Source organism: Streptomyces sp. NPDC002787 (genome assembly GCF_053592095.1).
Genome location: NZ_JBSFVC010000007.1, coordinates 169,683 through 225,758, shown reverse-complemented (window position 1 = coordinate 225,758; position 56,076 = coordinate 169,683). Strand labels below are relative to the sequence as shown.

Genomic DNA, 56,076 nt, shown 5'->3' with positions numbered 1-56,076 from the left:
GTCCAGCAGCTGCTCGGCCTGCTCGACCGGCTCGTCGACTCCGGCAAGTCGGTCATCGTCATCGAGCACCACCAGGCCGTCATGGCCCACGCCGACTGGATCATCGACCTCGGCCCCGGCGCCGGTCACGACGGTGGTCGCATCGTCTTCGAGGGCACCCCCGCCGACCTGGTCGCGTCCCGGTCCACGGTCACCGGCGAGCACCTGGCCGCGTACGTGGGCGCCTGACCTGTCGAGAGCTTTGCCCGCTTTAGAGCGAAATGCGAAATCGTGGGACTCTGACTCCCATGACACCGATCACCGAGGTGGAGGGCCGCAGGGTCGCTCTGTCCAATCTGGAGAAGGTCCTCCACCCGGCGACGGGCTTCACCAAGGGTGAGCTGCTGCACTACTACGCCACCACCGCCGACGCCCTCCTCCCCCACCTGCGTGACCGCCCGGTCTCCTTCCTCCGCTACCCGGACGGGCCGGGCGGCCAGGTCTTCTTCACCAAGAACGTGCCGCCGGGCACGCCCGACTGGGTCACCACCGCCGAGGTGCGGCGGATGGAGGGCCCGGCCCGGATGGTGCTGGTCCAAGACCTGGCGAGCCTGATGTGGGCGTCGAACCTGGTCGCCGAGTTCCACACGCCCCAGTGGACCGTCGACTCCTCCGACGAGGCCGACCGGCTGGTCTTCGATCTGGACCCGGGGGCGCCCGCCACGGTCGTCGAGTGCTGCCGGGTCGCCCGCTGGCTGCGGGAGCGGCTCGCGGCGGACGGGATCGAGGCGTACGCGAAGACGTCCGGGTCGAAGGGGCTGCATCTGCTGGCGGCGGTGCGCGGGGCGTCTTCCGAGCGGGTGACGGAGTACGCCAAGGAACTCGCCGTCGAGGCGGAGAAGGCCATGCCCCGCCGGGTCGTCCACCGCATGACCCGCAGCCTGCGCCCCGGCAAGGTCTTCGTCGACTGGAGCCAGAACGCCGCCCGCAAGACCACCGCCACGCCCTACACCCTGCGCGCCCGCCCCGAGCCCACCGTGTCCGCGCCGGTGACCTGGACGGAGGTCGAGGACTGCGCCTCCCCCGCCCAGCTGACCTTCCGCGCCCAGGACATCGCGCCCCGCCTCCAGGACTACGGTGACCTACTGGCCCCGCTCCTGGACCCGGACGCGGCGCACTCGCTGCCGTGATCCGCCCCACGCCCGGATCCCGCACCCGACCTACACACACCGGCCTGCACCGACCTGCCTACACCAACAGCCTGCACCGAACGACTCGCACCAAACGGCTCACACCCGGGCCCACGTCCGCCGGTCCCGCGCCAGCGCGTGCAGCCCCTCCACGTCCGCCGGCTTCAACACCCCGCCCGCGCGGGCGAGTTCGGAGAGATCCGTGTCACGCAGGACGCGGACCTCGCGCAGGGGCGTGGTGACGGCGACGCCGGAGGGTTCGGCGAGGGCGAGGACGGGGTGGACCTCGGCGGTGAGGGCGTAGGACGCGCGGTCCGCCTCGGCGCGGAGCCCGAGCAGCAGCGCGCGGGGCTCATGCCGGCCGACGGCGACCACGGGGTCGGTGACGACGACGCGCTGCCGGCGGGCGTGGAGGGAGCGGACGCAGTACAGGCCCCCGGGGCCGATGACGAGGTGGTGGATGCGGTCGCCGCCGGGCAGCGGCACGGAGTGCAGGGTGTGCCAGCCGGCGCCCTCCAGCCGGTCCAGCGCGTCGCCGACGGTCTGCTCGGCGGCCAGGGCGCGGCGGCGCGGGTCGGGGCGCAGCCGGCGCGGCGGCCCTGGGGCGCGGTCGAGGGCGATCAGCAGGGCCTCGCCGGGGCGGTTGGGGGCGAGGTCGTCGTCCGGGTGGAGGCTGAGCCGGGCCAGTTCGGCGGGGGTCGGCACGGGTGGTGGGCCCACCGTGACAGGGCCGGTGATGAAGGGGCCGAGGACGGCGAGCACGTCCTGCCTCCGCTCCTCGCTGAGGAGGTTCACCCGGCCCGCCTCACGGTCGTACCAGGCGATGTTCCTCCCGTCGGTCCGGCACACGTACAGGCGTTCCTGTCCGTGCCGCCAGGTCGGTATGACGCGCAGTCCGCTCATGCACCATCACCCCACGACCATGGGAACAGGCGGGGTGCTCCGTCGGCAAGAACCCGGCTACCTTTGTGGTGACGACCCGTCGTCAGGGGCTACGGGCTAGGGGAGGCGCCGTTGCGGACGCGCAGGAAGCAGCCCGATGTTCCGGCTCCGGACGAACCGTGGAGCGAGATCGTGCCCGGCCTGTGGATGGGCGGGCACGAGTTCGCGGGGCGGGCCGGTACCGGGGACGTCGAATTCGCGGTCGTACGCGATGAGTTCGATCTGGTTCTGACACTGCTGCGGCTCCCGGGGTACGGGCCGGACGACGGCGTCGAGCACCATGTGTGGCCGATCCCGGACGGGCCGCTGGACGGTACGCAGCTGGCGGGTGTGATGCGGCTGGCGCGGGCCGCGTGCGACGCGCTGGAGGACGGCAAGCGGGTCCTCGTCCGCTGTTACAGCGGGTACAACCGGTCCGGTCTGGTCGTGGCGCACGCGCTGATCCGTGACGGGCACTCCGCCGAGGAGGCGATCCGGCTGATCCGCACGCGCCGTTCGCCGTGGGCGCTGCACAACGAGCTGTTCGTGGAGTATCTGCACACGGGGCTACCGACGGTCCGTTTCCTGGAGGAGCTGGAGGAACTGACGGAGTAGCGCGGCGGGCGGGCCGCGACCGGGCGGCACGGTACGGGCCTGGACCGGGCATCACGGGAACCGGCCTGGAGCCGGCCTGGACCGGGCATCACGGGAGAAGGACCTCCGCGCGAATAGGGTGTACGGGATCCTCGTCCCCGGGCCCTCAGGAGTTCCGTGTTCCCCAGCCGCCCCGCGCGTGTGGCCGTCGGCGCGTCGGTCGCCGTGGCCGCCGGCCTGCTGCTGGGTGCCTGCGGTGACTCCGGGGGCCTGGCGAGTGCGGGTGCGACACCCACCGCGATCGGGCCGACCCGGCTGTGGCCCGGGGAACCGCCCGCCTCCTCCCCCGCCTACGACTACGGCGAGGCCGAGACGGAGGTCGTCGACGGCGTCGAGGCCCCCGGCGACGACATCCACCAGGTGGACCCGGTGGCCGTCGTACGCGCGGAGATCGCCGCGCACCCCGAGGTGTACTCCGGGGCCGGCTCGCTCTACGGCGGGACGAGCGCGCGCATGGTGGAGTGCGGCGCGGGCGGGGACCGTGCCGAGTGCCCCGTACTCAAGGCCTACTACCGGGATCTGACCGGTGACGGGCGCGACGACATGGTGCTCGGCTTCCGGCTGCTGCCCGGCAACCAGACGGCGGTGCGGATGTACACGTTCCGGGCGGGCCGGCTGGTGCAGGTGCTGGCCAACGACGACGCGGTGCTCGCGGTCGAGCTGGCCGGCCGTACCGTGATCATCCGCTCGCCCGCGACGATCGTCGGCTACGAGTACCGCACGCAGTGGACCTGGGACGAGGACCAGCTGGCGATGCTGCTCACCCGCGACGAGATCCTGCGCGCGGGCGAATCGGCCCACCCGTCCCACAAGGCCCCACCATCGACACCGGCGACCCCGACGCCTTCGCCGTCACACTCGGCGGCCCCTCGCCCAGCCTCCGCCACCGACGCGGGCTCCGCCACCTACACGGGCTCCGCCCCCGGCCCGACTTCCACGACGCTTCCGGCCCCCACCGCCCGGTCAGGCTCCGCCACCCGCGTGGCCTCCCCCACCCGCCCGGCCTTCGCCACCCTTCCGGCCTCCCCCGCCCGCCCGGCCTTCGCCACCCTTCCGGCCTCCCCCGCCCGGTCAGGCTCTGCCACCCGTGTGGCCTCCGCCGCCGGCCCGGCTTCCACGACGTTTCCAGCTTCCACGGCCCGGTGGGGCTCCGCCCCTCATCCGGTCTCACCCGCTTTTCCGGCCTCACCCGCCAGCCCGGCTTTCGCCGCCTTTCCAGGCTCCGCCGCCCGGTCGGGCTCCGCCACCCGCGTGGCCTCCGCCCACCCCACCTCCGCCACCCCTCCGGCCTCCACCACCCACCCGGCCTCCCCCGCGCTTCCGGCCTCCACCACCGACCCGGCCTCCGCCGCCAGCCCGGTCTCCACCGCCGACCCGGCCTCCGCCGCCAGCCCGGTCTCCACCGCCGACCCGGCCTCCGCCGCCAGCCCGGTCTCCACCGCCGACCCGGCCTTCGCCGCATTGCCCGGCTCCGCCCGTTCGTCGTTGTTCGGGTCCTCGGTCGTGAGGGCGCGGTGAGCGCGGTAGGGGTTGTGCGGAGACGGTTCCGGGTGTGGGGGTGGACCTCCTCGCTCACCTGGAAGGCGCTGGCGTTCATCACCGTCATGTGCTGTGGGCTGGCCGTGCTGCTCGGGGCCCTCGTGCATGTCTCCGTCACCAACCGGACCGTCAGCGACGCCCGCGCACGGGCGCTCGTCCGGCTCGACGAGGCGGTACGGGCGTACGAGGCGGGGAACCGGCTGCCGCCCCGCTCCGGGATCGACGCACGGGGGCTGCCGAAGGCGCTGCGCGAGCTGGCGGTGAGCGGGCGGCGCGGCACGATGGTCGCCGTCGTCGACGGGTACCCCACGATGTGGGCGGCCGGCCCTGCCGACGGCCGGGCCCTCGCCGTACAGATCGACTACTCGCAGAGCGCGGCCACGATCGAGAACCTCGACCGGGCCATCCTGGGCTCCTCCGCGCTGGCCATCGGGGCGACGCTGATCGTGGGCGCGCTCGGCGTCACCGGCGTGACCCGGCGCCTGCGCACGACCTCGCAGGTGGCCCGCCGGATCAGCGCGGGGGACCTGGACGCCCGGGTCGGCGATCCCCGTACGACGGACCCGGCGCGGCACCGCGACGAGGTGGCGGCGGTGGCCGCCGCGCTCGACACCATGGCCTCCACGCTGCAGCGCAAGCTCCTCAGCGAGCAGCGGTTCACCGCGGACGTCGCGCATGAGCTGCGTACGCCGTTGACCGGACTGCACGCGGCGGCGGAGCTGTTGCCGGCGGGGCGGCCGACGGAGATGGTGCGGGACCGGGTCGCCGCGTTGCGGACGCTGACCGAGGATCTGCTGGAGATCTCGCGGCTGGACGCGGGGAGCGAGCGGCTGGACCTGGACGAGATCCGGCTGGGGCGGCTGGCGGAGCGGGTGGCCGCGCACGCGAGCGGCGACACGGTGGTGCGGGTCGTCGAGGACGCGTACGTGGAGACGGACCGGCGGCGGCTGGAGCGGGTGTTGGGGAATCTGGTGGCCAACGCGCACCACCACGGGCGGCCTCCGGTCGTGTTGACGGTGGACGGCCCGGTGGTGACCGTGCGGGACCACGGGAACGGGTTCCCGGACTATCTCGTGGCCGAGGGGCCGCAGCGGTTTCGTACGGAGGGCTCCGCCAAGGGGCATGGGCTCGGGCTGACGATCGCGGTGGGGCAGGCGGAGGTTCTGGGGGCGCGGTTGGAGTTCGAGAACGCGGAGGGTGGAGGCGCGTCCGCTGTCCTGCGGCTGCGGGCCGGTGGGGGTGATCGCGCCCACGCGGCGGAGCCGCCTGTCAGACACGGCCCAGAGCTCCGTGGAGACGGGCACCTTCCCTGATGGCCCATTGAGAAAGGCACCCCACCTCCCCTCCTCCTAATGTGGCGAATAGTCAGGTTCGACCCCTTCTGGAGGAGCATCAATGTCCCTGCGGATTCTGCTCATGCGGTTCGGCATAGCCGCTGCCGGCGGCGCTCTCGTGGCCTTCGCGGCGACGACTCCCGCGCTCGGCGTCGACCGGGAGGACCCCGGGAAGAAGTACATCGTCCAGGGCGAGGTCACCGCCCGTACGGGACTGATCTTGCGCAGCGCGCCGATGCGCGGCAGCGAGGTCGTCCGGGTCGCGCACTACGGCGAGATCGTCAACATCTACTGCAGGACGCAGAGCCCGAACATCGACGGCGGCCAGCAGTGGTACCTGCTCACCGACAACACCTGGGCCTGGGGGCCCGCCCGCCACATCGCCCCTTTCGCGACGCCACGCTGGTGCCCCTGAGCGACAAGGCACACAAGGCAGCTCATTTAGGTAAGTTCCGGGCATGACCACCAAGGCCGGAACGACCCTGGCGGCGGACCCCTCGGACCCGTCCCCGCCGCCCGCCGTACGCCTGCTCCGGCGCCGAGGCGTCGAGTTCACCCTCACCGTCGTGGCCGTCCTGCTCTCCCTGTACGGCTACTGCGCTGTCGGTCTGGCGAAGAACGGCACCGTCCCGCCCGGCGCCGCCGATCACGGCGCCGGGCTCGGCGTGCTCGCCCTGCTGGCCCATCTGGTGGTACGGCTGCGGGCGCCGTACGCCGATCCGCTGCTGCTGCCGATCGCGGTGCTGCTGAACGGCCTGGGCCTGGTGCTGATCCACCGGCTCGATCTGGAGACCCCGGGCGACCTGGCGGCGCCCGCGCAGCTGAACTGGTCGACACTCGGGGTGGCGCTGTTCATCACGGTGGTGACCCTGCTGCGCGACCACCGTGTGCTCCAGCGGTACGCGTACGTCTCGGTGGTGGCCGCGCTGGCCCTGCTGGCGCTGCCGATTCTCTTCCCGCCGGTCAACGGGGCCCGGATCTGGGTGCGGATCGCCGGGTTCTCCCTCCAGCCGGGCGAGTTCGCGAAGGTGCTGCTGGCCCTGTTCTTCGCCAGCTATCTCGCGGCGAACCGCAACGCGCTGGCGTACGCCGGGCGCCAGATCTGGCGGTTCAAGCGCCTCCAACTGCCCACCGGGCGCGTCCTCGGCCCGATCGTGACGATCTGGCTGCTGAGCGTCGGGGTGCTGGTGCTGGAACGGGACCTGGGCACCTCGATGCTGTTCTTCGGACTGTTCGTGATCATGCTGTATGTCGCCACGGGCCGCACCGGCTGGATCGCGGTGGGGCTGCTGCTGGCGTGTGTGGGCGCGGTGGCGGTCGGCTGGCTCGAACCGCATGTGCACAGCCGGGTCGAGGACTGGCTGCACCCGTTCGCGTCGATCGAGGCGGGCCGGGGCGCCGGCCAACTCGCCCAGTCGCTCTTCGCGTTCGGCGCCGGCGGGCTGCTCGGCACCGGACTGGGCCTCGGCCACTCCCTCCTCATCGGCTTCGCCGCCAAGTCGGACTTCATCCTGGCCACGGCGGGCGAGGAACTGGGCCTCGCCGGGCTCACCGCGATCTTCCTGCTCTACGCCCTGCTGGTGGAGCGCGGCTACCGCACCGGCCTCGCCCTGCGCGACCCCTTCGGCCGGCTGCTGGCCATCGGTCTCGCCTCGATCGTCGCCCTGCAGGTCTTCGTCATCGCCGGCGGTGTCACGGGCCTCATCCCCCTCACCGGCATGGCGATGCCCTTCCTGGCCCAGGGCGGCTCCTCCGTCGTCACCAACTGGATCATCGTGGCCCTGCTGATGCGGATGAGCGACTCCGCCAGGAGACAGTACGACCGCGGCCTCCTCCCCGCGGACCCGTACGGCGGCCCGGGGGGCGGGGGCGCATGACCAGGTACATCCGCCGCGCCGCCGCCCTCTGCGCGCTGCTCCTCGTCGCGCTCCTCGTCAACGCCACCCGCGTCCAGGTCTTCCAGTCCCGGGCGTATGAGGACAATGCCGCCAACCGCCGCCCGGCGATCGCCCGTTGGGGCCAGCCGCGCGGGAACATCGTGGTCGAGGGGCGCCCGGTCACCGGCTCGAGGGACACCGGGGAGCAGCTCCGCTACGAACGCACGTACCGGGACGGCCCGTTGTACGCGCCGGTCACGGGCTTCGCCTCGCAGGTGTACGGGACGACGTTCCTGGAGCACGCGGAGGACTCCGTCCTCGACGGCAGCGACCCGCTGCTGTCCTTCCCTCCCCTGTGGAACGACATCACCCGCGACCGGAACGCGGGTGGCGAGGTCGTCACCACCCTCCGGGCCGCCGCCCAGCGCGCGGCGTACCTGGGGCTCGGCGCCCGCCGGGGGGCGGTCGCCGCGCTCGACCCGGTCAGCGGGCGCGTCCTGGCGCTGGTCTCCCGGCCGTCGTACGACCCCGGAGTGCTCTCCGGCAACGGCCCCCCGGTGGCCGAGGCGTGGGCGCGGCTGAACGGGGACGAGGGCAAGCCGATGCTCAACCGGGCCGTGCGGCAGACGTATCCGCCGGGTTCGACCTTCAAGGTGGTGACGGCCGCGGCGGCGCTGGACGCCGGGGTGGTCCGGGACCTCGACGACCCCACCCGCTCCCCCGCCCCGTACACCCTGCCGGGCACCACGACCTCCCTCGCCAACGAGGTCGAGGGCTGTGAGAACGCCTCCCTGCGCTATGCCTTCGAGTGGTCCTGCAACACGGTCTTCGCCAAGCTGGGCGTGGACGTCGGCCTCGGTGCCATGAGGGACACGGCCCGCGCCTTCGGCTTCAACGACACGGGCCTGCGCATCCCGTTCTCCGTCGCCCCCAGCAACTTCGACACCGAGATGGACCGGGCGCAGCTCGCGCTCTCCTCCATCGGCCAGTACGACACCCGGGCGACCCCTCTCCAGATGGCCCTCGTCACGGCGGCCGTCGCCAACGGCGGTTCGGTCCGTTCGCCGTACCTCGTCGAACGCACGACCACGGCCACCGGCCGTACGGTCGCCGCCTCGGGCGCGCGTCCCCTCCGCCAGGCCATGAGCCCCGCCACCGCGAGGCGTCTGCGCGAGCTGATGCGCGGTGTCGTCGAGCACGGCACGGGCGCCAAGGCCGCCATCCGCCACGCCACCGTCGGCGGCAAGACCGGCACCGCCCAGCACGGCATCGGCAACTCCGGCACCCCGTACGCCTGGTTCATCGGCTGGGCCCAGTCGGACGACGCGATCAAACCCGAGGTGGCCGTCGCCGTGGTGGTCGAGGACGCGGAGGGGGTACGGGGGGAGATCAGCGGGGGCGGGGACGCGGCGCCGATCGCGCGGGAGGTGATGAGAGCGGTGCTGAAGGCGGGCGCCCTGTAGGGGGTGCGGGGAACCGCGCGACCAGCCCCCACCGGCGCGAGCATACGAACCGTGCCCACCACTCGAGATAAACAGTGGGCCCACCTCCTCCTCCGACCTATCGTGCGGCCATGAATTCCGCCGAGTACGAACTCGCCCAGGTCAACATCGCCCGCCTCAAGGCCCCGCTGGATTCCCCGCAGTTGAAGGACTTCGTGGACGCCCTCGACCCGGTGAACGCGGTCGCGGACCAATCCCCCGGCTTCGTCTGGCGCCTCCAGAGCGACTCCGGCAACGCGACCGACATCCCGGTCCTCGGCGACGAGTGGCTGATCATCAACATGTCGGTGTGGAGGGACACGGACGCCCTCACGGCCTTCATGTACCAGGGGCGGCACAGGGAGTTGCTGGCCCGCAGGCGGGAGTGGTTCGAGCGCCTGGCCGAGGCGGCGACCACCCTGTGGTGGGTCCCCGCCGGCCACCACCCCACCGTCGCGGAGGCGGAGGACCGGCTCCTCCACCTCCGCGCCCACGGCCCGACGCCGTACGCGTTCACCCTGCGGACGTCGTTCCCGGCCGGGCCGGCCGAGCCCCTGGTCGTCGACGCCGTCAGCTGATCGGCCGGCGCACCTCGGAGCGGACCTGGTGGACTCGCTCGGCGAAGGCCTCCAGGTCCACTTCGGACGGCTCCTGTGCCATCAGGTCGGGGGTGATCTCCAGGACGATCGCGCCGGTGTTCCCGTCCGCCCAGCTGCACATCGGCACGGTGACGTCGGTCCCCGCCTCCTCCATGACACCGACCTGACAGGTGATCGTGGTGTCGGAGCCGGAGGGGGTGAAGTCCCGCGGCTGTACGGCGACGGTCGCCCCGTCCCCCTCGGCCGCCCCGTCCAGCATCTGCCCACGGGCGTCCTCGGCGTTCTTGAACCTGCCGTACGCCCCCGAGACGGCCAGGGCACCCAGGCCGTCCTCGCCGTCGCCGTACTGGCCGATCACGGCCTTGACGTCCCGCGCGTCCCAGGCGCCGTCGGCCTCCTGCTCCAGCTCCCGCCCCTCGGACTCGGAGACGTCCTGCTCCAGCTCGTACTCACCGTCGAGCAGGCTCTCGGGGAGCGTCAGCCGGTACTCGGCCTCGGGAAAGCTCTGCTCGTTCTTGAACCCCAGGACACCGAGCCCCACCACGCCCACCACGATCAGCCCGACGACCCCGCCCACGACGCCGAGGGCGATCTTCAGACCGTTGTTCTTGGGCGGCGGAGGAGGAGGCCACACCCCGGGGTGCGGCTGGCCGTACGGGGCGCCGTAGGGCGCGGCGGGCTGCTGACCGTACGGGCCGGGCTGCGGCTGGCCGTAGGGGTGCGGGGGCTGCGGCTGGCCGTAGGGCTGCTGACCGGAGGGCTGCTGACCGTACGGCTGCTGACCGGAGGGCTGCTGACCGTACGGCTGCTGACCGGAGGGCTGCTGACCGTACGGCTGCTGACCGTACGGCTGCTGAGGCGGTGGAGGCATGGACACGCCAGCACGCTACTGCACAAGTGGCGCGCAAGGGATTGACGCCCTTGCTGACAAGTAGTCTCATAAGCGCTGACCGTCGGTAACCCCTGAACTTCCCCACCGTTCCCTGAACTTCCGCGCGAGGAGCTGCGACAGCCATGACTACGGTGCCCTCGGTGAACCCCGTGACCTCGGCGAACCCGACGAACCCGGTGTCGGAGGCGGAGGTGCTGCGCGACGCGCTCGGGCTGCTCAAGGACCGGGAACAGGTGGCCGAGCGGCTGCTCGTCTCCTCCGCGAAGCACTCCTTCGACCCGGACAAGGAGCTGGACTGGGACGCGCCCTTCGAGGAGGGGAAGTTCTTCTGGCCGCCGGAGCTGGTGTCCCTGTACGGGACGCCGTTGTGGCGGAGGATGTCGCAGGGGCAGCGGATCTCGCTGTCCCAGCACGAGGCGGCGGCGCTGGCCTCCCTGGGCATCTGGTTCGAGATCATCCTGATGCAGCTGCTCGTGCGGCACATCTACGACAAGGCCGCGACCAGCGCGCACGTGCGCTACGCACTGACCGAGATCGAGGACGAGTGCCGGCACTCGAAGATGTTCGCCCGGCTGATCAGCAAGGGCGGAACGCCGTACTACCCGGTGAGCCGGCTGCACCAGAACCTGGGCCGCGTCTTCAAGACGATCTCGACGACCCCCGGCTCCTTCACCGCCACCCTCCTGGGCGAGGAGATCCTCGACTGGATGCAGCGCCTGACCTTCCCGGACGAGCGCGTCCAGCCGCTCATCCGGGGTGTCACCCGCATCCACGTCGTGGAGGAGGCCCGGCACGTGCGCTACGCCCGTGAGGAACTGCGCCGCCAGATGGTGACCGCGCCCCGCTGGTCCCGGAGCTTCACGCGCCTCACCTCCGGCGAGTTCGCCCGCGTCTTCTCCGTCGCCTTCATCAACCCCGAGGTCTACTCGAACGTCGGCCTCGATCAGCAGGTGGCTGTCGCCCAGGTACGGGCCAGTGCGCACCGTCGCGACATCATGCAGACCGGGGCGAAGCGGTTGACTGACTTCCTGGACGACATCGGGGTCCTCCAGGGGGTCGGACGCCGGATGTGGAGGTCGTCGGGGCTGCTGGCGTAGGCGTTCGGGCGCCTGGGAGCTCGGGGGTTCTGGGGTTCGGGTGCGTCGGCGAGTGCGGGTGGTGTGTGGTTGCTCGCGCAGTTCCCCGCGCCCCTGAAAAGCAGGGGCTGCGCCCCGTGCTTTTCGGCCCGCCGACCCGCCGCTTTCCAGGCCCGCAGGGGCGCGGGAACCCTGCGCGACCAGCCCCCACCTGCCCGCATCCGCCAACGCACCCGACCCCCCACCCCCCGACGCGATCCCGGCACCCCACCCCGCCCCCGACTACCCTGCGGGTATGACGTCCGAGGCCCCCACCCGCGCGTACCGTCGACTGAGTGTGGAAGAGCGGCGCAGCCAGCTGCTGGACGCGGCGCTGGAGCTGTTCGCGCACAACGCGCCGGAGGACGTCTCCCTCGACGACGTCGCGGAGGCGGCCGGGGTCTCCCGCCCCCTCGTCTACCGCTACTTCCCCGGCGGCAAGCAACAGCTCTACGAGGCGGCCCTGCGCTCCGCCGCCGAGGAGCTGGAGCACTGCTTCGACGAGCCGGCCGAGGGCCCCCTGACCAGCCGGCTGAGCCGCGTCCTCGACCGCTACCTGGCCTTCGTCGACGAGCACGACACCGGCTTCAGCGCCCTCCTCCAGGGCGGCAGCGTCGTGGAGACCTCCCGGGCGACCGCCATCGTGGACGGGGTCCGGCGGGCCGCCGCCGACCACATCCTGCGGCACCTGGACGTGGCCGAGCCGGGCCTCCGGCTGCGGATGACCGTCCGTATGTGGATCACCTCCGTCGAGGCCGCCTCCCTCATCTGGCTCGACGAGGGCAAGCAGCCGGACGTCGACGAACTCCGGGACTGGCTCGTCGAGCAGTTCGTCGCCTGCCTCACCGCCACCGCCGGCCGTGATCCCCAGACCGCCGCCGCCGTCCGGCACGCCCTCACCATCGAGACCTCGGACGGCGCTGTCGGCTCCCTGGCCCGCCGCGTCCTGCCCGTGGTCGGCGACGCCGCCCACCTGCTGTGACACTGGTCGGGTGAAGAGCCAAGACACCCCTTTCGTGGGCGGCCCCCTCGACGGGCGCGTCCTGCCCGTGCTGCTCGGCATCACCGGGCACCCCCCGAAGACATACCGGGTGCCCGTGCCCGACGCCGCCGGCGGCCCCCCGACCGTCCTCGTCTACCGCCGGGTCGACGCCGGCCGGGGCGGCTTCCTGCATCAGCTGTGGAAGTACGAGTACGCCCCCGACGCGGACCCGAGCCGCCGCCTGAAGTGGCCCTGGTCCAAGCCGGGCCACACCACCGGCTCCGGCGCCCCGGACGGGCAATCCGCCGCGCCGCCGACGAAGCCGCACCCCACCGACGAGTGACCCCCGGGCGCCGAACGGTCCACCCGGCGCGCGCCCACCCCGCACGCCCCCCATCCTGCCGATGCGAGGTGGACGGCCCACCCCCGCACCGGAGGTGATGACGTGTCAGGAAGGCTTCTGCGCCTGGTCAGTACGGCAACGGTCACGGCCCTCACGGCCGGCGTCCTCGTCAGTACGGCCCCCAACCAGGTCATGGCCGCACCGGAACCCCCCGTCTCCGACAGCAAGGGCGCGGCCCGGCCGGCGGAGGCGGCGGACGACGGCGAGGACCCGGCGACAAAGACGGAGACGGCCACCGGCACAGGCACGGACACCGGCACCAACACCGAGGCCCCCTCCACCAACACCGAGGCCCCCTCCACCGGCACCCGTTCGGTCGCCGGCCTCCTCACCGATCTCCAGCGGCTCCACCGCGAGGCGGAGAAGGCCGCCAAGGCGTTCACCACGACCGACGGGGAGCTGGCGAAGCAGCGGGCCAGAGTGGCGAGCCTCGACCGGCAGCTGGTGGCGGCCCGCCTCTCGCTGCACGCCAGCCGGGGCGCGGCCGGACGGCTGGCCCGGCAGCAGTACCAGAACAGCAGCACGGCACTCTCCCCGTACGTACGGCTGCTGATGGCCCGCGACCCGCACCGGGCGCTGGAGCAGGGCCATGTGATCGACCAGGTCGCACGGGAACGGGCCGACACGGTCGAGCGGCTGGTCGGCAACGAGCAGGACACCGACTCCCTCGCCCGCAGGGCCCGCGCCGCACTGGACCACCAGCTCAGCCTCACGGAACGCCGCAAGAGGGAACACGACACCGTACGCGACCGCCTCGACGAAGTGGAGAAGCTCCTGGCCTCCCTCACCGCCGAACAACTGGCCGAGATCAAGAAGTCGGAGAAGAAGGCGCTGGGCGAGGCAGACTCCCGAAAGCGCGACATCCCGAAGCTCCCGAGTGCCGCAGGCCTTCAGGGGCGCGGGGAACTGCGCGAGCAACCCACCACGACCCGCACCCGGCAGCCATGAGGACCCACCCCCACGCGCCCCCTGCCCACCTACCCGCCGGCAACCTCCGAGACATACGCCCGGGTCTTCTCCGCGTCGTAGAAGTAGCTCTCGAAGTCCGCCGGATCATCGAACCCATTGGCAAAACGATCCGCCACCACCGGCAACCCCTCCGCCGCCCCGACCAGCCCCAGCACATGCTCGGCCGGCGGAGCCAACATCGTGTTGGTCCACTTGGTGACGGGCCCGGCGATCCGCCAGAACCGCTCGAACGTCCGCCGCATCCACGCCTCGTCGAACTCCCCGTCGCCGTGGTCGAGGATCGCGGCGAGATAGACGGCCGCGCACTTGGCCGCCGAGTTCGAACCCTGCCCGGTGAGCGGGTCGTTGGCCACGACCACGTCCCCGGCACCCAGCACGAGCCCACCGCTGGGAAGTTCCGCGACTGGGTGCCGGACGACCGGCGTGTAGCGGCCGGTCAACGCGGCGCCCGGGTCGGTCACCTCGGCCGCGGTGGCCCGCGCGTACTCCCAGGGCGTGTACCGCTCCATGAGCTCCAGGGTCAGGGCGAGCTGCTCCTCCGCGTCCCGGACGCCGCCGAAGACGTCGAGCGGGCCCCCGGGCAGGCCGAGCCAGAACAGGGCGTCGGCGCGGCCGGAGGTGGTGAGGACCGGCTGGACGATGAGTTCGCCGAGGCCGGGCACCAGATTGCAGCGGGCCGCGTCGAAGTCCGGGTGCTCGGGCCGTGGGCGGAGCCCGTGCACGTACACGGCGGCGAGCGCCCGCTGTGGTTCGGTGTAGGGCGAGCGGGCGGCGTCGCGGCGGAACATCCGGACCAGTTCGCCCTTGCCCGCGGTGACGAGCACGAGGTCGTACACGCGGGAGAAGTAGTCGAGGTCGGAGACCGCGGCGCCGTGGATGACCAGCTGGCCGCCCCGCCGGGCGAACGTCTCCAACCAGCCGGCCATCTTCACGCGCTGGTCCACGGCCTGCGCGTACCCGCGCAGCCGGCCGACCCAGTCGACGGCGCGCTCCCCGCCGGGGCCGGCGACGGAGACCCCGACACCCTCGATCCTCGGGGCCTGCGACTCCCAGAAGTTCAGTTCGAGGTCGCGCTCGTGACGCAGCGCCGAGTCGAACATGCACTGGGTGGACATGATCCGGCCGGCGCGTATCTCGTCCGGGGTCCGGTTGGACATCAGTGTGACCTCGTACCCGTGCGACTGAAGTCCGAGGGCCAGCTGCAGCCCGGACTGGCCGGCTCCGACGACGAGTATCTTCCGCATCCGGACAGGTCTCCTGGTTCGTCCGTGGCGTCCCGTGTCGTCCCGCTGGGGTGGGACTACTCGGGGCTGAGGGATATCGCGTGCGCGCACAGCGCCAGCAGGGTCTCCATCGCGGAGGCCCGCTTGCGTGCGTCCATGATCATGACAGGCACATGGTCGGGCACGGTCAGCGCGTCCCGTACGTCCTCGGGTTCGTAGCGCACGCTGCCGTCGAACGCGTTGACCGCGACGACGTACGGCAGTCCGCAGCTCTCGAAGTAGTCGAGCGCGGGGAAGCAGTCGCCGAGGCGGCGGGTGTCGGCGAGGACGACCGCGCCGATCGCGCCGCGCACCATGTCGTCCCACATGAACCAGAACCGCTCCTGGCCGGGCGTGCCGAACAGGTAGAGGACGAGGTCGTCGTCGAGGGTGATGCGGCCGTAGTCCATGGCCACGGTGGTGGTCAGCTTGTCCGGCGTCGCGGAGAGGTCGTCCGTGCCGGCGCTGGCCTCGGTCATCAGCGCCTCGGTCCGCAGGGGGGTGATCTCGGAGACCGCGCCGACGAAGGTGGTCTTGCCGACACCAAAGCCGCCCGCCACCACGATCTTCGTGGCGATGGGGGCCCGGGACAGGTCGGACTGCCAGGGTTTCAGTTCCTCCTCGGGCTCCGCCCGGTGTTCCGCCTCGGGCGGAGCGGTGTCCGTGTCGACGCGGAGGGCGGCGACGTCGAGACGGGGAGCGTGCGCGTCGACATGGACGCGGGGGGCGTCGTCGACGCCCGGGGTGACGCCGGCCGAGGCGTCGGGGTTGACGCCGGCCGAGGCGGCGTCAGAGACGGCGGAGTCCACTCAGCACCCTTTCCAGCAGAGCGCGGTCCGGCTGTCCCGGTCCGTGACCTGTTCCGTACACACGGATCTTTCCCTGGTCCGCGAGATCGCTGAGGAGGACGCGGACCACGCCGAGCGGCATTTTCAGCAGCGCGGCGATCTCCGCCACCGTCCGCATACGGCGGCAGAGTTCGACGATGGCCCGCATCTCGGGCATCACCTTGGTGTTGAGTGAACCATTCGCCAACTGCGGCCGCTCCGCCGGGGCTTCGAGTACGGCGACGAAGGTCTCCACGTGCAGGACGTGGCCGAAGCGGGTGCGGCCGCCGGTGAGCGAGTAGGGGCGTACGCGGGCGGGTTTACGGTCGCCGCCGCGCACGGGCAGCTTCTTCGCGCTCTTGGGACCGTCCGGCTTCCTCGCCGGACCGGACTTGGGGGCGCGTGCCTTGGCCTTGTTCGAGCCGGTCATCGCCTGCTCCCGGCCGCCTCGGTCTCCTTCTCGGACTCGGCCTCCAGGGACTTGCGCAGTTCGCTGCGGAGTTCCGGGGTGAGGACATGGCCGGCGCGGCCGACGAAGAGCGCCATGTGGTACGCCACCACGCTCATGTCGCAGTCCGGGGAGCCGTGCACCCCGAGCAGCGAGCCGTCGCTGATCGACATCACGAAGAGGCTGCCCTCGTCCATCGCGACCATCGTCTGCTTGACCCCGCCGAACTCCATCAGCTTGGCGGCGCCGATGGTGAGGCTGCCGATGCCGGAGACGATGGTGGCCAGGTCGGCGGCGGAGCCCCGGGGGCTCTGGGGCCGCTCGTCCCGGGGCTGACGGGCCGCGGCGTTTCTGCCGGGGTCGGAGGAGAGCAGCAGCAGGCCGTCGGAGGAGACGACGGCGACCGACAGCAGCCCCGGCACCTCCTCGACGAGGTTGGTCAGGAGCCAGTGCAGGTTGCGGGCTTCACTGCTCAGTCCGAAGGTAATGGGCGCGGTCAACTGCTTTCCTCCTCGGAAGTGCCCCCCGTGGTGTCAACTGCCTCTGTCCGGTACTCATGTGTCGCGGGCATCCGTGTCTCGCCCGACTGCTCGGCGATCTCCGCCTCGACATCGCGACGCCCCTCCCTGGCCCCCTGGTGGAACCCGCCGAGTCTGCGGCGCAGCTCCTCGGCGTTCACGCCCCCGACCCGTTGCCGGGGAGCCGTGGGGGTGGGTGCGGTGATTTTGGGCGTGCGCTTGGGCAGGCCCTTGCCGGTGAGGCGCGGGATCTCCTCCGCCCGTGCCACCTCCGCCCGTGGCCCCTCCGCCCCGGCCCGTGACACCTCGGCCGGGCGAGCCGCGTCCCCTTCGTCCGTGGCCCGCTCATGGGTTTCGGGTTCGGCCGTGTACGGGTCGTCGGCGCCCTCGTCGCCGAGGTCACCGAGGTCGTCGAAGTCCTCGTCGGCGGCCTTCCCCGGGGCCACCGGAGCGAAGAGCTCCATCGTCGTCTCGGACAAGGACTCGACCCTGGCCCCGGGTACGTCGTCTTCCGGTACGACGGTCCCGGCGGCCTGCGCGGCGTCGGCGGCCGTCCCCACGGCCTCCCTCGCCAGCAGTGCCCGCTCGGCCGCCTCGATGAGCGGGTCGCCGTCGCCCTCCGGCTCGCGTACGGCGACGGAACGGCCGGGCAGGACGTTCGAGTTGGCCTCGGCGTCGGCGCCCGGCAGGGAGAGCGTCGGCGTGATCGAGGCCGGGGTGCCCGCAGGTACGGCGGGCGCGGGGGCCAGCAGTCCCTGGGGCAGGACGACGACCGCCGCGGTGCCGCCCGAGCCGTGCTCCTGGAGCCGTACGGGGGTGCCGAGCCGGTGGGCGAGGCGGGCGACGACATACAGGCCGAGCCCGAGTCCCTCGCCGTCCTCCTGGTCGTAGGGGGCCTCGGGGTCGAACTCGGTGATGCGGGAGTTGAGCCGGGCGAGCCGGTCGGGGGCGACGCCGATGCCGCCGTCCTGGACGGAGAGGGCGATCTCGCCGTTCTCCATCAGCCAGCCGGAGACCTCGACGGACATCTCCGGCGGCGAGAACGTCGTGCCGTTCTCCAGGAGTTCGGCGAGGAGGTGGCTGAGGTCGTCGGCGGCGAACCCCGCGACGTGCGCGTGCGGCGGCAGCGCGGCGATGCGGACGCGTTCGTAGCGCTCGATCTCGCTGACCGCGGCGCGCACGACGTCGACGAGCGGGACGGACCCGGCGTGGTGCTGGACGTGCTCGTGGCCGGCCAGCACGAGGAGGTTCTCGCTGTGGCGGCGCATGACGGTGGCGAAGTGGTCGAGCTTGAAGAGGGTGGCGAGCCGGTCCGGGTCCTGCTCACGCTCCTCCAGGGACTCGATGACGGCGAGCTGCCGCTCGACGAGGCCGAGGGTGCGCAGCGCGAGGTTGACGAAGGTGGCGTGGACGCTGTGCTGGACCTTCGTCAGATGGGCGGTCGCCTCGGCGAGTTCGGCACGCAGCCGGTCGCGGTCGTCGGCCATGGCCTGGCGCTGGCCGATGAGGTGCTTGCGGTCGCCCTCCAGGGGCGCGAGGCGCTCGTGCAGGGCGAGGGCGTGCGCGTGGAGCGCGTTGACCGAGCGCACGACCTGCGCGAACTCGTCGTTGCGGCCGGTGAACTTGACCGGTTCCTCGTTCGCCGGGTCACCGGCGACCCGGGCGGAGCCGATGCGCACGACCGCGAGCGGGCGCGTGAGGGAGCGGGCCATGCCGGTGGCGACGCCGACGGCGAGGAGCATCAGGGCGCCGAGGACGGCGACCCGGATCTCGAGCGCGGTGACGTCCTCGTCGCGCAGCTGGGCGAGGTCCTTGGTGCGCCGGTCGTAGAGGGAGGACTCGGCGCCGCGCATCAGGTCCACGCGGGCGGAGAGCGCCGTGTCGACCTTCTTCGCGCTGGTGCCCGCCTCGCGGTCGGAGAGCGTGGGCTGGTCGGTGAGGTCCGTCAGGTACGTGTCGGCGGTGTCGGCCTCGGGGCCGGTGACCGTGGCGTCGTACGAGGAGCGGGTGGCGGCGGGCGCGGTCTCGCGGAAGTGGGCGAGGGCGGCGTCGGAGCGGACGCGGGCCTGCTGGGCGGCGGCGGTGAGGGCGTCGCGCTGCTTCTCGTCGGCGGCCGAGGCGCCGGTCGTGGTGGTGGGCAGCCCGGTGGTGGGGTCGATGACCGTCCGGGTGGTCGTCGGGACGCTGAGCGCGGCGACGAGCAGGCCCCGGGCGGCCGCGGCCTGCTGGACGGCGGTGTCGAGTTCGGCGAGCGCGTGAGTACTGCCGCCGCCGCCCGCCCGGGGCGGCAGTTGCTCGGCCAGTTCCTCGGCGAGGGCGTGGAGTTCGGTGACGACGGCGGTGTACGCGTGGTGCGCTTCGAGCGCGGTGCTCTTCCCGGAGAGCGCCGCCTGGCGTACGCCGGCGATGGACTCGGTGCTCTCGATGGTCTCGCGCAGCGCGGCGGAGGTGTCGGTGTCCGCGCTCAGCTCCTCGACCTGGCGGTCGACGCGGTCACTGCGCTGCTTGCTGGGCGCGGCCGACTTGGGCCGCCCGGCGGCGATGTACGCGGTGACCTCGTCGCGCTCGTCGGACAGCGCGTGCGCGAGGGTGAGCGTCTCCTGGGTCTGCCTGGCCAGCGTGACCAGGCTCTGGGTGTCGTGCAGTTGCTCCGACGCGGCGAGGATCGAGGGCGCCCCCGCGCCCGCTATGGCGGCGGCCACGACGGCCACGGCGACGATGAGCCGGTTGCGTACGTGCGCCTTCCGCCCGGTGCCGACGGTGGGGGCCTGCGCCTGTGCCGTCCCCTGCTGGTTCGGGGAGGCCACGGAGGCCTTCGAAGCTGCCTGCTTGCCTGTGCGCCGAGGCCGCGTCTTCTGCACCGGTGCTCGCATTCCTGACTCGTGTACCCATGGGCCCGGGTGACGATCCGTCAACTGGTCAACTACGGCCGTCCCCCCGGTACGGCTCCCGACCCTCCCAGTGCCGGTGGGCAGTGGTCCCGCATCATCAGTCCCGCCACCCGAAGGAGTGAACATCCCCCGGGAGTTGGCGGGCAAGTTCCTCCGGCTCGCGCCGATGCCCCGCACGACGGGCCGGTTGGACGTCGGCGACGCGCTTTGACAGTATTCGCCGCCGCGCTTCACCGCTCACGATCATTCCATGCCAAACCCGGCGCCCGGCCTGGAGGGTCCGGGTCGTACGGCGACCGTTGTCGGCCTTTCGCGGATCATGTGGGGGGGCTCGTGCAGACTGGCCGAATGCGCACCGAACTCGTCTCGGAACCCGGCGACCCCCTCCGCCCCAACGAGGACTTCGCGCGGCTCGCCCTCACCGCCAAAGGACAGGGCGGCACGCTCGTCCTCCTCGACGGCGTGACGCCGCCGCCCACGGACTACGGCTGTCGACATTCGGTCGCATGGTTCACTTCCCGCCTCGGCCACACCCTGGCCGAACTGTCCGTTTCGGAACGGGATTCATCGCTGACCACCGTCCTCTCACAGGCCATTTCCCGTACCGCCCAGGCGCACGGCCAAACCTGTGACCTTTCTCACCCACGAACACCACAGGCCACAGTGGTCCTCGCCCGCTGGTCGACGGAGGCGGTGGAGTACCTGGTCCTCTCCGATTCGGCGCTGCTGTTCGAGGGGCCGGACGGAGTGGTGACGACGGTGCTGGACGACCGTCTGTCGAGGCTGCCGCGCGCCTCCCTCGCCACGGCCGCGATCGCCGACTCGACGGTCCGGAACAAGGAGGGCGGCTTCTGGACGGCGGCGGCGGATCCGGCTGTGGCCGAGCGGGCGGTGACAGGGATCGTCCCGCGCGAGAAGGTCCGGGCACTGGCCGCGTTGACGGACGGCGCCACCCGGTGGGTGGAGAAGTTCCGGCAGGGCGACTGGGAGGACTGCTTCACCTTCGTACGAAGGAAGGGGGCAGGGGCACTGGTGGACCGCGTGCGGGAACTCGAACGCGCCGATGCCGAGCGGGAGTTCCTGGGCAGGAGCAAGCGGCACGACGACGCGAGCGTGGTGTTCGCGGAGTTGTGAGGGCTCCCCTCCTCTCCTCAGCCCTCCACCCCTCGGTTCAACTGATGCAGCAGCCGCGCCAGTTCGGCCACCTCGTCGCGGTCCCAGCCCGCCAACTGCCGTACGTACGCGACCCGGCGGGCGTCCCGGACCGCGCGGAAGCGGGCGCGACCCTCGTCCGTGAGGTGGACGAGCCAGGCGCGGCCGTCGGCGGGATCGGGTTCGCGGGCGATGAGGCCGAGGTGTTCGAGGGCGCGGAGCTGACGGGACATGGTGGCCTTGCCGACGCCGATGTAGGCGGCGAGTTCGGTGGCGCGGAGGCGGCCGGCCTCGTCGAGGCGGGCGAGGAGGCCGTAGGCGGCGGACTCCAGGTCGGGGTGGACGGCCCGGGCCATCTCCCCGGACTTGGCGCGGGCACGCCGCAGCAGGACCGTCAACTCCCGTTCCAGCGCGAGGTATGCCTGGTCCATACCGCCCACCGGCATATCGGCCCCGCTGCCGCCGTCGCCGCCGGTTCCGCCTTCGTCGTGCACGTCGGTGCTCCTGATTCCGATTCCGGGTACCTGAGGGGTTCCGTCAGGGCCGCCTGCGCGGGCAGCACCGGTCAGTATTTCGCAGGTGGGGGCGGACACGGTCCAGGTCGCCTGCGGGTCCGGTGGGGCTTCTCGCGCAGTTCCCCGCGCCCCTGAAAAGCAAGGGGCGGCGCCCCATGCTTTTCAGGGGCGCCGCCGGTCGCCTTCAGGCCCGCGGGGGGCCACCCGTCACGCCGCCAGAGGCACCCCCGCCTCCGCCGGGGCGAGCGCCAGTTCCAGTACCTGGCGGACGTCGGTGACGGCGTGGACGTCGAGCTTCTCGAGGACCTCGGCGGGGACGTCGTCGAGGTCGGCCTCGTTCCGCTTGGGGATGACGACGGTGGTGACGCCGGCCCGGTGCGCGGCGAGCAGCTTCTGCTTGACGCCGCCGATGGGCAGCACCCGCCCCGTCAGCGAGACCTCTCCCGTCATCGCCACGTCCGTGCGGACGAGCCGGCCGGACAGCAGCGAGGCGAGCGCGGTCGTCATGGTGACACCGGCACTCGGCCCGTCCTTCGGCACGGCCCCCGCCGGGAAGTGGATGTGCACGCCCCGGTCCTTGAGGTCGGCGACGGGCAGTTCCAGCTCCGCGCCGTGCGAGCGCAGGAAGGAGAGGGCGATCTGCGCGGACTCCTTCATCACGTCGCCCAGCTGGCCGGTGAGGGTCAGCCCCGCCGCGCCCGTCTCCGGGTCGGCCAGTGACGCCTCGACGTACAGGACGTCGCCGCCCGCGCCGGTGACCGCGAGGCCGGTCGCGACGCCGGGCACGGCCGTACGCCGCTCCGCCGGGTCCTGGGCGGACTCGGGTACGTGGTGCGGGCGCCCGATGAGCCCGCGCAGATCGCCGTCGGTGACGGTGAACGGCAGCTCCCGCTGCCCCAGTTCGTGCTGGGCGGCGACCTTGCGCAGCAGCCGCGCCACGGACCGCTCCAGGTTCCGTACGCCCGCCTCGCGCGTGTACTCACCGGCGAGCTTGCGCAGCGCGCTCTCGTCGAGGGTGACCTCGTCAGCGCCGAGCCCGGCCCGCTCCAGCTGCCGGGGCAGCAGGTGGTCCCGGGCGATGACGACCTTCTCGTCCTCCGTGTAGCCGTCCAGCCGGACGAGCTCCATCCGGTCGAGCAGGGCCTCGGGGATCGCCTCCAGCACGTTCGCGGTGGCGAGGAAGACGACGTCGCTCAGGTCCAGCTCCACCTCCAGGTAGTGGTCCCGGAAGGTGTGGTTCTGGGCCGGGTCGAGGACTTCGAGGAGGGCCGCGGCCGGGTCACCCCGGAAGTCGGAGCCGACCTTGTCGATCTCGTCGAGCAGGACGACGGGGTTCATGGACCCGGCCTCCTTGATGGCGCGGACGATACGACCGGGCAGCGCGCCCACGTACGTACGCCGGTGTCCCCGGATCTCCGCCTCGTCCCGCACACCACCGAGCGCGACCCGGACGAACTTCCGCCCCATGGCGTGCGCCACGGACTCGCCGAGGCTGGTCTTGCCGACGCCGGGCGGCCCGACGAGGGCCAGCACGGCACCGCCGCGCCGCCCGCCGACGACGCCCAGCCCCCGGTCCGCGCGCCGCTTCCGCACGGCCAGGTACTCGGTGATGCGCTCCTTCACGTCCTCCAGCCCGGCGTGCTCGGCGTCGAGCACACCCTTGGCGCCCTGGATGTCGTACGCGTCCTCGGTCCGCTCGTTCCAGGGGAGTTCGAGCACCGTGTCGAGCCAGGTCCGGATCCATCCGCCCTCGGGCGACTGGTCACTCGACCGCTCCAGCTTGTCGACCTCCTTGAGCGAGGCCTCCCTCACCGCCTCCGGCAGATCGGCGGCCTCGACACGCGCCCGGTAGTCGTCGGACTCCTCCCCCTCCTTCTCGCCGTTCAGCTCGCGCAGTTCCTTGCGGACGGCTTCGAGCTGACGCCGCAGCAGGAACTCGCGCTGCTGCTTGTCGACGCCCTCCTGGACGTCCTTGGCGATGGTCTCGGCGACGTCCTGCTCGGCGAGGTGGTCGCGCAGCAGCTGGGTGGCGAGCTTCAGCCGGGCGACGGGGTCGCCGGTCTCCAGGAGCTGGATCTTCTGCTCGGTGGTGAGGAAGGGCGAGTACCCGGAGTTGTCGGCGAGCGCGGACACGTCGTCGATGGCCTGCACCCGGTCGACGACCTGCCAGGCGCCGCGCTTGCGCAGCCAGCTGGTGGCAAGTGCCTTGTATTCCTTGACGAGTTCGGTGACCTGTCCGGGCAGCGGCTCCGGCACGCTCTCGTCGACCCGTGTCCCCTCGACCCACAGGGCGGCACCGGGCCCGGTGGTCCCGGCCCCGATCCGTACGCGGCCACGCGCCCGGATCAGCGCCCCGGGGTCCCCGTCGGCCAGCCGTCCGACCTGCTCTACGGTGCCGAGCACGCCCGTGCTCGCGTACGCCCCGTCGATCCGCGGCACCAGCAGCACCCGGGGCTTCCCGGGCTCCGCCCGCGCCGCCGCCTGCGCGGCCTCCACCGCGGCCCGTACATCCGTGTCGTTGAGGTCCAGCGGCACCACCATTCCCGGCAGCACGACCTCCTCGTCGAGCGGCAACACGGGCAGGGTGAGCGGTGCGGACGTCGAAGCCATGATCTCTCCCTCGGCAGTCAAGTTGAGCTATGCCGACTCAATGCACATGAGCCGACGAATGTTCCCCGAGGGAGTGGCCGTTCGCTGTGGGCGATCAAGCACGAGGAGAAAAGACGGACATGGGGGTCGCGCACCGCCACGTACCAGTAATAGCCTCAGGTCAGTCTCACCTATTACCTACATTCATCGACACGGGGGTTGTTCAGTGGACGGAATCGTGCGGGCCTGGGTCGACGGATGGGTCGTGTCGCGTGGCGCGGCGCCTCCGGTGGTGGAGCCCTGGGGCTTCACGGTCGACGTGGGGATGGCCCACCACGTCACCCGCCATGTCTTCGCCGCCACGAACGACGAGGTGGAGGAGGAGGCCGTCCGGAAGGTGGCCGGCGCCGTCACCGGCGCCGGGATCTGGCTCAAGGTCTTCGCGGAGTCGTCGAAGGTGGCCCTCTGGCTGGGCGAGGGCTGGTGGGTCGACCCCGAGCCGGGCTACCTGATGTCCGTCCACCTGAAGACGTGGAGGGCCGCCCCGCCCCTGCCCAACGGCTACCGCCTCCGCACCTGGTCCCGCGGCGGCGTGACCCGGGTGATGATCGCCGCCCCGGACGGCTCCTGGGCGGCGCGCGGCCAGATCGCCGCCCCCGGGGCGACAGCGGTCGTCGACCAGATTGAGACCTCCCCGAACCACCGCCGCCGGGGCCTCGGCACCGTCGTCATGCGCACCCTCTCCCATGCCGCGCTCGAACAGGGCGCGGAGGTGGGGGTGTTGGGCGGAACACCGGACGGGCGGGGGCTCTACGAATCGCTGGGCTGGACGGTGGAGGCACCGTTGACCAGCGCTCAGTTCGCGGGGCGGCCGTAGCGCTGGACGAGCGAGAAGTTCGCGGGGCGGCCGTAGGGCTGGAGGGGCGCGAACGCCCGTCGCCCCCACCGGAAGCCGAACCAGCCGGCCTCGTCCGGCACACCAACACTCTCGCGCCCCTCGCCGCCCCCGAGCGGCGCGCGAGCGGCGCTCGCGCTACCGGCGCACCTCCCCGGCCGTACCCGGAGGCGGTCGCGAGGGCGGCGGAGGCCGTCGTCCTACGAACGCGATCGCCTCGGGAACAGCGGCCGGCGGCTATGCGGCGGTCGTGGCCTGAACCCGCCCCGCACCGGCTCCCGGGAACCCCCGGCCGCCCCGGCCCGCGCGCCACCACCGCCGCACGACCGGCCACGTGGCCACCCCGATCGCCAAGGCCATCAGATGCCCCCAGTTCGTCATCGGGTCCATGAACGCGATCAGGTCGTCCACCAGCGTCCCGCCGAAGCCGAGCAGAATCGGCCACCGCAGCCACGGCGACAGCAGACCCGCCAACGCCCCCACGCTCGCCGACACCCCGAAGCTGATGCCGTAGTCGAGGCGGTGGAGTGAGCTGTCGGGAAGGTGGCCGGCGAGGACTGCGAGGCCCACCGGAACCTCGGTCGCGAGGGTCGCGAGGACGTGGCCCAGCAGGAAGACCCCGGCCGTGCGCCACCCTCCGATACGGCGTTCCAGCGCGGTCAGCACCAGCAGGAAACCGAGGGCGTACGGCGAACCGACCCCGCCCGCGACCCACAGCGCACTCGCGAACAACACGAGCACCGGGTTCCGGACCAGATGCGCCACATCCGTGCTGGAGCCCTGGTGCAGCGCGTACACCAGGGCGGGGTCGGCGTACTCGGCGACGACCGAGGTGAACAGCAGGAGGGTGGCGTAGAAGAAGGTGAAGGGCGTGCCCTTGGGCGTGGGGAGCAGCCGCCAGGGGTGCGCGTGGATCAGCCGGACGGACAGTCCGGTCAACCGGGCGCGCAGGCGGGCGGTCCCGTGGAGCGCGCGCCGGTCGAGCCCCGCGGGCTCCTGTTCCGCCATCGCCATCGCCACCGGTGCCGGTGCCGGTGCCGACGCGGAACCCGGCTGCCGCGGGATCCCGTCGAGCACGGCCCCGGTCTCCACAGGCTCCACAGTCTCGGCGGCATCCAAGGTGAAGCGCTCCTTCCGTTTCACCTCACCCTCGACTCCCCGGCACCCCGGTGTCTGTGACCCCCACCACCCTCGACACGATTCACAGCAACCTGACAGCCCGACAGCCCAGCAATCCGGCGACCCGGCAACCCGGCAACCCGGCGACCCGGCAACCCGGCAACCCGGCAACCGTCCTACGGAACCTCCGCACCCATCTCCCGCACCACCCGCTCCACATACGCCCGGAACCGGCCCGGCATGTCGAACCCCGTCGGATCCAGCACCCACTGGATCTGCAGCCCGTCCATCACGGCGGCCAACTCCTGCGCGACGGCCACTACATCCGCGTCGGCCCGCAGTTCCCCCGTGTCCACCCCGCGCCTCAGCGCCCCGGACACGGTGTCCACCACCTCGGCGTACCGCTTGACGAAATACGCGTGGGCGGGATGCGCGGGGTCGCCCGCCTCGGCGGCCAGGACGTTGAACATACGGGTGCGGCCCAGGCGCGTGCTGTTGTACTCGGCGAGCTTCACGAGCGCCGCGAACATCTGACCCGCCGACTCGAACTCCCGTGAGAAGAACCGCTCCCGGTCGGTTGCGTCTATGCGCTCCAGGACCTGGACGAGAAGGTCCTCCTTGCTGCGGAAGTGGTGCAGCAGCCCACCCTGGGTGATGCCGACGTCGTTGGCGATCCGGGTGAGGGAGGAGGCGTGGAAACCCCGCTGGGCGAAGTGCTCGACGGCCGCGTCGAGGATGCGCAGCCGCCGCTCGTCACCGACGGCGTACGAGCCACGCGCCCGGGACCCGCCGGGCCGCCGCCCACCGCTCCCCGCCGGTCTTCGCGCCCCGGCCCCCTCCGGTCCGGCCCCTTCCCGCCCACGCCCACGCCCGTGCCCGTGCCCGTCGGACCCTTCCGACCTCCGGTTCCGCACCATGCCCGCCACCATAGACCCCTGCCGCGCGGCCCCGAAGGGGCGGGCGGACCGGCGGTTACACGAGTCATCCACCCCTTTCCTTCAAGCCATGTGCCGCGTGATTGTGGCCACTTGCCCAAAACCTATGACCCACTCGGTTCTGCTGCTTCCCTGAACGAGCCCGCGCGGCACCGATGCCGCCCTCGTCCCCCAGGAGAGCCCATGGCCGTCATTCCTCGACATCGGCAACGCCCTCCCCCCTCCCGCCGTTCGTCCGCTCGGTCAAGTGGCCCAGCGCCGCCCCGCATCACGCACCCCGCCCGGTCCCACGCACAAGGAATCCCGGATGCCCACAGCCCCGTACCGCGACCCCCACCGTCCCGTCGACGAACGGGTGGAAGACCTCCTGGCCCGGATGACCCTCGCGGAGAAGGCGGGCCAGCTCTTCCACACGATGCTGACGATGAACGACGACGGAACGCTCGCCGAGGCGGGTGACGGGCCGTTCGTCCGGCAGGGCACCACCGAGCTGGTCGCGGACGGTCATCTGACCCACTTCGACCTCGTGGGTCAGTACGGCGTCCGGGAGACGGCCGAGTGGGTCAACCGGCTCCAGGCGCTCGCGGCGGACACCCGGCTCGGCATCCCGGTGACCCTCTCCACCGACCCGCGCCACTCGTTCACCCACAACCCGGGCGTGCCCTTCGGCTCCGGTGCCTTCTCGGCCTGGCCCGAGCCCCTGGGCCTGGCCGCGATCGGCGAACCGGAGCTGGTGGAGAGGTTCGGCGACACGGTCCGCCGTGAGTACCTCTCCGTCGGCTTCCGCGTCGCCCTCCACCCACAGATCGACCTCGCCACCGAACCCCGCCGGTCCCGCCAGTCCGGGACCTTCGGTTCGTCCGCCGAGGTCACGAGCGCGCTCGTCCGGGCGTACGTTCGCGGTCTGCAGGGGCCCCGGCTCGGCCCGCGCTCGGTCGCCGCCGTGGTCAGGCACTTTCCCGGCGGCATGCACGACCACCACCTCGCGCCCTTCCAGGCCGCCGTCGAGGCCGGCTGCTCGCAGATGACGCCGTGCCACGGCCGACCGATCGGCGCGGACGGCTGGGAGGAGGTCGGCTTCGGCTTCAACCGGGACGTCCTGACCGGGCTGCCGCGCGACCGCCTCGGCTTCGACGGCATCGTCCGCACCGACTGGGGCCTGCTCACCGGCGCGCCCCTCGGCGGCGAGTCGCACGAGGCCCGCGCCTGGGGCATCGAACACCTCACCGTCGCCGAACGCGCGGCGAAGGCCCTGGACGCGGGCGCCGACCAGTTCGGCGGCGAACAGTGCCCCGAGGTGATCGTCGAACTGGTCCGTTCCGGCCGGATCTCCGAGGAGCGGATCGACGCCTCCGTACGCCGCCTCCTGCGCGAGAAGTTCGTCCTCGGCCTCTTCGAGCGGCGGTACGTCGACCCGGACCGGGCCGAGGAGACCGTCGGCGCGAGCGAGTTCACCGCCCTCGGCGAGGCGGCCCAGCGCCGCTCGCTCACCGTCCTGACCAACCACTCCCTCCTCCCACTCACCGACCGCCCGAACCTCTACGTCGAGGGTGTGGGCGCGCAGACCGCGTCCCTGTACGGCAACGTCGTGACCGACCCGGCCCACGCGGACGTGGCCGTACTGCGGTTGCGGACGCCGTACGAGGAGCGGCCGGGGTTCTTGGAGTCCTTCTTCCACTCCGGGTCACTGGCGTTCGGCGAGGAACGGCTGAAGGAGATCCTGGCGCTGCTGGAGGCCGTGCCCACCCTGGTCTGCGTCAACCTGGAGCGGCCCGCCGTGCTCCCGGAGATCGCCGCGAAGGCCGCCGCGCTCGTCGCCGACTACGGGGCGAGCGACACGGCCCTGCTCGACATCGCCTTCGGGCGGGCACGGGCCGAGGGGCGGCTGCCCTTCGAACTGCCGCGTTCCATGAAGGCGGTGGAGGCGTCCCGCCCGGACGTCCCCCACGACACCGAGGACCCGGTCTTCCCGTACGGCCACGGCCTGACGCTCTGATCACGCCGAGTCATCGCACGCAGTCGCAGGGCCGACGTAATTCGGCCGCCCTCGCGCCACGGACACGTAAGGATGGGCGGATGCCCATCACCGAAGAACGCGACGAACCCGAAGTCATCGACCGGCGGGAGGGCCCCTACGGCGAAGTAGTACTGCGACGGCACGGAGAGCTGCTGCAGATCATCGCCAACGGGTGCTTTCTGATGGACACTTCGGACGGCCGCTCGGAGCGGCTGCTGGTCGACGCCGCCCTCGCCGCACTGAACGGCCGTTCTCGGCCAAGTGTGCTGATCGGGGGTCTGGGCGTCGGCTTCTCCCTCGCGCACGCCGCCGCCGACCCGCGCTGGGGACCGATCACGGTTGTCGAACGCGAACCCTCCGTCATCGAGTGGCACCGCTCCGGACCGCTGGCCGCGGTGTCCTCGGAAGCCCTCGCCGACCCCCGTACGAACATCGTGGAAGCCGATCTCGTCGCCTACGTCAATGAGACATCCGCCACGTTCGACGCGCTCTGCCTGGACATCGACAACGGGCCCGACTGGACCGTGTCCGAGGGCAACGAGAACCTGTACGCCCCGGCCGGACTGGCAAGCTGCGCAAGGGTGTTGAGGCCTGGTGGGGTGCTTGCCGTGTGGTCGGCACAGCCATCTGCGGAATTCGAGGAAACCTTGGGGAATGCCGGGTTCCAACAGGTGCGTACCGAAGAGATCCCGGTTGCCCGAGGAGTTCCGGACGTCGTGCACCTCGCGGTCCGACCTGGATAGCCGTGGCGTGGTGACTGCCCGTACCCTGCTTGCCTGGCGCCGATCATTCAAGCGTCAATCGCAGTCATGCGCACCCACGCGCAGTCAAGGGATCACCCCACGGATTCCGGAAAGCAACTCAGGGGCGGGCGATGGAGCAGACACACACCTCCCACAGCAGCACCACGGCGACGCCGGGCGCGCAGCGCCGGGTGCTGGTGGTCGAGGACGACCCGACGATCGTCGACGCCATCGCGGCCCGCCTGCGCGCCGAGGGTTTCGTCGTACAGACCGCGTCCGACGGACCGGCCGCGGTCGACACCGCCGAGGCCTGGCAGCCCGACCTGCTGATCCTCGACATCATGCTGCCCGGCTTCGACGGCCTGGAGGTGTGCAGGCGCGTCCAGGCCCAGCGGCCCGTCCCCGTGCTGATGCTCACCGCCCGGGACGACGAGACGGACATGCTGGTCGGGCTCGGCGTCGGCGCCGACGACTACATGACCAAGCCGTTCTCCATGCGTGAGCTGGCCGCGCGCGTGCACGTCCTGCTGCGCCGGGTGGAGCGGGCCGCGCTGGCCGCCACCACGCCGCGCTCGGGCATCCTGCGCCTCGGCGAGCTGGAGATCGACCACGCACAGCGCCGGGTCCGGGTGCGCAGCGAGGACGTGCACCTCACGCCCACCGAGTTCGACCTCCTCGTCTGCCTCGCGAACACCCCGCGTGCCGTACTCTCGCGCGAGCAGCTGCTCGCCGAGGTGTGGGACTGGGCGGACGCGTCCGGGACGCGGACCGTGGACAGCCACATCAAGGCGCTGCGGCGGAAGATCGGCGCGGAGCGGATCCGCACGGTGCACGGCGTCGGGTACGCCCTGGAGACCCCGACCCCCTGACACCGGCGCCCGCCCCGCGCACGCAGGGCAGACGCAGACACGTAGGCACAGGGGGCTGGTGGCGTGATGAGCGGACTCGGTGACCCACGGTCACGGAACCTCGGTGGCGCGCAGTCGCGGAAGGGCGCGGCACCGCTCGGCGGTCTGCGCCCCTTCTCGATCAAGACGAAGCTCGGCGCGCTCGTCGTCATCTCGGTCCTGATCACGACCGGTCTGTCGATGATCGCGGTGCACACCAAGACGGAGCTGCGCTTCATCACGGTGTTCTCGATGATCGCCACGCTGTTGATTACGCAGTTCGTGGCGCATTCGCTCACCGCCCCGCTGGACGAGATGAACGCGGTCGCCCGGTCCATCTCGCGCGGTGACTACACGCGCCGGGTCCGCGAGAACCGGCGGGACGAGCTGGGCGACCTCGCCCACACGATCAACCTCATGGCCGACGAGCTGGAGGCCCAGGACCGCCAGCGCAAGGAGCTCGTGGCGAACGTCTCCCATGAGCTCCGCACCCCCATCGCCGGCCTCCGCGCGGTCCTGGAGAACATCGTCGACGGCGTCACCCAGGCCGACCCCGAGACGATGCGCACGGCTCTGAAGCAGACGGAACGCCTGGGCCGCCTGGTGGAGACCCTCCTGGACCTCTCACGGCTGGACAACGGCGTGGTCCCGCTCCGCCGCCGCCGCTTCGAGGTCTGGCCGTACCTCTCGGGCGTCCTGAAGGAGGCCCAGATGGTGTCCTCCGCCCGCGGCGGCGTCGCCTCGGACTCCGGCAAGCACACCCGTACGGACGTCCACCTGCACCTGGACGTCCACCCGCCGGAGCTCACCGCGAACGCCGACCCGGAGCGCATCCACCAGGTCGTCGCCAACCTCATCGACAACGCAGTCAAGCACAGCCCGGCCCACGGCCGCGTCACGGTGAGGGCGCGCCGGGGCCCGACCCCGGAATCCCTGGACCTGGAGGTCCTGGACGAGGGCCCTGGCATCCCCGAGTCCGAATGGCACCGCGTCTTCGAACGCTTCAACCGCGGCGCCGTCAGCTCCCCCCACGGCCCCGGCAGCGACGGCGGCACAGGCCTGGGCCTGGCCATCGCCCGCTGGGCGGTCGACCTGCACGGCGGCCGTATCGGAGTGGCGGAGTCCCCGAAGGGCTGCCGCATCCAGGTCGCCCTACCAGGAGTGCCCTCAAGAACCCAGTGACCCACAAGCTCCTGAGCAGCGGGCAACTGCGCGAGCCTCTCGGGGGCCGGCGACGGCTCAAGCTTCTGGGGAGCGAGTAACTGCCCGAGCACTCGGGAGCGGGCAACGGCGCGAGCCTCCGAGGACCGGCGACCGCGCGAGCCTCTGAGGGCCGCCTTCTGGGGCGCGGGGAACCACAGGCCTTCAGGGGCGCGGGGAACTGCGCGAGCAACCCCACACGACCCGCACCCGACCACTCACCCACACGGCCCGGGGGTCTGAGGGCGCGGCCCCCAGGGACAGGATGGGACGGGTAGGGGCGGCGGGGGCGGAAAAATCACGTAATACCCACATCACACATGGCCGAATCCCCCCGCCATTGCCAAATATCGCTCATCCTCCCGGGGCTTACATCTCTGCCAAGTTGACGTAAAGTCTCAACCGGAGCCACAAGATCCACGGCAGGTCCGCCCAGCCGGACACGTGTGATCAGGTGCGTTCGAGCAGAGGGCCGCGTGCACATCCCCGCAGGCCCCACCCGACGCATGCCCGGCACCAGCCCCCCACCCCCGTTCCAAACCGGAACCACGCTTGTTTCCCGCCATTTCCACCACCGAAACACGCTTTCCGATGTGACTTACGCGACGAAGAGCGGACTCGGCCTGACCTTCCCGGCCACGGGGGCGTAGCCTTGATTCCCGCTGTCCATCACCTTGTGAAGCGGAAGAGGGCGGTTGCCGCCGTGTCGCCACAGTCCCCCAGTAACTCGAGCATCTCGACCGACGCAGACCAAGCGGGTAAGAACCCCGCCGCGGCCTTCGGTCCGAACGAGTGGCTCGTCGACGAGATCTATCAGCAGTACCTCCAGGATCCGAATTCGGTAGACCGAGCCTGGTGGGACTTCTTCGCCGACTACAAGCCGGGCGCGGCCGCCGCCTCGGCTCCGGCGAGCACTGCGGCCACGGGAGCCGCAGCGACCACCACGCCCGCGGCACCCGCCGCCCCGGCCCAGAGCGCTCCGGCGGCCCCGGCCGCCCCCGCTCCGGCCGCCGCGAAGCCCGCAGCCGCTGCCCCGGCCGCGGCCGCCGCGAAGCCCGCGGCCGCAGCGGCCCCCGCGCCCGCCAAGCCGGCGGCCGCCGCCCCCGCGAAGCAGGCCGCGCCCGCCGCGTCCGCCGAGGGCCCGGAGCTGGTCACACTGCGCGGCCCCGCCGCCGCGGTCGCGAAGAACATGAACGCCTCCCTGGAGCTGCCCACGGCCACGTCCGTGCGCGCCGTCCCGGTGAAGCTGCTGTTCGACAACCGCATCGTCATCAACAACCACCTGAAGCGTGCCCGGGGTGGGAAGATCTCCTTCACGCACCTGATCGGCTACGCGATGGTGCAGGCCATCAAGGCCATGCCGTCGATGAACTACTCCTTCGCGGAGAAGGACGGCAAGCCGACCCTGGTCAAGCCGGCCCACGTCAACTTCGGCCTCGCCATCGACCTGGTGAAGCCCAACGGCGACCGCCAGCTGGTCGTCGCGGGCATCAAGAAGGCCGAGACGCTGAACTTCTTCGAGTTCTGGCAGGCCTACGAGGACATCGTCCGCCGCGCCCGTGACGGCAAGCTGACGATGGACGACTTCACCGGCGTCACGGTCTCCCTGACCAACCCCGGCGGCCTCGGCACCGTCCACTCGGTCCCGCGTCTGATGCCCGGTCAGTCGGTCATCATGGGCGTCGGCTCCATGGACTACCCGGCCGAGTTCCAGGGCACGTCCCAGGACACCCTGAACAAGCTGGGCATCTCGAAGGTCATGACCCTGACCTCGACGTACGACCACCGGGTCATCCAGGGCGCCGCCTCCGGCGAGTTCCTGCGGATCGTCGCCAACTACCTGCTCGGCGAGGGCGGGTTCTACGACGACATCTTCGAGGCCCTGCGCATCCCCTACGAGCCGGTCCGCTGGCTCAAGGACATCGACGCCTCGCACGACGACGACGTCACCAAGGCCGCCCGTGTCTTCGAGCTGATCCACTCCTACCGGGTCCGCGGCCACGTCATGGCCGACACCGACCCGCTGGAGTACCGCCAGCGCAAGCACCCCGACCTGGACATCACCGAGCACGGGCTCACCCTGTGGGACCTGGAGCGCGAGTTCGCGGTCGGCGGCTTCTCGGGCAAGTCCCTGATGAAGCTCCGCGACATCCTCGGCGTCCTGCGCGACTCGTACTGCCGCACGACCGGCATCGAGTTCATGCACATCCAGGACCCGAAGCAGCGCCGCTGGATCCAGGACCGCATCGAGCGCCCGCACACCAAGCCGGAGCGCGAGGAGCAGCTGCGGATCCTGCGCCGGCTGAACTCGGCGGAGGCCTTCGAGACGTTCCTGCAGACGAAGTACGTCGGCCAGAAGCGCTTCAGCCTGGAGGGCGGCGAGTCCGTCATCCCGCTGCTCGACGCGGTCATCGACTCGGCGGCGGAGTCCCGTCTCGACGAGGTCGTCATCGGCATGGCCCACCGCGGCCGGCTGAACGTCCTCGCGAACATCGTCGGCAAGTCGTACGCGCAGATCTTCCGCGAGTTCGAGGGCAACCTCGACCCGAAGTCGATGCACGGCTCCGGCGACGTGAAGTACCACCTGGGCGCCGAGGGCACCTTCACCGGCCTGGACGGCGAGCAGATCAAGGTCAGCCTGGTCGCGAACCCCTCGCACCTGGAGGCCGTGGACCCGGTCCTGGAGGGCGTCGCGCGCGCCAAGCAGGACATCATCAACAAGGGCGGCACGGACTTCACGGTCCTGCCGGTAGCCCTGCACGGCGACGCGGCCTTCGCGGGCCAGGGCGTGGTGGCCGAGACCCTGAACATGTCGCAGCTGCGGGGTTACCGCACCGGCGGCACGGTCCACATCGTCATCAACAACCAGGTCGGTTTCACCGCGGCTCCCGAGTCCTCGCGCTCCTCCATGTACGCCACGGACGTGGCCCGCATGATCGAGGCCCCGATCTTCCACGTGAACGGCGACGACCCGGAGGCCTGCGTCCGTGTGGCGCGCCTGGCCTTCGAGTTCCGCCAGGCGTTCAACAAGGACGTGGTGATCGACCTCATCTGCTACCGCCGCCGCGGTCACAACGAGACCGACAACCCGGCCTTCACCCAGCCGCTGATGTACGACCTGATCGACAAGAAGCGCTCGGTGCGCAAGCTCTACACCGAGTCCCTGATCGGTCGCGGCGACATCACCCTGGAAGAGGCCGAGCAGGCGCTGCAGGACTACCAGGGCCAGCTGGAGAAGGTCTTCACGGAGGTCCGTGAGGCCACCTCCCAGTCGGCGTCCGCCGAGGTCCACGACCCGCAGGACGGCTTCCCGGTCGCGGTGAACACCGCGATCACGGCGGAGACCGTCAAGCGCATCGCCGAGTCCCAGGTCAACGTCCCGGACCACATCACCGCCCACCCGCGTCTGCTGCCGCAGCTGCAGCGCCGGGCGGCCATGGTCGAGGACGGCACGATCGACTGGGGCATGGGCGAGACCCTCGCGGTCGGCTCCCTCCTCCTGGAGGGCACCCCGGTCCGCCTGGCCGGCCAGGACTCCCAGCGCGGCACCTTCGGCCAGCGTCACGCGGTGATCATCGACCGTGAGACGGGCGAGGAGTTCACGCCGCTGATGTACCTCTCCGAGGACCAGGCGCGGCTGAACGTGTACAACTCCCTGCTCTCCGAGTACGCGGCGATGGGCTTCGAGTACGGCTACTCGCTGGCCCGCCCCGAGTCGCTGGTGATGTGGGAGGCCCAGTTCGGCGACTTCGTCAACGGCGCCCAGACGGTCGTGGACGAGTTCATCTCGTCGGCGGAGCAGAAGTGGGGCCAGACGTCCGGCGTCACCCTGCTCCTCCCGCACGGCTACGAGGGCCAGGGCCCGGACCACTCGTCCGCCCGCCCGGAGCGCTTCCTCCAGATGTGCGCGCAGAACAACATGACGGTCGCCATGCCGACCTCCCCGTCGAACTACTTCCACCTCCTGCGGTGGCAGGTGCACAACCCGCACCACAAGCCGCTGGTCGTCTTCACCCCGAAGTCGATGCTGCGCCTCAAGGCCGCCGCGTCGAAGGCGGAGGAGTTCACGAGCGGGCAGTTCCGCCCGGTCATCGGCGACCCGACGGTCGACCCGGCGGCCGTGAAGAAGGTCGTCTTCTGCGCCGGCAAGGTCTACTACGACCTGGAGGCCGAGCGGCGCAAGCGCGGCGTCACGGACACGGCGATCATCCGCATCGAGCGCCTGTACCCGCTGCCGGGTGCCGAGCTCCAGGCGGAGATCGGCAAGTACCCGAACGCCGAGAAGTACCTGTGGGCCCAGGAGGAGCCGGCAAACCAGGGTGCCTGGCCGTTCATCGCCCTCAACCTGATCGACCACCTCGACCTCGCGGTCGGCGCGGACGTCCCCCACGGCGAGCGCCTGCGCCGCATCTCCCGCCCGCACGGCTCGTCCCCAGCGGTCGGTTCGGCCAAGCGCCACCAGGCCGAGCAGGAGCAGCTGGTGCGTGAGGTGTTCGAGGCGTAACAGCGCTCGAAGACCGTACGCAACCGGGCCGCACCCCCTCCCCAGGGGGTGCGGCCCGGCCGTTTTCCCGCACTTATCCTTGACCCATGTACTTCACCGACCGTGGCATCGAGGAACTGGCGAAGCGGCGCGGCGAGGAGGAGGTCACCTTCGAGTGGCTCGCCGAGCAGTTGCGGACGTTCGTCGATCTGAACCCGGACTTCGAGGTGCCGGTCGAGCGGCTGGCGACGTGGCTGGCGCGGCTGGACGACGAGGACGAGGACGAGTAGCCACCCGGAGAAGGTCTCCGGGGAGGTCCCCGGGGGGCGGTCAGTCGCGTGGGTGGGCCAGGTCGTACAGCAGGCCGAGGGTGCCGTGGGCGATCAGGAGGCCGCCGGCGAAGAGCCAGCCGGGGCTTCGGCGGTGCAGGCCCCAGGCCGTGAGCGGCAGGCCCGCGAGGAGCTGGGCGGTGGCCAGGGCGCGTGCTCTGGGGGTGCCCACCCAGGGGAGCCAGGGGCCCAGGCGGCCGCGTTCGAGCGCGTCGAGTTCCGTGCGGACGGCTCCGCGCCAGCCGGTCCATTCGATGCGCTGAGCACCGGGCTGGATACGGGCGACCTCGCGGAGGCGGTCGGCGGGTTCGCCCGGGGTGAGGCCGGCGGGGAGCGTCACTCCCGCGCGGGCGAGGACGGCGAGGAGGCCCAGCAGGCGGGCGCGGGCGCCTGCCGCCGGGTCGGGCTTGGTGAGGTGGTCCAGGGCCTGCGCGTCGAGGACCGGGTCCAGGCCCAGGCGGGCGGCGAACGTACGCATCGCCTCGTCCTCGCCGACCGGGGTGCCGTTCGCGAGCCATACGTAGCCGACGGTGCGACGGAAGCCGGCGGCGAGGGTGTAGCCGCTGCGGTCGGCGTCCCACCACAGGGCGAGTACGGGCCACGGGACGCCCACGGCGAGGGCGGTGGCCCAGCCGGTGAGCACGCGATCGACGGGTTCCGCGCCATGCGACCAGGGCTTTCCCTCCGGCACGAGCGCGGTCCACCCCGGGCCGGCCGGGGTGAGCAGCATGCGCTCGCGAAGCAGTTGAGCGACGGGGGCGACGGAGTCGGGATCCGCCCGGCAGAGCAGGAGCGCGCCGGGGGCGGGCGTGGGCCGGGGGGCACGGGGACCCTGGGAGCGTTCCGTCGACATGAACCCACGCTAGGGCGATTTGTTCGCATACATCCCTACGGGATCACCAGAACGGGTGTATTGACTTTCCGTGACCGCGATATATCGTGAATCACGGAATACGCGATAGTGCGCGTATGCCCTGTCGAGGAGGTCAGCACCATGCCCGAGTGGTCCGTCGCCGAGCCGCGGAGGCTCACGTTCGACGAACCGGTGACGACGCTGCATGTGCGCGTCGTCAACGGAACGGTGAACGTCATGGGCACCGCCGAGGGTTCCGCCCGTCTGGAGGTCTCCGACATGGAGGGCCCGCCCCTGGTGGTGACGCAGAAGGACGGCACGCTGACCGTGACCTACGACGATCTCCCCTGGAAAGGCTTCCTGAAGTGGCCCGACCGGAAGGGCTGGCGGCGCAATGCGCTGGTCTCGCTCGCCGTCCCGGCGGGCACCCGTGTCGAGGTGGGAGTGGTCGGCGCCACCACGGTCGTGTCCGGCCTCGACGGGCGTACGGAGGTGAAGGGGATCTCGGGCGACACCACCCTGGTCGGCCTGTCGGGCCCCGTGCGCGCCACGACGGTGTCGGGGAACGTGGAGGCGCAGGCCCTCACGGGCGATCTCCGGCTCAGCTCTGTCTCCGGCGACCTGACCGTCGTCGAGGGCTCCTGCCCCACCGTGAAGGCGGACTCGGTGAGCGGCTCCATCATGCTCGACCTCGACCCCGTCGGCGGCCCCACCGACGTCGGCCTCACCAGCGTCTCCGGCGAGATCGCCATCCGGCTCCCCCACCCCGCCGACGCCGAGGTCGAGGCCCACACCGCCGGCGGCACCATCTCCAACGCCTTCGACAACCTCCGCGTCAGCGGCCCCTGGGGCGCCCACAAGGTCACCGGCCGCCTGGGCACGGGCAACGGCCGCCTCAAGGCCACCACCCTCTCCGGCTCGATCGCCCTCCTTCGCAGGCCCCCGTCGGGACACGAACCGTGGGACGAGGAGCCAAGGGACGAGGAGCCGGGGGACAGTGACCTTGAAGCGAGGGGAGAGGGAGCGGAACCCCTGAAATCCGGGGATTTGGAGCGGGGAAGCGGGCCCTCGGGGCACGAGGGCGGGGACTCGGAGCCGGAAAGCGGAGCCACGGACTCCTCTGTTCCGCATATCATCCCGTCCACCGCCACTCCAGCCTCCCCCGACTCCTCCCCTGTTTTCTCCTCCGACTCCCCCGTCGGGCACGACTCGGCCGGCGGCCCGGTCGGCCACACGGCGCCCGCCCGGCCTACTGATGCCCCTCCGGAGGGTTCAGGGACCGGTTCGGGTGACGGCAGCCCCGGCAGCACGACCCCTCGCACGACCGACAAGAAGGTGCTCTGACATGCCCCCCGTCTTCGCCCACGGACGCCTGCGGCTGTATCTGCTGAAGCTGCTGGACGAGGCGCCGCGCCATGGCTACGAGGTGATCAGGCTGCTGGAGGAACGCTTCCAGGGCCTGTACGCACCCTCCGCCGGCACCGTCTACCCCCGCCTGGCCAAGCTGGAGGCGGAGGGCCTGGTCACCCACACCACCGAGGGCGGCCGCAAGGTGTACGCGATCACCGACGCGGGCCGCGCCGAACTGGCGGACCGCAGCGGCGAGTTGGCTGACCTGGAACTGGAGATCCGCGAGTCGGTGGCGGAGTTGGCAGCCGAGATCCGGGCCGACGTCCGGGGCGCGGCGGGCGATCTGCGCCGCGAGATGCGGGCGGCGGCCTCGGAGGCCCGCAAGGGCGGCGGAGCGGGCGACGGGGAGCGCGGCCCGTTCGGCGAGTTCGGGGGGTCCGCCGACAACGAGGCCTGGCGGGCCGCGAAGGAGGAGATGCGCCGCGTCAAGCAGGAGTGGAAGGAGCAGGCCCGCCGCGCGAAGGACGAGAGCCGCCGCGCCCGCGAGGAGGCCCAGCGCGCCCGCCGCCAGGCCAAGGAGGCTCAGGAGCGGGCCCGCACCCAGGCCCAGGAAGAGCTGCAGCGCATCGCCAAGCGGGTTCAGGACCACGTCCAGGACCACTTCACCCGGGGCGACTGGCCGACGGGGGTGCGCGAGGGGCTGACCGAACTGGCCAAGGAGTTCGGCGAGTTCGGGAAGGACTTCGGAAAGGAGTTCGGCAAGGACTTCGGCTTCGGGCGTACGGGGGCGGAGAGCGGCACGAGTTCAGCTGCGGGGGCGGGTACCAGCACGGCCCCGGGGGCTGGAACCTCGGCAGGTTCCGGTGCCGGGGGCGGAGCCGGAACCCGGAACGGCTTCGGGGAGCCCGAGTACTCGACCACTTCCGAGGACTTCCCGGCCGACTACGAACCCGCCTGGGTGCACGAGGACCCCACGGGCGACCCGGCCCGCGACCTGGACCGTCTCCTGGACCGTTTCCGCGACGACATCCGCGACGCGGCCCGCGACCACGGCGTGACCGAGGACCAACTCCGGGACGCCCGCCGCCACCTGTCGACGGCGGCGGCGCACATCGGGGCGGCGCTGCGAGCGCCGAAGGGATGAGCCGGGTGAGGGTGCGGGCAGGGCGCACCCCCTGCCTGCACCCTCACCCCGCCTTGGCCTCCCCACCCCCGTAAAGAACCCGCTCCAACGCCTCGTACGTCACCCCGTGGTCCGCGAGGACCTCGGCCGGGACACCGGGGCGGGTGGTGAGGGCGAGGAGCAGGTGCTCGTCGCCGATGTGGCGGTCCCGGTGGGCGTGGGCGGTGCGGAGGGAGCGGGTGAGGACGTCCTTGGCATCACGGGTGAAGGGCCGATGCCCCGAGCGACGCACCAGTCCCTTCCCTCCACCCTTCCCTCCACCCTTCCCGCCGCCCTTCGCACCCGACTCCAACGCCCCCACCCCGTGGGCCTCTTCGACGCGAGAGACGATCTCGGAGAGGTCGATACCGAGGTCCGAGAGCGCATCCACGTCGGCGCGGGAGAGGCCGCCTCGGCGGCGGGCCTCGGCGAGGCCCCGCTGCACGGAGTCCCGCCGGTCGGCCTCGGCCAGCCCCAGCGCGGCCAGGGCGAACGAGGCACGGCTGGCCTCGCGGTCCAGCAGGGAGAGGAGGAGATGCTCCTCGGTCACTTCCCTCGCGTGGGCGCGTTCGGCGTGGTCGACCGCGCCCAGGACCACGGCACGGGCGTCTTTCGTGAACCGTTCGAACATCAATGCCTCCCGTACTTCTTGTGCACGGCCTGCCTGCTGACTCCGAGTTCCGTGGCGATCTCCTGCCACGACCAGCCCTGATTGCGCGCGCTGCGCACCTGCACCGACTCCAACTGCTCGAGCAGCCTCCGCAGTGCTGCGACGGCCCGCAGTCCGACCCGGGGGTCACGGTCGCCCGCGCGCTCGGCGAGATCCGTTGCTTCGGTCATACTGTCAACTTACATTGACATGCCGAGCGCGTCAACCCTGGTTGACATGACGACGGCCGGCCCGGAGAACCGGGCCGGCCGTCGTCTCGACAGAATCCGTCAGGGAGTGGTGAGCACGATCTTGCCGAACTGGTCGCCCGAGGCCAGGCGTTCGAAGCCCTCGCGGGCGCGGTCCAGGGGCAGTACCTCGTCGATGACGGGGCGGACGCCGGTCGCGGCGCAGAAGGAGAGGAGGTCCTCCAACTCGTCCTTGGTGCCCATGGTGGAGCCGACGACCTTGAGTTCGAGGAAGAAGATACGGGTCAGTTCGGCGTGGGAGGGGCGGTCGCCGCTGGTGGCACCCGAGATAACGAGGCTGCCGCCGGGGCGCAGCGACTTCACCGAATGGGACCAGGTGGCGGCGCCGACGGTCTCGATGACCGCGTCGACGCGCTGCGGCAGCCGCGCCCCCGACTCCAGCGCCTCCACCGCGCCCAGCTCCAGGGCCCGCTTGCGCTTGGCCTCGTCCCGGCTGGTAACGAAGACCCGCAGACCGGCCGCCTTCCCGAGCACGATCGCGGCGGTGGCGACACCACCGCCCGCGCCCTGGACGAGAACGGAGTCACCGGGGCGTACACCGGCGTTGGTGAAGAGCATGCGGTAGGCCGTGAGCCAGGCGGTGGGCAGACAGGCGGCCTCTTCGAAGGAGAGCTCGGCGGGCTTGGGGAGGATGTTCCAGGTGGGGACGGAGACGAGTTCGGCGAAGGTGCCCTGGTAGCGCTCGGTGAGGATCGAGCGGGGTTCCTTGGGGCCGACACCGTGGCCGGACTGGCCGATCACCGAGTGCAGGACGACCTCGTTGCCGTCCTCGTCGACACCGGCGGCGTCACAGCCGAGGATCATCGGCAGCTTGTCCTCCGCGAGGCCGACCCCACGCAGGGACCAGAGGTCGTGGTGGTTCAGCGAGGCGGCCTTCACCTTGACGGTCGTCCACCCGGGCCTCGGCTCCGGGGCGGGGCGGTCACCCAACTCCAGTCCGGCGAGCGGTTGGTCACGGTCGATGCGGGCGGCATAGGCAGCGAACATGCGCCTGACCATAGGGGGACGCCGGGGCCGAGGGAACCGAAGCCGGCTGTGACACGCGTCCCGTCGGCGCCTGATGACTCGGGGGTACGGGTGAGTCGGCGACCGCGGGCCCGGTGGGGCTTCTCGCGCAGTTCCCCGCGCCCCTAAAGACACGGCTCCCCGCGCGCCTGAAAAGGCAGGGGCGCAGCCCCTTGGTGGGGGCACCTCCCGCTCGAGCGAAGCCGAGAGTGGGGGAGGGACGGGTAGGGGTGGCGGGGGCGAGGAAAACGCCCCCGCCACCCCAAGGGGCTCAGCGCCGAGCCACACCCTCGGCCCGGGCCGCCGCAGCCACCGCCGCGGTGACCGCCGGAGCAACCCGCTCATCGAACGGCGAGGGAATGACGTAATCAGCAGCGAGATCGTCCCCCACCACCGACGCCAGCGCCTCAGCCGCCGCGATCTTCATCCCCTCGGTGATCCGGGAGGCCCGCACCTGGAGGGCACCCGCGAAGATCCCCGGGAAGGCGAGGACGTTGTTGATCTGGTTCGGGTAGTCGGAGCGCCCGGTGGCGACGACGGCCGCGTACTTGTGGGCCACGTCCGGGTGCACCTCGGGGTTGGGGTTGGCCATGGCGAACACGAACGCGTTCTCCGCCATCGAGGCCACCGCCTCCTCCGGGACCGTACCGCCGGAGACGCCGATGAAGACGTCCGCGCCCGCGAGGGCGTCCTCCAGCGAGCCCGTCAGCCCCGCCCGGTTGGTCAGCTCGGCGAGCTCGCGCTTGACCGGCGTGAGGTCCTCGCGGTCCACGGAGACGATGCCCTTGCGGTCGGCGACCGCGACGTCACCGAGACCGGCTTCCAGCAGCATCTTGGCGATGGCGACGCCCGCCGCACCGGCGCCCGAGATCACGGCGCGCAGGTCGCCCAGCCCGCGGCCGGTCAGCCGGGCGGCGTTCCGCAGGGCCGCCAGCGTCACGACCGCCGTACCGTGCTGGTCGTCGTGGAAGACCGGGATGTCCAGGCGCTCCTGGAGCCGCTTCTCGATCTCGAAGCAGCGGGGCGCGGAGATGTCCTCCAGGTTCACGCCGCCGAAGGACGGCGCGAGGCGGACCACGGTCTCGATGATCTCGTCGACGTCCGTGCAGGCGAGCGCGATCGGCACCGCGTCGACGCCGCCGAACTGCTTGAACAGGATCGCCTTGCCCTCCATCACGGGCAGGGACGCCTCGGGACCGATGTCGCCGAGACCGAGGACCGCCGTACCGTCCGTCACGACGGCGACGACCGACGACTTCCAGGTGTAGTCGTTGACCAGATCGGGCTGCTCGGCGATGGCGGTGCACACGCGCGCGACGCCGGGCGTGTAGGCGAGGGACAGGTCGTCCTTGTCGCGGATCGGCACAGTGGACTGCACGGCCATCTTGCCACCGCGGTGCAGCGCGAAGGCGGGGTCGAAGGAGTCCAGGGAATTGAGGGGCTCCCCGCCGCCTTCCTGGCCCGTACTTCCGTCGCCGCTGTCGGTGCGAGGATTGACAATCTCCGCTGCCACTTTTGTTACCCCTTAGGTCTTCATGGTTTGAGGGTGACCGCTCCCGGTTCGGGGGCGGGCGGGCACCGCGTAAGTCCCAGGTCACCGATACGTACGGCGACGCCTGCGGGCTCAGACGCGACGGGCGCGCCGCACACGCGCCCTGGGCCCCGGATGAGGGGTGTAAGGAACCTTCTTACCGGACGGACGGCATCGACGACGAGTCCACACGTCTTCATACCTCGAAGGTCACAACTCGAAGGTCATTTGCAGACGATCATGGGTGGTTCGACTCATCGACGGATGGCGGGACAAGTCGGGCCACTTCACGACAAGTCCTGTACGGCCACGAGTGCGGGGTTCACGGCCGACCACATCCCGAGATGCGCCGAAGATCTTCCTGCCGGAAGGAGGAATCCCCGCACAAGATCCGGTGTGATCACCTGGTCCGCGGCGGTTCGTAGGTCATTCGGGGGTCACCCGTTATCCGATTTTGACATGGCTGGTCATCTGATTGCACATGCCCGAATGGCAAGATGCCGTAATCACACAAGGTCGCCACACTCGAAGACGCGTGTTGATCGTCGACCTGTCGGCAACTCCACACCACCCCCGCCGGAGGAACCCACCATGACCGCAAGCACCACCTGTCGTACGACCGGCCTGCGCTCCCGGACAGCCGCGGTCGGAGCGATCGCGGTCGCGGGCGCCCTGCTGCTCACCGGCTGCGGTGACCAGACCAAGAAGGACAACGGTTCCGAGACCGCCTCCACCAGCGCGGCCCCGCTGGCCGACAAGCTGCCCGCGGCGCTCCGGGACAAGGGCGTGATCAACGTCGGCTCGGACATCGCGTACGCCCCGGTGGAGTACAAGGACTCCTCCGGCAAGGTCGTCGGTATAGACATCGACATCGCGAACGCGATGGGCAAGCAGCTCGGTGTGGAGTTCAAGTTCCAGAACGCCACCTTCGACACCCTCATCGGTGGTCTGGCGGCCAAGCGGTACGACATCGCGATGTCGGCCATGACCGACACCAAGGACCGCCAGGAGGGCATCGACTCCGACACCGGCAAGAAGGTCGGCGCCGGCGTGGACTTCGTCGACTACTTCACCGCGGGCGTCTCGCTCTACACCAACAAGGGTGACGACCAGGGGATCAAGACCTGGGACGACCTGTGCGGCAAGACGATCGCGGTGCAGCGCAACACGTTCTCGCACGACCTCGCCAAGGAGCAGGCGACGAAGTGCAAGGACGACAAGAAGAAGGACCTCAAGATCGAGGACTTCGCCACCAACCCCGAGGCCGAGACCCGGATGCGCTCCAAGGGCGCGGACGTCGTCTCCGCCGACTACCCGGTGGCCGCGTACTCGGTGAAGACCTCGGGCGGCGGCGACTACTTCCAGATCGTCGGCGACCAGGTCGAGGCCGGCCCGTACGGCATCGCCGTCGCAAAGGACAACGCCGAGCTGCGTGACGCGCTGCAGGCCGCGGTCCAGGCGATCATCGACAACGGCGAGTACGAGAAGATCATCAAGAAGTGGGGCGTCGAGGACGGTGCCGTCACCGAGGCGAAGATCAACGGCGGCTCCTGATTCTCGGCTCGGTTCTGCTCGGTTCTGAAAGGCTCCACCCGTGACTGTTGACGTCAGCAAGACGGACGGTCCCTCGGACACTCCCCCGGCCGGTCCGGAGGCCATCAAGGCCATCCCGGTCCGGCACCCGGGGCGCTATGTGTCCGCGGCCATCGCGCTCGCTCTCCTCGGCGCGATCGTCTACGCGTTCGCGCAGGCGAAGAAGATCAACTGGGGCGCGGTCCCCGACTACTTCTTCGACGACCGCATCATCGAGGGTGTCCTGAACACCCTCCTGCTCACCGTGCTCTCCATGGTGATCGGCATCGTCGGCGGCATCCTGCTCGCCGTGATGCGGCTGTCCAAGAACCCGGTGACCTCGTCGGTCGCGTGGTTCTACATCTGGTTCTTCCGCGGTACGCCGGTCCTGGTCCAGCTCTTCGTCTGGTTCAACCTCGGCCTGGTGTTCGAGTACATCAACCTGGGCCCGATCTACAAGGACTACTGGTCCTCGTTCATGACGCCGCTGCTGACGGCGCTGCTCGGCCTCGGTCTCAACGAGGCCGCGTACATGGCGGAGATCTGCCGCGCCGGTCTGCTCTCCGTCGACGAGGGCCAGACCGAGGCGTCGCACGCCCTCGGTATGAGCCAGGCCAAGACGCTGCGCCGGATCGTGATCCCGCAGGCGATGCGCGTGATCGTGCCGCCGACGGGCAACGAGGTCATCAACATGCTGAAGACCACGTCGCTCGTCTCGACGGTGCAGTACGTGGACCTGCTCAAGGCGGCCCAGGACATCGGCCAGGGCGCGGGCTCCATCGTGGAGATGCTGTTCCTCGCCGCCGCCTGGTACCTGATCCTGACCAGTGTCTTCAGCGTCGGGCAGTACTACCTGGAGAGGCACTACGCGAAGGGCTCCACCCGGTCCCTCCCGCCGACGCCGGTCCAGCGTTTCAAGGCGGCCGTGCTGCCCGTACGCCGTCCGAAGGGAGTCTCGGCATGACCGCCATGGTGAAGGCCGAGGGCATCCACAAGTCCTTCGGCCCCGTCGAGGTCCTCAAGGGCATCGACCTGGAGGTCCAGACGGGCGAGGTGTTCTGCCTCATCGGCCCGTCCGGCTCCGGCAAGAGCACGTTCCTCCGGTGCATCAACCACCTGGAGAAGATCAACGCCGGGCGGCTGTACGTCGACGGCGAGCTGGTCGGCTACCGCCAGAAGGGCGACAAGCTGTACGAGCTCAAGGACAGCGAGGTCGCGCTCAAGCGCCGTGACATCGGCATGGTGTTCCAGCGCTTCAACCTGTTCCCGCACATGACGGCGACCGAGAACGTCATGGAGGCGCCGGTCCAGGTCAAGGGCGTCAGCAGGGCCCAGGCCCGCGAACGCGCCCTCGAACTGCTCGACCGGGTGGGCCTCGGCGACAAGGCCGGCAACTACCCCTCCCAGCTCTCCGGCGGCCAGCAGCAGCGCGTGGCGATCGCCCGGGCGCTGGCGATGGAGCCGAAGCTGATGCTCTTCGACGAGCCGACCTCGGCGCTCGACCCGGAGCTGGTCGGCGACGTTTTGGACGTCATGCGCGACCTGGCCGAGTCGGGCATGACGATGGTCGTCGTCACCCACGAGATGGGCTTCGCCCGCGAGGTCGGCGACAGTCTGGTCTTCATGGACGGCGGTGTGGTGGTCGAGTCCGGCAATCCGCGTGACGTGCTGACGAACCCGCAGGAGGAGCGCACCCAGTCGTTCCTGTCCAAGGTGCTCTAACACTCCACGCGCGAGGGGCGGTACGGAATCCCGTACCGCCCCTTACTCGTGCCATGGCACTCATGCCGCCACGGGACTCGCGGCACGGGACTCGCGCCCCGGGGCTCGTGGCAACGGCCCGAGTCACCGCACCCGGCGCGTCACTTCACCGCCAGCACCAGCGAGTCCGACGGCGAGCACCACACCGCGCGGGCCTCGGCGAAGCCCTTCTCACGCAGGACCCGGGCGTGCCACTCGACGCTCTGGATGTCACCGTCCGCGTGCTCGCCGTAGATCTCGAAACGGCGGGCCGTCGGCGCCGCGAGGACGGGATCCGCGGCCGCGAGCTGCCACCATTCGGCCCAGTCGACGACACCGGCCGACTTGGCTTGTTCCATGCCCGCGTGGCGGTGTGCGCGCTCCGCCGCGTTGATCCGGGGCGTCGACTCGTCGATCATGTGGTCCGCGTTCATGAAGACACCGCCGTCGCGGACGAGTTCCGCGACCTGACCGTAGAGGGCGGCGAGGGGTTCGCTGTGCAGCCAGTGCAGGGCCGTGGCCGTCAGGACGGCGTCGTACGAGTCGTACGGCAGCCGCGCGGTCCAGTCCGGGTCGGTGAGGTCGGCGGTGACGAAGGTGACCCGGCGGTCGCCCTCGAACGTGCCCTCGGCGATGGCGAGGAGCGCGGGGTCGAGGTCGACGCCCGTGCTGACGGCCTCCGGGAACCGCTTCAGCAGCCTGGACGTGATGGAACCCGTACCGCAGGCGAGGTCGAGGACGCGGGGCCGGGGGCCGGTGAAGGCCTCGACCATGTCGAGCATCACCCGGAACCGCTCCTCGCGGTCGGGCATGTACCACTCCTGCTGCCGGTCCCAGCTCTGCTGCCAGGCGTGCCAGTCGGTTCCGGTCGTCGTGGTCATGAGGTCCCCTTCCTCCACGTACTGCTTCTTCGCCGCACCGCGTAATACCCTGTAAGCACGAGCAGCCATTACCTGACCCGCACGACGACAATAGAGCGCCCCCGTAAGGACTACAAGTGGAACTGGCCTATTACTCGGACTACGCCGTACGTCTCGTGAACAGCGAGGAGCCGCTCCGGGGCAAGGACACGCTCACCTCGGTCGAGGCCGTGCGCGACCTCTTCGGGGGCAACCAGTCCGCGGCGCGGCGCGCGACGGACGCCGATGTCACCCGGTTCCGGTCGGTGCGGGCCCGGCTGCGGTCGGTGTTCGAGGCGGCTGACGGCGACGACGAGACGCTCGCCGTGGACCTGTTGAACTCGCTCCTGCTGGAGTTCCCGGTGAGCCCGCAGATCTCGGGGCACGACTTCCGGGACGACGACGGCCGACCGCTGTGGCACATGCACCTGGCGGACCACCCCTCCAACGCGACCGCCGGCTACGCGGCGATCGCGGCGATGGGCCTGGCCTTCCATCTCACCGAGTACGGCGTGGACCGGCTCGGCCTGTGCGAGGCGGCACCGTGCCGCAACGCCTACCTCGACACCTCCACCAACCGCTCCCGACGCTACTGCTCGGACCGCTGCGCGACCCGCGCCAACGTGGCGGCCTACCGGGCCCGAAAACGCCTGGAGGCGGACCGGTCGCAGAGCACGGGACGGGCGGCCGAGAACGCCCAGCGGGCGAGCGCGAACGGCGAGCGCTGACCGTCCGGCCGGGGCCGGTACCGGAACCGCACCTTGCCGAGCACGAGTTCGTCGGGCACGACCCCGTAGTCGGTGCTGTCCCCGCCCGCGTACGCATTGTCCCCGAGCACCCACCAGCCGCCGTCGCGCCGCTCGGCGGCCCGCTTGACGACGAGCAGGTCCTGCTGGAAGGGGTGCCGCAGCACGATCACGTCACCGACCCCGAGGCGCGCTCCGTAGTGGACGAGCAACTGGTCCCCGTGGCGCAGTGTCGGAACCATGGAGGGTCCCGTGACCTCGGCCACCCCGAAGGGCAGGAGGGCCCTCCCCCGCTCGCTCTCCTGCGACAGCTCCGGCATCCCCGGCACCTCCCCGGTCCGTTCCTCCACCAGTCCCAGTCTGACCCCGGACTTTTGTCCTAAGCCCATGGGGGCACTCGCGAAAACCTCTCTCGTAGGGAGTAATGTCCCACCTGAGAAGACGATCACGAGGAAGGAATGCTCCATGCTTTCCCGCCTGTTTGCCCCCAAGGTCAAGGTCAGCGCCCACTGCGACCTGCCCTGCGGTGTGTACGACCCGGCCCAGGCCCGCATCGAGGCGGAGTCGGTGAAGGCCGTGCAGGACAAGATGGCCGCCAACGACGACCCGCACTTCCAGGCTCGCGCGACCGTCATCAAGGAGCAGCGCGCCGAGCTCGCCAAGCACCACGTCTCGGTGCTGTGGAGCGACTACTTCAAGCCCCCGCACTTCGAGAAGTACCCGGAGCTGCACCAGCTGGTCAACGACACCCTCAAGGCCCTCTCGGCCGCCAAGGGCTCGACCGACCCGGCGACGGGCCAGAAGGCGCTCGACTACATCGCCCAGATCGACAAGATCTTCTGGGAGACCAAGAAGGCCTGACCCGGCCCCTCTCGACCGCACCCGGTCCGTATACCGCCGTCCCGCACGGCGGTGTGACGGGCCGGGTGCGGTTGTTTTTCCGGGGAGTTCGGGGGAGTTGGTGGGCCGGCCGCGGTGAGGCGTGGGGCTCAGGTCGGCTGTGGGCCCGGCCAGATCGACGAGGCGTCGTCGCGGGTCGGGTCGGGGAGGCGGAGGGGGCGGACGGGGACGGGGCGGGGGTGGCCGTCCGTGACCGCCGTCCAGGGGGCGGGGTGGCCCGCGTAGGAGAGGGCGGTCAGGGCGAAGACTCCGTCGGCGTAGATCTCGACGTACTCGCCGACGGTCAGGACGCGCAGGGCCGTGGGGGGTTCGGGGAGGACGGTCTCGGCGAGGCGCGTGCCGGCCGGGCCGGTGGTCCAGAGGTTCTTGCCGTCGCAGCCGACGGCGAGAGCGGGGCGGTCGGAGCCCGGGGCGTCCGTGCGCAGGGTGATCTCGACGGGGCGGCCGGAGATCGCGATGTCGCCGACCGCGTGGAGGAGGGGGGCGTCGGTGGGCGCGCCCAGCCAGGTGTCCAGGCCCGGCCACCAGGCCAGGTGCGGGGCCGAATCCTCCGGTATGACAAGGGACTTGGGCTGGGCGAGCATGCCGCGGCAGTGGTCGCCGGTGTCGGTGAGGCCGACCCGGCGGGGGGTGGTGTGCAGGACGACCCGGGAGCCGTCGGGGGCGGGGATGACGCGGGGGGCGTAGGCGCCGGTGGGGCCCAACTGGCCTCGGCGGGTCCAGGGGCCGCGCAGGCGCGGGGCCGTCCACGCCTCGAAGCCCCGGGTCGCGCCGATGGAGCCGAGGAGGAGCCAGGTGCCGTCGTCGAGGCGTTCCAGGACCGGGCATTCGAGTTCGTCGACGTCGCCGGGTGAGATCAGCGGCGGGTGGACCGTCCAGTGTTCGAGGTCCGGGGAGGTGGCCCAGGCAACGCAGCCGCCGGCCTCGACCGGGAGCGAGGCGTCGGCGGCGCAGATCACCATCACCCAGCCGTCCGACTCGTCGTCGCGCACGACGAACGGGTCGCGCCAGCCCATGCGGTCGGCGGTGCGGTACCAGCGGGGGTCCGCCTCGACGACGGGCGTCGTGCCGTGGCGGCGCCAACCCGTGCCGTCCGTGCGGTCGGAGTACGCGAGGCCCACGGACTGCAGCGGCCAGCCCTCCGGCGTCAGTCCGCTCACGCCCGTGTAGAACATCGCCGTTCCGGTGCCGTGGCGCACGGGGTGCATCGTCCAGACCGCCTGCTGGTCGAAGCGGCCGGGCAGGCCGTTGCCGAAGGCGGTGCCCTCGGGCCGCCAGTGGACCAGGTCGGTCGAGGTGGCCCTGCCGTAGGAGGTCTCCATCCGCAGATGGTCGAACTCGGTGGTCCAGGGGCCCTGGAGATGCAGCACGGTGTAGGTGCCGTCGTCGTCGCGGAGCAGGGCGAAGTCGTTCACGCAGAGGCCGGGCGGGGCGTATCGCATGCGCAGGTTCCTGTCGGCTCGTAGCGCCCAAACGCGTGCGCTGACCATGGATCCGGAAGGTCTCACTTGAGAATCAGCGCAAGTAAAACTGAACGCAAACGCTTGCGCAACAAGGAGGCCGGGTTTACGGTCACGTCACCCCACAGACCACAACGACGTGAAACCGACGGGAGAAAACCGCCTTGACGGTCAGCATCACCGATGTCGCCCGCGCCGCCGGGGTCTCGGCGTCCACCGTGTCCCGCGCGCTGCGCGGCCGGCCGGGCGTCTCCGACGAGGTGCGCACCCAGATCGCGGCCGTCGCCGCACAACTCGGCTACACAGCCTCCCGCTCGGCGTCCAGCCTGGCCAGTGGGCGGACCTACACGATCGGGGTCGTCGCCCCGTACATCGGCCGCTGGTTCTTCGGCACGGTGCTGGACGCCGCCGAGCAGGAGTTCAGCGCCGCCGGGTACGACGTGCTGCTCTACAACCTGGGCTCGGCGGAGGCGCGCAAGCGTTTCTTCACCAAACTGCCGGTGCGCAAGCGGGTCGACGCGGTGCTCTCGCTGCTGATCCCGGACGAGGACGAGTCCGCCGCCCTGCGCTCGCTCGGGCTGCCACTGGCCTCCACGGTCGGGGGCGCGCGGCCCGGGTTCTCGGTGGTCGGCATCGACGACCGGGCGGGCGCGGAGAGCGCCGTACGGCATCTGGTGAACCTCGGCCACCGCCGGATCGGCATGATCTCCGGGGCCAGCGGTCCGCTGCACTGGACCACGCCCGTCGACCGTCGCGCCGCCTATCTGCACGTCCTCGCCGAGGCCGGGATCGATTACGACCCGGCGCTGGTGGCGGACGGCGACTACACCGTCGACGGCGGCGAGCGGGCGATGACCGAACTGCTGGCCGCGTCCCGGCCGCCGACCGCCGTCTTCGCCCAGTCCGACGAGATGGCGATGGGCGCGCTGCGCGCGCTCAGACGGCATCGGCTCCGGGTGCCGGACGACGTGTCCGTCGTGGGCTTCGACGACCACGAGCTCGCCGATGTGGTCGGGCTGACCACCGTCGCCCAGCCGGTCGCCGGCCAGGGCGCGGAGGCCGCCCGGCTGCTGCTGCGGCAGCTCGACCAGCCGGACGTCGAACAGCCCGGGCATGTGCAGATGCCCATCCGTCTCGTCCTGCGCGAGACGACCGCGCCGCCGCGCCCGCGTGGACCGCAGTAACTCCCTGTTCTCTCACCTCTCTTGAGCTCCACTCCCCCACGTCGGAAAACACCCCGCACCCTCGTCCAGCACGGAGGCACAGACCATGAGCCCGACCAACAGCTCGACCAGCAGAAGGTTCCGCCGCACGGCCCGTACGGGACTGGCCCTGGTCCTCCCCCTGGCGGCGCTGGCCGCCTGTGGCGGGAGTGGGGGCGGTGACACGTCCGCCGAGGCCGGCAGCGGTGAGGGCGCGATCAGCGTCTGGGCCCACCAGGGCCAGAAGAGCGAGGCGGAGGCGCTGCAGAACGCGGTGAAGTCGTTCAACTCCTCGCAGGACAAGGTCAAGGTCGAGCTGAAGCTGATACCGGAGACCGACTACACCAAGACGATCACCGCCACGGCCGCCGACGAACTGCCGGACGTGATGGAGTTCGACGGCCCGACCATGGCGAACTTCGTCTACAACAAGAAGCTCGCCCCGATCGACGACTACGTCTCCGCCAAGACCCTCGACAACGCCACCGACGCGAGCAAGGCGCAGGGCGAGATCGACGGCAAGCACTACGGCCTGGGCATGTTCGACTCCGGGCTCGGCATGTACGGCAGCAAGAAGCTGCTGGACGCGGCCGGGGTGACGTACCCGAAGGGCCTGGACGACGCCTGGACGGCGGACGAGTTCGACGCCGCGCTCAAGGCGTTGAAGGCGAAGGACTCCGACGGCAAGGTCATCGACCTCCAGGAGGGAACGGGCTACGCCAACGAGTGGGGCACCTACGGCTTCGCCCCGATCGTCTGGTCGGCCGGTGGCTCCCTGCTCAAGGACGGCAAGGCGGAGGGCGCCCTCGACACCCCCGCCGTGGTGTCGGCCATGAAGACCTTCCAGTCCTGGAAGACGTACACGGACGCCAACACCGACGGCAACGCCTTCGCCAAGGGCCGGGTCGCCCTGAGCTGGGTCGGGCACTGGATGTACCCCGCCTACAGCGAGGCGCTCGGCGACGATCTGGTCGTGCTGCCGCTGCCCGACTTCGGTGACGGCCCGAAGACAGGCCAGGGGTCGTGGGCCTGGGGCGTCGGCGCGAACTCCAAGAACGCCAAGGCCGCGGGTACGTTCCTGGACTCCCTCCTGGGCGACGCCAACGTCACCGCGATGACGAAGGCCAACGGCGCACCGCCCGCCACCAAGTCGGCGCTGGCGGCGAGCGAGCTGTACAAGCAGGGCGGTCCGCTCCAGCTCTTCGCCGACCAGCTCGCCAAGCCCTGCGGCGCCGACGACATCACCAAGTCCTGTGTCGCCGTCACCCGTCCGGTGACCGCCGGATACCCGGTGGTGACCGCGAAGTTCAGCGAGGCCGTGAACTCGATCTACGGCGGCGCCGACCCCAAGGACGCCCTGTCCGAGGCCGCCCGTGCCATCGACCGGGACTTCTCGGACAACGCCGGTTACGAGATCCCGTAGGAACGCGGCCCTGTCGGACCCAACGGGCCCAGTCGAACCCATCGGCCGGGGCGGGCGCGCACACCATGGCCGCCCGCCCCGCCGGGAAGAGGACCCACTCGTGAAAACCGTGGAACCCGCGCACACCGCGCCGTCCGGCCGGGACCAGGCGCCACCCGTGACCACCTCCGCAGACCCCGCCCGCCCCTCCCGCGGGAACCGGGAGTGGCTGCACGGACTGCTCATGTCCGCCCCCGCCGTCGCCGGACTCATCGCCTTCGTCGGCATCCCCTTCTGCTACGCCGTGGTGCTCTCCTTCTACAACGTGCGCCTCGGCTCGCCGCTGGAGCCGACCTTCTTCGGGGTCGAGCAGTACCGGCGGCTGTTCACCGACCCCGACCTGTCCGGCCCGTTCCTGCGGGCGCTGCTGAACAACCTGACGTTCGCCGTAGTAGTCGTCCCCCTCCAGACCGGCCTCGCGCTGGGCCTCGCGATCCTGCTGAACCGCAAGCTGAAGGCGATCGGTCTCTTCCGGTCACTCTTCTTCATGCCGGTCGTCTTCCCGATGGCGCTGGTCGCCGTGATCTGGCGGCTGATCCTCGCCCGCAGCGACCAGGGCATGCTCAACTCGGCGCTGGACGCGGTGAGTTTCGGCAACTGGGGCGCGTTCGACTGGCTCGGCGACGGCCTCACCGCGATGGCCTCGATCATCGTGCTCTCCGTCTGGCAGGGCGTCGGCTTCCAGATGGTCATCCTGCTCGCCGGACTCCAGCAGATCCCCGGCGAGCTCTACGAGGCCGCGCGACTCGACCGGGCCTCCCGCTGGCAGCAGTTCCGGCACGTCACGCTGCCCGGCATCCGGGGCACCCTCGTCTTCGTCGCGCTGCTCACCTCGGTGCTGTCGTTCCGGGTCTTCGACCAGGTGTACGTCCTGGTCAAGGGCGGCGGACTGGACGAGGACGCCGCCCGCACGGTGATGTACGAGGCCGTCACCACCGCGTTCGACCAGAACAACATCGGCCAGGCGTCCGCGATCACCGTCGTGTTCTTCCTGATCGTCGTCGTCCTGACCCTGATCCAGCGCCGTCTCGTCCGGCCCGACAACGAGGACTGACTCAGCCATGAGTACGAGCACGAGCACCGGCACGAGCACCGGTCTCTCCCGCGCGCCCCTGCGCCGCTTCCTCGACTACGCCGTCCTCTCCGTCCTGGCGTTCGTCTTCGCGCTGCCCGTCCTCTACCTCCTCCTCGGCAGCCTCAAGCCGTCCGACGAGGTCCTGAACGGCCTGTCCGGCTTCCTGCCCACCCACCTGTCGTTCGACAACTACACGGCGGTCCTGGACAGCCTGAACTCCGACAGCACGGGCTACTTCTGGCAGTTCATGGGCGTCTCACTGCTGCTGGCGTTCGTGGTGGTGACGGGCGGCCTCTTCGTCAACTCGATGGCCGCGTACGGGCTGTCGCGGCTGAGGTGGCGGGGCCGGGAAGGTGTCTTCACCCTGGTCCTGCTGCTGATGCTGGTCCCGTTCGAGTCGGTGGCCGTGCCGCTGTTCTACATGTTCAACGACCAGCGGAACACGCTCTTCATCCTGGCGCTCCCCTTCATCGCGAACGCCTTCTCCGTCTACCAGTTCCACACGTTCTTCCGCACGATCCCGCCGAGCATCGAGGAAGCCGCCCGCATCGACGGCGCCGGCCCCTGGCGCACCTTCTTCGCGATCATCGTCCCGATGTCGAAGCCCGCCTTCGCCTCCGTCGCGATCCTGACCTTCCTCACGCAGTGGGGTTCGTTCCTGTGGCCGGTGCTGATGGTGTCCGACCCGTCGGTGCGTCCGCTGCCGCTGGAGATGAGCGTCTTCCAGGGCCAGCAGCCGCCGGACTGGGGCCAGATCCTGGCTTTCGGCGTGCTTCTCGTCCTGCCGGTCCTGCTCGTCTTCGCCTTCTTCCAGCGGTGGTTCGTCCAGGGGGTGGCCAGCTCGGCGGTGAAGGGGTGACACCCCGGGGGGGCCGAGCCTGTCGGAGCGCGGAACGCCGCATCGGCTGCCCGTTGTCGGTGGCCGGTGCGATGCTGTGAGCATGAACCGGGAGGATCTGGTGCGGCTGCGGCGGGCACGGGACCGCATGGACCGCGAGTACGCCGAGCCGCTGGACGTGACCGCCCTCGCCCGCACCGCGCTGATGTCCCCCGGACACTTCCAGCGCAGCTTCCGCGCGGCCTTCGGCGAGACCCCCTACGGCTATCTCATGACCCGCCGGACAGAGCGCGCCAAGGCGTTGCTGCGCCGAGGCGACCTGACGGTGACCGAGGTGTGCATGGCCGTGGGCTGTACGTCACTGGGGTCCTTCAGCTCCCGTTTCACGGAGCTGGTCGGCGAGACCCCGAGCGCGTACCGCGCCCGCTCGCACGAGGAGAGCGCGGCGATCCCCGCATGCGTGGCGAAACGTCTGACCCGTCCCGCCCGCCATCGCATACGCACGGCGGAACCGGGCGAAGCGTCCTAGCGTGAGCTCATGGCTACGAACGATCCGAGCGACCTGAAGCTCGCCCAGTGCTTCCTCGCCGTCGACGACCACGACAAGGCGCTCGCCTT

Annotated in this window: 54 protein-coding genes and 1 pseudogene (2 of these 55 running past the window's edge); 35 read left to right on the top strand and 20 right to left on the bottom strand. The window is 71.1% G+C overall.

Features of this window, described 5'->3' with window-relative positions; all coding sequences use genetic code 11:
• Positions 1-228 carry the final stretch of an ATP-binding cassette domain-containing protein gene (locus ACWD26_RS12310; RefSeq protein ID WP_451268958.1) on the top strand. 2,166 nt of this gene lie to the left of the window's left edge, so the window shows 228 of its 2,394 coding nt (coding positions 2,167-2,394); the start codon falls outside the window, past its left edge; it ends in the stop codon at positions 226-228.
• 59 nt (positions 229-287) lie between these two features.
• A complete protein-coding gene (gene ligD / locus ACWD26_RS12305; RefSeq protein ID WP_451268956.1) occupies positions 288-1,169 on the top strand; it encodes a non-homologous end-joining DNA ligase in 882 nt (293 codons plus the stop codon).
• 99 nt (positions 1,170-1,268) lie between these two features.
• Here the strand turns inward: ligD and ACWD26_RS12300 are convergent, their stop codons facing one another.
• Positions 1,269-2,072, bottom strand: a complete 804-nt coding sequence (locus ACWD26_RS12300; protein ID WP_451268954.1) for a nuclease-related domain-containing protein — start codon at positions 2,070-2,072, stop codon at positions 1,269-1,271.
• 111 nt (positions 2,073-2,183) lie between these two features.
• On the opposite strand from ACWD26_RS12300, the gene ACWD26_RS12295 reads away from it, so the two are divergent.
• From ACWD26_RS12295 to ACWD26_RS12265, 7 genes and pseudogenes are all read left to right on the top strand, one after another.
• Positions 2,184-2,705, top strand: coding sequence for a protein-tyrosine phosphatase family protein (locus ACWD26_RS12295; RefSeq protein ID WP_451268952.1), 522 nt, complete (start codon positions 2,184-2,186; stop codon positions 2,703-2,705).
• 156 nt (positions 2,706-2,861) lie between these two features.
• Positions 2,862-3,617: pseudogene (locus ACWD26_RS12290) on the top strand (hypothetical protein); the annotation flags it as partial.
• Between the two features lie 659 nt (positions 3,618-4,276).
• Positions 4,277-5,596 (top strand): ATP-binding protein, encoded by a 1,320-nt coding sequence (locus ACWD26_RS12285; protein ID WP_451268950.1) that lies wholly within the window; start codon positions 4,277-4,279, stop codon positions 5,594-5,596.
• 82 nt (positions 5,597-5,678) lie between these two features.
• Positions 5,679-6,032 carry an SH3 domain-containing protein gene (locus ACWD26_RS12280; RefSeq protein ID WP_451268948.1) on the top strand — a complete coding sequence of 118 codons (354 nt, stop codon included), beginning with the start codon at positions 5,679-5,681 and terminating at the stop codon, positions 6,030-6,032.
• A gap of 43 nt (positions 6,033-6,075) precedes the next feature.
• Complete coding sequence (locus ACWD26_RS12275; RefSeq protein ID WP_451268946.1) at positions 6,076-7,494, top strand: FtsW/RodA/SpoVE family cell cycle protein; 1,419 nt, start codon at positions 6,076-6,078, stop codon at positions 7,492-7,494.
• Positions 7,491-8,957 (top strand): penicillin-binding transpeptidase domain-containing protein, encoded by a 1,467-nt coding sequence (locus tag ACWD26_RS12270; protein WP_451268944.1) that lies wholly within the window; start codon positions 7,491-7,493, stop codon positions 8,955-8,957. Before ACWD26_RS12275 ends, ACWD26_RS12270 begins: the two co-directional genes overlap by 4 nt.
• A 110-nt stretch (positions 8,958-9,067) precedes the next feature.
• On the top strand, positions 9,068-9,553 hold the full coding sequence (locus tag ACWD26_RS12265) for a DUF3291 domain-containing protein (protein ID WP_451268942.1): 486 nt from the start codon (positions 9,068-9,070) through the stop codon (positions 9,551-9,553).
• Here ACWD26_RS12265 and ACWD26_RS12260 read toward each other — a convergent pair.
• Positions 9,546-10,208 (bottom strand): hypothetical protein, encoded by a 663-nt coding sequence (locus tag ACWD26_RS12260; RefSeq protein WP_451268940.1) that lies wholly within the window; start codon positions 10,206-10,208, stop codon positions 9,546-9,548. The two genes, ACWD26_RS12265 and ACWD26_RS12260, sit on opposite strands and share 8 nt — an antisense overlap.
• Positions 10,209-10,214: 6 nt before the next feature.
• Here ACWD26_RS12260 and ACWD26_RS12255 point away from each other — a divergent pair, with 6 nt between their 5' ends.
• The 5 genes from ACWD26_RS12255 (at position 10,215) to ACWD26_RS12235 (ending at position 13,914) form a co-directional block, all read left to right on the top strand.
• Complete coding sequence (locus ACWD26_RS12255; RefSeq protein WP_451268938.1) at positions 10,215-10,490, top strand: hypothetical protein; 276 nt, start codon at positions 10,215-10,217, stop codon at positions 10,488-10,490.
• Positions 10,491-10,588: 98 nt separating this feature from the next.
• Complete coding sequence (locus ACWD26_RS12250) at positions 10,589-11,563, top strand: AurF N-oxygenase family protein (protein WP_451268936.1); 975 nt, start codon at positions 10,589-10,591, stop codon at positions 11,561-11,563.
• Positions 11,564-11,837: 274 nt separating this feature from the next.
• On the top strand, positions 11,838-12,563 hold the full coding sequence (locus ACWD26_RS12245) for a TetR/AcrR family transcriptional regulator (RefSeq protein ID WP_451268934.1): 726 nt from the start codon (positions 11,838-11,840) through the stop codon (positions 12,561-12,563).
• Positions 12,564-12,573: 10 nt separating this feature from the next.
• Positions 12,574-12,906, top strand: coding sequence for a hypothetical protein (locus ACWD26_RS12240; RefSeq protein WP_451268932.1), 333 nt, complete (start codon positions 12,574-12,576; stop codon positions 12,904-12,906).
• Between the two features lie 102 nt (positions 12,907-13,008).
• Positions 13,009-13,914 (top strand): hypothetical protein, encoded by a 906-nt coding sequence (locus ACWD26_RS12235; RefSeq protein WP_451268930.1) that lies wholly within the window; start codon positions 13,009-13,011, stop codon positions 13,912-13,914.
• Positions 13,915-13,943: 29 nt separating this feature from the next.
• Here the strand turns inward: ACWD26_RS12235 and ACWD26_RS12230 are convergent, their stop codons facing one another.
• Genes ACWD26_RS12230 through ACWD26_RS12210 form a run of 5 tightly spaced genes read right to left on the bottom strand, consistent with a single transcriptional unit; the run spans position 13,944 to position 19,863 of the window.
• Positions 13,944-15,179: a styrene monooxygenase/indole monooxygenase family protein gene (locus ACWD26_RS12230; RefSeq protein WP_451268928.1), complete on the bottom strand. Its 1,236-nt coding sequence runs from the start codon at positions 15,177-15,179 to the stop codon at positions 13,944-13,946.
• A 56-nt stretch (positions 15,180-15,235) separates the two neighbouring features.
• Positions 15,236-16,006 carry a GTP-binding protein gene (locus ACWD26_RS12225; RefSeq protein WP_451268926.1) on the bottom strand — a complete coding sequence of 257 codons (771 nt, stop codon included), beginning with the start codon at positions 16,004-16,006 and terminating at the stop codon, positions 15,236-15,238.
• Positions 15,987-16,454: a DUF742 domain-containing protein gene (locus tag ACWD26_RS12220; protein WP_451268924.1), complete on the bottom strand. Its 468-nt coding sequence runs from the start codon at positions 16,452-16,454 to the stop codon at positions 15,987-15,989. The genes ACWD26_RS12225 and ACWD26_RS12220 overlap by 20 nt, the downstream gene beginning before the upstream one ends.
• A complete protein-coding gene (locus ACWD26_RS12215) occupies positions 16,451-16,972 on the bottom strand; it encodes a roadblock/LC7 domain-containing protein (protein WP_451268922.1) in 522 nt (173 codons plus the stop codon). The genes ACWD26_RS12220 and ACWD26_RS12215 overlap by 4 nt, the downstream gene beginning before the upstream one ends.
• Positions 16,969-19,863, bottom strand: a complete 2,895-nt coding sequence (locus tag ACWD26_RS12210; RefSeq protein WP_451268920.1) for a sensor histidine kinase — start codon at positions 19,861-19,863, stop codon at positions 16,969-16,971. Before ACWD26_RS12210 ends, ACWD26_RS12215 begins: the two co-directional genes overlap by 4 nt.
• A 366-nt stretch (positions 19,864-20,229) precedes the next feature.
• Here ACWD26_RS12210 and ACWD26_RS12205 point away from each other — a divergent pair, with 366 nt between their 5' ends.
• Positions 20,230-21,015: a protein phosphatase 2C domain-containing protein gene (locus ACWD26_RS12205; RefSeq protein ID WP_451268918.1), complete on the top strand. Its 786-nt coding sequence runs from the start codon at positions 20,230-20,232 to the stop codon at positions 21,013-21,015.
• A gap of 17 nt (positions 21,016-21,032) precedes the next feature.
• Here ACWD26_RS12205 and ACWD26_RS12200 read toward each other — a convergent pair whose 3' ends face one another.
• The gene (locus tag ACWD26_RS12200) at positions 21,033-21,527 is read right to left on the bottom strand and encodes a MarR family winged helix-turn-helix transcriptional regulator (protein ID WP_451268916.1); all 495 of its coding nucleotides are present in this window, start codon (positions 21,525-21,527) and stop codon (positions 21,033-21,035) included.
• Positions 21,528-21,755: 228 nt separating this feature from the next.
• Positions 21,756-24,158, bottom strand: a complete 2,403-nt coding sequence (gene lon / locus ACWD26_RS12195; RefSeq protein WP_451268914.1) for an endopeptidase La — start codon at positions 24,156-24,158, stop codon at positions 21,756-21,758.
• Between the two features lie 205 nt (positions 24,159-24,363).
• On the opposite strand from lon, the gene ACWD26_RS12190 reads away from it, so the two are divergent.
• Positions 24,364-25,014 (top strand): GNAT family N-acetyltransferase, encoded by a 651-nt coding sequence (locus ACWD26_RS12190; protein ID WP_451268912.1) that lies wholly within the window; start codon positions 24,364-24,366, stop codon positions 25,012-25,014.
• On the opposite strand, the gene ACWD26_RS12185 is transcribed toward ACWD26_RS12190, so the two are convergent.
• The 3 genes from ACWD26_RS12185 to ACWD26_RS12175 form a co-directional block, all read right to left on the bottom strand.
• The gene (locus ACWD26_RS12185; RefSeq protein ID WP_451268910.1) at positions 24,993-25,115 is read right to left on the bottom strand and encodes a hypothetical protein; all 123 of its coding nucleotides are present in this window, start codon (positions 25,113-25,115) and stop codon (positions 24,993-24,995) included. The genes ACWD26_RS12190 and ACWD26_RS12185 overlap by 22 nt on opposite strands.
• Positions 25,116-25,269: 154 nt before the next feature.
• Entirely contained in the window at positions 25,270-26,175 is a 906-nt protein-coding gene (locus ACWD26_RS12180; protein ID WP_451268908.1) for a rhomboid-like protein, read from the bottom strand.
• Between the two features lie 152 nt (positions 26,176-26,327).
• Positions 26,328-27,068, bottom strand: coding sequence for a TetR/AcrR family transcriptional regulator (locus ACWD26_RS12175; RefSeq protein WP_451268906.1), 741 nt, complete (start codon positions 27,066-27,068; stop codon positions 26,328-26,330).
• 325 nt (positions 27,069-27,393) lie between these two features.
• On the opposite strand from ACWD26_RS12175, the gene ACWD26_RS12170 reads away from it, so the two are divergent.
• The 6 genes from ACWD26_RS12170 (at position 27,394) to ACWD26_RS12145 (ending at position 36,706) form a co-directional block, all read left to right on the top strand.
• Positions 27,394-29,082, top strand: a complete 1,689-nt coding sequence (locus ACWD26_RS12170) for a glycoside hydrolase family 3 protein (protein ID WP_451268904.1) — start codon at positions 27,394-27,396, stop codon at positions 29,080-29,082.
• Between the two features lie 80 nt (positions 29,083-29,162).
• A complete protein-coding gene (locus tag ACWD26_RS12165) occupies positions 29,163-29,846 on the top strand; it encodes a spermine/spermidine synthase domain-containing protein (RefSeq protein ID WP_451268902.1) in 684 nt (227 codons plus the stop codon).
• A gap of 131 nt (positions 29,847-29,977) precedes the next feature.
• Entirely contained in the window at positions 29,978-30,715 is a 738-nt protein-coding gene (locus ACWD26_RS12160) for a response regulator transcription factor (protein ID WP_009341146.1), read from the top strand.
• Positions 30,716-30,781: 66 nt separating this feature from the next.
• Positions 30,782-31,915, top strand: coding sequence for a HAMP domain-containing sensor histidine kinase (locus tag ACWD26_RS12155; protein WP_451268899.1), 1,134 nt, complete (start codon positions 30,782-30,784; stop codon positions 31,913-31,915).
• A gap of 721 nt (positions 31,916-32,636) precedes the next feature.
• A complete protein-coding gene (locus ACWD26_RS12150; protein ID WP_451268897.1) occupies positions 32,637-36,437 on the top strand; it encodes a multifunctional oxoglutarate decarboxylase/oxoglutarate dehydrogenase thiamine pyrophosphate-binding subunit/dihydrolipoyllysine-residue succinyltransferase subunit in 3,801 nt (1,266 codons plus the stop codon).
• 86 nt (positions 36,438-36,523) lie between these two features.
• Entirely contained in the window at positions 36,524-36,706 is a 183-nt protein-coding gene (locus ACWD26_RS12145) for a DUF6104 family protein (RefSeq protein ID WP_161252429.1), read from the top strand.
• Positions 36,707-36,746: 40 nt separating this feature from the next.
• Here ACWD26_RS12145 and ACWD26_RS12140 read toward each other — a convergent pair whose 3' ends face one another.
• Positions 36,747-37,598, bottom strand: coding sequence for a hypothetical protein (locus tag ACWD26_RS12140; RefSeq protein WP_451268895.1), 852 nt, complete (start codon positions 37,596-37,598; stop codon positions 36,747-36,749).
• Positions 37,599-37,739: 141 nt separating this feature from the next.
• On the opposite strand from ACWD26_RS12140, the gene ACWD26_RS12135 reads away from it, so the two are divergent.
• Positions 37,740-38,942 carry a DUF4097 family beta strand repeat-containing protein gene (locus ACWD26_RS12135; RefSeq protein ID WP_451268893.1) on the top strand — a complete coding sequence of 401 codons (1,203 nt, stop codon included), beginning with the start codon at positions 37,740-37,742 and terminating at the stop codon, positions 38,940-38,942.
• A 1-nt stretch (position 38,943) separates the two neighbouring features.
• Positions 38,944-40,092, top strand: a complete 1,149-nt coding sequence (locus ACWD26_RS12130; RefSeq protein WP_451268891.1) for a helix-turn-helix transcriptional regulator — start codon at positions 38,944-38,946, stop codon at positions 40,090-40,092.
• Positions 40,093-40,135: 43 nt separating this feature from the next.
• On the opposite strand, the gene ACWD26_RS12125 is transcribed toward ACWD26_RS12130, so the two are convergent.
• From ACWD26_RS12125 to ACWD26_RS12110, 4 genes are all read right to left on the bottom strand, one after another.
• Positions 40,136-40,741, bottom strand: a complete 606-nt coding sequence (locus ACWD26_RS12125; protein WP_451268889.1) for a Clp protease N-terminal domain-containing protein — start codon at positions 40,739-40,741, stop codon at positions 40,136-40,138.
• Positions 40,741-40,950, bottom strand: coding sequence for an RNA polymerase sigma factor sigma-70 region 4 domain-containing protein (locus ACWD26_RS12120; RefSeq protein WP_257567058.1), 210 nt, complete (start codon positions 40,948-40,950; stop codon positions 40,741-40,743). The genes ACWD26_RS12125 and ACWD26_RS12120 overlap by 1 nt, the downstream gene beginning before the upstream one ends.
• A 99-nt stretch (positions 40,951-41,049) precedes the next feature.
• Complete coding sequence (locus tag ACWD26_RS12115; protein WP_451268887.1) at positions 41,050-42,015, bottom strand: zinc-binding dehydrogenase; 966 nt, start codon at positions 42,013-42,015, stop codon at positions 41,050-41,052.
• 289 nt (positions 42,016-42,304) lie between these two features.
• Positions 42,305-43,546 (bottom strand): NAD(P)-dependent malic enzyme, encoded by a 1,242-nt coding sequence (locus tag ACWD26_RS12110; RefSeq protein WP_451268885.1) that lies wholly within the window; start codon positions 43,544-43,546, stop codon positions 42,305-42,307.
• A gap of 609 nt (positions 43,547-44,155) precedes the next feature.
• Here ACWD26_RS12110 and ACWD26_RS12105 point away from each other — a divergent pair.
• The 3 genes from ACWD26_RS12105 to ACWD26_RS12095 are packed head-to-tail and all read left to right on the top strand — an operon-like array spanning position 44,156 to position 46,858.
• Complete coding sequence (locus ACWD26_RS12105; protein ID WP_451268883.1) at positions 44,156-45,118, top strand: ABC transporter substrate-binding protein; 963 nt, start codon at positions 44,156-44,158, stop codon at positions 45,116-45,118.
• A gap of 40 nt (positions 45,119-45,158) precedes the next feature.
• On the top strand, positions 45,159-46,100 hold the full coding sequence (locus ACWD26_RS12100) for an amino acid ABC transporter permease (protein WP_451268881.1): 942 nt from the start codon (positions 45,159-45,161) through the stop codon (positions 46,098-46,100).
• Positions 46,097-46,858, top strand: a complete 762-nt coding sequence (locus ACWD26_RS12095; RefSeq protein WP_451268879.1) for an amino acid ABC transporter ATP-binding protein — start codon at positions 46,097-46,099, stop codon at positions 46,856-46,858. The genes ACWD26_RS12100 and ACWD26_RS12095 overlap by 4 nt, the downstream gene beginning before the upstream one ends.
• A 140-nt stretch (positions 46,859-46,998) precedes the next feature.
• Here ACWD26_RS12095 and ACWD26_RS12090 read toward each other — a convergent pair whose 3' ends face one another.
• Positions 46,999-47,757: a class I SAM-dependent methyltransferase gene (locus ACWD26_RS12090; RefSeq protein ID WP_451268878.1), complete on the bottom strand. Its 759-nt coding sequence runs from the start codon at positions 47,755-47,757 to the stop codon at positions 46,999-47,001.
• Positions 47,758-47,873: 116 nt separating this feature from the next.
• Here ACWD26_RS12090 and ACWD26_RS12085 point away from each other — a divergent pair, with 116 nt between their 5' ends.
• Positions 47,874-48,503 carry a CGNR zinc finger domain-containing protein gene (locus tag ACWD26_RS12085; protein WP_451268876.1) on the top strand — a complete coding sequence of 210 codons (630 nt, stop codon included), beginning with the start codon at positions 47,874-47,876 and terminating at the stop codon, positions 48,501-48,503.
• Here the strand turns inward: ACWD26_RS12085 and sodX are convergent.
• Complete coding sequence (gene sodX, locus ACWD26_RS12080) at positions 48,407-48,841, bottom strand: nickel-type superoxide dismutase maturation protease (protein ID WP_451269138.1); 435 nt, start codon at positions 48,839-48,841, stop codon at positions 48,407-48,409. The genes ACWD26_RS12085 and sodX overlap by 97 nt on opposite strands.
• Positions 48,842-48,986: 145 nt before the next feature.
• Between sodX and sodN the strand changes: the two genes are divergently transcribed.
• Positions 48,987-49,382, top strand: coding sequence for a superoxide dismutase, Ni (gene sodN, locus ACWD26_RS12075; protein WP_175434703.1), 396 nt, complete (start codon positions 48,987-48,989; stop codon positions 49,380-49,382).
• Between the two features lie 128 nt (positions 49,383-49,510).
• On the opposite strand, the gene ACWD26_RS12070 is transcribed toward sodN, so the two are convergent.
• Entirely contained in the window at positions 49,511-50,863 is a 1,353-nt protein-coding gene (locus ACWD26_RS12070) for a mucin-1 (protein WP_451268874.1), read from the bottom strand.
• A 182-nt stretch (positions 50,864-51,045) separates the two neighbouring features.
• Between ACWD26_RS12070 and ACWD26_RS12065 the strand changes: the two genes are divergently transcribed.
• The 6 genes from ACWD26_RS12065 to ACWD26_RS12040 all read left to right on the top strand — a co-directional run.
• Entirely contained in the window at positions 51,046-52,065 is a 1,020-nt protein-coding gene (locus ACWD26_RS12065; protein WP_451268872.1) for a LacI family DNA-binding transcriptional regulator, read from the top strand.
• 85 nt (positions 52,066-52,150) lie between these two features.
• Positions 52,151-53,506 carry an ABC transporter substrate-binding protein gene (locus ACWD26_RS12060; RefSeq protein WP_451268870.1) on the top strand — a complete coding sequence of 452 codons (1,356 nt, stop codon included), beginning with the start codon at positions 52,151-52,153 and terminating at the stop codon, positions 53,504-53,506.
• Between the two features lie 157 nt (positions 53,507-53,663).
• The gene (locus ACWD26_RS12055) at positions 53,664-54,599 is read left to right on the top strand and encodes a carbohydrate ABC transporter permease (RefSeq protein ID WP_451268868.1); all 936 of its coding nucleotides are present in this window, start codon (positions 53,664-53,666) and stop codon (positions 54,597-54,599) included.
• Positions 54,600-54,606: 7 nt separating this feature from the next.
• Entirely contained in the window at positions 54,607-55,479 is an 873-nt protein-coding gene (locus tag ACWD26_RS12050; RefSeq protein WP_451268866.1) for a carbohydrate ABC transporter permease, read from the top strand.
• 82 nt (positions 55,480-55,561) lie between these two features.
• Positions 55,562-55,987, top strand: a complete 426-nt coding sequence (locus ACWD26_RS12045) for a helix-turn-helix transcriptional regulator (protein ID WP_451268864.1) — start codon at positions 55,562-55,564, stop codon at positions 55,985-55,987.
• 9 nt (positions 55,988-55,996) lie between these two features.
• Positions 55,997-56,076: the 5' portion of a VOC family protein gene (locus tag ACWD26_RS12040; protein ID WP_451268862.1), read on the top strand. 352 nt of this gene lie beyond the right edge of the window; the window shows 80 of its 432 coding nt (coding positions 1-80); it begins with the start codon at positions 55,997-55,999; its stop codon lies off the right edge, out of view.

Bases quoted from the DNA above. Each gene is read 5' to 3' on its own strand.
- ligD (WP_451268956.1), top strand. From the start codon at position 288: ATGACACCGATCACCGAGGTGGAGGGCCGCAGGGTCGCTCTGTCCAAT.
- ACWD26_RS12300 (WP_451268954.1), bottom strand. From the start codon at position 2,072: ATGAGCGGACTGCGCGTCATACCGACCTGGCGGCACGGACAGGAACGC.
- ACWD26_RS12280 (WP_451268948.1), top strand. From the start codon at position 5,679: ATGTCCCTGCGGATTCTGCTCATGCGGTTCGGCATAGCCGCTGCCGGC.
- ACWD26_RS12275 (WP_451268946.1), top strand. From the start codon at position 6,076: ATGACCACCAAGGCCGGAACGACCCTGGCGGCGGACCCCTCGGACCCG.
- ACWD26_RS12270 (WP_451268944.1), top strand. From the start codon at position 7,491: ATGACCAGGTACATCCGCCGCGCCGCCGCCCTCTGCGCGCTGCTCCTC.
- ACWD26_RS12265 (WP_451268942.1), top strand. From the start codon at position 9,068: ATGAATTCCGCCGAGTACGAACTCGCCCAGGTCAACATCGCCCGCCTC.
- ACWD26_RS12250 (WP_451268936.1), top strand. From the start codon at position 10,589: ATGACTACGGTGCCCTCGGTGAACCCCGTGACCTCGGCGAACCCGACG.
- ACWD26_RS12245 (WP_451268934.1), top strand. From the start codon at position 11,838: ATGACGTCCGAGGCCCCCACCCGCGCGTACCGTCGACTGAGTGTGGAA.
- ACWD26_RS12230 (WP_451268928.1), bottom strand. From the start codon at position 15,179: ATGCGGAAGATACTCGTCGTCGGAGCCGGCCAGTCCGGGCTGCAGCTG.
- ACWD26_RS12220 (WP_451268924.1), bottom strand. From the start codon at position 16,454: ATGACCGGCTCGAACAAGGCCAAGGCACGCGCCCCCAAGTCCGGTCCG.
- ACWD26_RS12210 (WP_451268920.1), bottom strand. From the start codon at position 19,863: ATGCGAGCACCGGTGCAGAAGACGCGGCCTCGGCGCACAGGCAAGCAG.
- ACWD26_RS12205 (WP_451268918.1), top strand. From the start codon at position 20,230: ATGCGCACCGAACTCGTCTCGGAACCCGGCGACCCCCTCCGCCCCAAC.
- lon (WP_451268914.1), bottom strand. From the start codon at position 24,158: ATGGCTTCGACGTCCGCACCGCTCACCCTGCCCGTGTTGCCGCTCGAC.
- ACWD26_RS12175 (WP_451268906.1), bottom strand. From the start codon at position 27,068: ATGGTGCGGAACCGGAGGTCGGAAGGGTCCGACGGGCACGGGCACGGG.
- ACWD26_RS12170 (WP_451268904.1), top strand. From the start codon at position 27,394: ATGCCCACAGCCCCGTACCGCGACCCCCACCGTCCCGTCGACGAACGG.
- ACWD26_RS12165 (WP_451268902.1), top strand. From the start codon at position 29,163: ATGCCCATCACCGAAGAACGCGACGAACCCGAAGTCATCGACCGGCGG.
- ACWD26_RS12160 (WP_009341146.1), top strand. From the start codon at position 29,978: ATGGAGCAGACACACACCTCCCACAGCAGCACCACGGCGACGCCGGGC.
- ACWD26_RS12155 (WP_451268899.1), top strand. From the start codon at position 30,782: ATGAGCGGACTCGGTGACCCACGGTCACGGAACCTCGGTGGCGCGCAG.
- ACWD26_RS12145 (WP_161252429.1), top strand. From the start codon at position 36,524: ATGTACTTCACCGACCGTGGCATCGAGGAACTGGCGAAGCGGCGCGGC.
- ACWD26_RS12140 (WP_451268895.1), bottom strand. From the start codon at position 37,598: ATGTCGACGGAACGCTCCCAGGGTCCCCGTGCCCCCCGGCCCACGCCC.
- ACWD26_RS12135 (WP_451268893.1), top strand. From the start codon at position 37,740: ATGCCCGAGTGGTCCGTCGCCGAGCCGCGGAGGCTCACGTTCGACGAA.
- ACWD26_RS12130 (WP_451268891.1), top strand. From the start codon at position 38,944: ATGCCCCCCGTCTTCGCCCACGGACGCCTGCGGCTGTATCTGCTGAAG.
- ACWD26_RS12125 (WP_451268889.1), bottom strand. From the start codon at position 40,741: ATGTTCGAACGGTTCACGAAAGACGCCCGTGCCGTGGTCCTGGGCGCG.
- ACWD26_RS12120 (WP_257567058.1), bottom strand. From the start codon at position 40,950: ATGACCGAAGCAACGGATCTCGCCGAGCGCGCGGGCGACCGTGACCCC.
- ACWD26_RS12115 (WP_451268887.1), bottom strand. From the start codon at position 42,015: ATGTTCGCTGCCTATGCCGCCCGCATCGACCGTGACCAACCGCTCGCC.
- ACWD26_RS12105 (WP_451268883.1), top strand. From the start codon at position 44,156: ATGACCGCAAGCACCACCTGTCGTACGACCGGCCTGCGCTCCCGGACA.
- ACWD26_RS12095 (WP_451268879.1), top strand. From the start codon at position 46,097: ATGACCGCCATGGTGAAGGCCGAGGGCATCCACAAGTCCTTCGGCCCC.
- ACWD26_RS12090 (WP_451268878.1), bottom strand. From the start codon at position 47,757: ATGACCACGACGACCGGAACCGACTGGCACGCCTGGCAGCAGAGCTGG.
- sodX (WP_451269138.1), bottom strand. From the start codon at position 48,841: ATGCCGGAGCTGTCGCAGGAGAGCGAGCGGGGGAGGGCCCTCCTGCCC.
- sodN (WP_175434703.1), top strand. From the start codon at position 48,987: ATGCTTTCCCGCCTGTTTGCCCCCAAGGTCAAGGTCAGCGCCCACTGC.
- ACWD26_RS12070 (WP_451268874.1), bottom strand. From the start codon at position 50,863: ATGCGATACGCCCCGCCCGGCCTCTGCGTGAACGACTTCGCCCTGCTC.
- ACWD26_RS12060 (WP_451268870.1), top strand. From the start codon at position 52,151: ATGAGCCCGACCAACAGCTCGACCAGCAGAAGGTTCCGCCGCACGGCC.
- ACWD26_RS12050 (WP_451268866.1), top strand. From the start codon at position 54,607: ATGAGTACGAGCACGAGCACCGGCACGAGCACCGGTCTCTCCCGCGCG.
- ACWD26_RS12045 (WP_451268864.1), top strand. From the start codon at position 55,562: ATGAACCGGGAGGATCTGGTGCGGCTGCGGCGGGCACGGGACCGCATG.